The sequence below is a fragment of the Erythrobacter sp. LQ02-29 genome (genome assembly GCF_022576075.2).
In the GTDB taxonomy this organism is placed as follows: Bacteria; Pseudomonadota; Alphaproteobacteria; order Sphingomonadales; family Sphingomonadaceae; genus Alteriqipengyuania.
In genome coordinates, this window is record NZ_JANCNT010000001.1 from 1075426 (window position 1) to 1129847 (window position 54422).

Annotated in this window: 63 protein-coding genes and 1 tRNA gene (2 of these 64 only partly in view); 39 read left to right on the forward strand and 25 right to left on the reverse strand. The window is 67.0% G+C overall.

All coding sequences use genetic code 11. The features are described 5' to 3' along the window. Together yidC and yihA are read left to right on the forward strand one after the other, a co-directional pair. On the forward strand, window positions 1–1220 hold the 3' portion of the coding sequence (yidC, locus tag MKP08_RS05275; RefSeq protein WP_215229144.1) for a membrane protein insertase YidC. It extends 544 nt beyond the left edge of the window; only the last 1220 of its 1764 coding nucleotides appear in the window; its start codon lies beyond the left edge, outside the window; the stop codon is at window positions 1218–1220. A 2-nt stretch (window positions 1221–1222) separates the two neighbouring features. Continuing rightward, entirely contained in the window at window positions 1223–1900 is a 678-nt protein-coding gene (yihA, locus tag MKP08_RS05280; protein ID WP_241555200.1) for a ribosome biogenesis GTP-binding protein YihA/YsxC, read from the forward strand. On the opposite strand, the gene MKP08_RS05285 is transcribed toward yihA, so the two are convergent. After that, a complete protein-coding gene (locus tag MKP08_RS05285) occupies window positions 1897–2490 on the reverse strand; it encodes a DedA family protein (RefSeq protein WP_241555201.1) in 594 nt (197 codons plus the stop codon). The two genes, yihA and MKP08_RS05285, sit on opposite strands and share 4 nt — an antisense overlap. A gap of 111 nt (window positions 2491–2601) precedes the next feature. Between MKP08_RS05285 and MKP08_RS05290 the strand changes: the two genes are divergently transcribed. Next, window positions 2602–3267, forward strand: coding sequence for a glutathione S-transferase family protein (locus tag MKP08_RS05290; protein WP_215229142.1), 666 nt, complete (start codon window positions 2602–2604; stop codon window positions 3265–3267). Further along, window positions 3228–4136, forward strand: a complete 909-nt coding sequence (locus tag MKP08_RS05295) for a S1/P1 nuclease (RefSeq protein WP_241555202.1) — start codon at window positions 3228–3230, stop codon at window positions 4134–4136. Before MKP08_RS05290 ends, MKP08_RS05295 begins: the two co-directional genes overlap by 40 nt. Window positions 4137–4145: 9 nt before the next feature. Here the strand turns inward: MKP08_RS05295 and MKP08_RS05300 are convergent, their stop codons facing one another. Further along, a complete protein-coding gene (locus MKP08_RS05300; RefSeq protein ID WP_241555203.1) occupies window positions 4146–4613 on the reverse strand; it encodes a cupin domain-containing protein in 468 nt (155 codons plus the stop codon). A 53-nt stretch (window positions 4614–4666) separates the two neighbouring features. Between MKP08_RS05300 and dapE the strand changes: the two genes are divergently transcribed. The 3 genes from dapE (at window position 4667) to MKP08_RS05315 (ending at window position 7306) form a co-directional block, all read left to right on the forward strand. Then, window positions 4667–5812, forward strand: a complete 1146-nt coding sequence (dapE, locus tag MKP08_RS05305) for a succinyl-diaminopimelate desuccinylase (RefSeq protein ID WP_241555204.1) — start codon at window positions 4667–4669, stop codon at window positions 5810–5812. Window positions 5813–5814: 2 nt separating this feature from the next. Then, window positions 5815–7053, forward strand: coding sequence for a dicarboxylate/amino acid:cation symporter (locus MKP08_RS05310; protein ID WP_241555205.1), 1239 nt, complete (start codon window positions 5815–5817; stop codon window positions 7051–7053). A 79-nt stretch (window positions 7054–7132) separates the two neighbouring features. After that, the gene (locus tag MKP08_RS05315; RefSeq protein ID WP_241555206.1) at window positions 7133–7306 is read left to right on the forward strand and encodes a hypothetical protein; all 174 of its coding nucleotides are present in this window, start codon (window positions 7133–7135) and stop codon (window positions 7304–7306) included. A 112-nt stretch (window positions 7307–7418) separates the two neighbouring features. Here the strand turns inward: MKP08_RS05315 and MKP08_RS05320 are convergent, their stop codons facing one another. Continuing rightward, window positions 7419–7880: a MarR family winged helix-turn-helix transcriptional regulator gene (locus MKP08_RS05320; RefSeq protein WP_241555207.1), complete on the reverse strand. Its 462-nt coding sequence runs from the start codon at window positions 7878–7880 to the stop codon at window positions 7419–7421. Between the two features lie 81 nt (window positions 7881–7961). On the opposite strand from MKP08_RS05320, the gene MKP08_RS05325 reads away from it, so the two are divergent. Then, window positions 7962–8417 carry a hypothetical protein gene (locus MKP08_RS05325; protein WP_241555208.1) on the forward strand — a complete coding sequence of 152 codons (456 nt, stop codon included), beginning with the start codon at window positions 7962–7964 and terminating at the stop codon, window positions 8415–8417. A gap of 15 nt (window positions 8418–8432) precedes the next feature. Here the strand turns inward: MKP08_RS05325 and nth are convergent, their stop codons facing one another. Both nth and dapB read right to left on the reverse strand, forming a co-directional pair. Then, on the reverse strand, window positions 8433–9083 hold the full coding sequence (gene nth, locus MKP08_RS05330; protein ID WP_241555209.1) for an endonuclease III: 651 nt from the start codon (window positions 9081–9083) through the stop codon (window positions 8433–8435). A gap of 7 nt (window positions 9084–9090) precedes the next feature. Continuing rightward, window positions 9091–9819 carry a 4-hydroxy-tetrahydrodipicolinate reductase gene (gene dapB, locus MKP08_RS05335; protein ID WP_241555210.1) on the reverse strand — a complete coding sequence of 243 codons (729 nt, stop codon included), beginning with the start codon at window positions 9817–9819 and terminating at the stop codon, window positions 9091–9093. A gap of 116 nt (window positions 9820–9935) precedes the next feature. Here dapB and MKP08_RS05340 point away from each other — a divergent pair, with 116 nt between their 5' ends. Then, window positions 9936–10637: an NAD-dependent deacylase gene (locus MKP08_RS05340; protein WP_241555211.1), complete on the forward strand. Its 702-nt coding sequence runs from the start codon at window positions 9936–9938 to the stop codon at window positions 10635–10637. 6 nt (window positions 10638–10643) lie between these two features. Here MKP08_RS05340 and gmk read toward each other — a convergent pair whose 3' ends face one another. The 3 genes from gmk to MKP08_RS05355 all read right to left on the reverse strand — a co-directional run bounded on the left by gmk (window position 10644) and on the right by MKP08_RS05355 (window position 12318). After that, the gene (gmk, locus tag MKP08_RS05345) at window positions 10644–11243 is read right to left on the reverse strand and encodes a guanylate kinase (protein WP_215229675.1); all 600 of its coding nucleotides are present in this window, start codon (window positions 11241–11243) and stop codon (window positions 10644–10646) included. A 116-nt stretch (window positions 11244–11359) separates the two neighbouring features. Next, window positions 11360–11776 (reverse strand): hypothetical protein, encoded by a 417-nt coding sequence (locus tag MKP08_RS05350; RefSeq protein WP_241555213.1) that lies wholly within the window; start codon window positions 11774–11776, stop codon window positions 11360–11362. 38 nt (window positions 11777–11814) lie between these two features. Beyond that, window positions 11815–12318: an SspB family protein gene (locus MKP08_RS05355; RefSeq protein ID WP_215229131.1), complete on the reverse strand. Its 504-nt coding sequence runs from the start codon at window positions 12316–12318 to the stop codon at window positions 11815–11817. An 85-nt stretch (window positions 12319–12403) separates the two neighbouring features. Here MKP08_RS05355 and hisB point away from each other — a divergent pair, with 85 nt between their 5' ends. The 12 genes from hisB to pal all read left to right on the forward strand — a co-directional run bounded on the left by hisB (window position 12404) and on the right by pal (window position 20421). Beyond that, entirely contained in the window at window positions 12404–12997 is a 594-nt protein-coding gene (gene hisB, locus MKP08_RS05360; protein WP_241555214.1) for an imidazoleglycerol-phosphate dehydratase HisB, read from the forward strand. After that, window positions 12990–13616 carry an imidazole glycerol phosphate synthase subunit HisH gene (hisH, locus tag MKP08_RS05365; RefSeq protein WP_241555215.1) on the forward strand — a complete coding sequence of 209 codons (627 nt, stop codon included), beginning with the start codon at window positions 12990–12992 and terminating at the stop codon, window positions 13614–13616. Before hisB ends, hisH begins: the two co-directional genes overlap by 8 nt. Continuing rightward, window positions 13613–14338 (forward strand): 1-(5-phosphoribosyl)-5-[(5-phosphoribosylamino)methylideneamino]imidazole-4-carboxamide isomerase, encoded by a 726-nt coding sequence (hisA, locus tag MKP08_RS05370; protein WP_215229128.1) that lies wholly within the window; start codon window positions 13613–13615, stop codon window positions 14336–14338. Before hisH ends, hisA begins: the two co-directional genes overlap by 4 nt. Further along, window positions 14335–15108, forward strand: coding sequence for an imidazole glycerol phosphate synthase subunit HisF (hisF, locus tag MKP08_RS05375; RefSeq protein WP_241555216.1), 774 nt, complete (start codon window positions 14335–14337; stop codon window positions 15106–15108). Before hisA ends, hisF begins: the two co-directional genes overlap by 4 nt. Window positions 15109–15172: 64 nt before the next feature. Further along, complete coding sequence (locus MKP08_RS05380; protein WP_241555217.1) at window positions 15173–15487, forward strand: phosphoribosyl-ATP diphosphatase; 315 nt, start codon at window positions 15173–15175, stop codon at window positions 15485–15487. Continuing rightward, window positions 15487–15861 (forward strand): histidine triad nucleotide-binding protein, encoded by a 375-nt coding sequence (locus MKP08_RS05385; protein ID WP_241555218.1) that lies wholly within the window; start codon window positions 15487–15489, stop codon window positions 15859–15861. Before MKP08_RS05380 ends, MKP08_RS05385 begins: the two co-directional genes overlap by 1 nt. 107 nt (window positions 15862–15968) lie before the next feature. Beyond that, the gene (locus tag MKP08_RS05390) at window positions 15969–16424 is read left to right on the forward strand and encodes a YbgC/FadM family acyl-CoA thioesterase (RefSeq protein ID WP_241555219.1); all 456 of its coding nucleotides are present in this window, start codon (window positions 15969–15971) and stop codon (window positions 16422–16424) included. After that, window positions 16425–17123, forward strand: a complete 699-nt coding sequence (gene tolQ / locus MKP08_RS05395) for a protein TolQ (protein ID WP_241555220.1) — start codon at window positions 16425–16427, stop codon at window positions 17121–17123. 1 nt (window position 17124) lies between these two features. Beyond that, window positions 17125–17580, forward strand: coding sequence for an ExbD/TolR family protein (locus MKP08_RS05400; protein ID WP_241555221.1), 456 nt, complete (start codon window positions 17125–17127; stop codon window positions 17578–17580). A 10-nt stretch (window positions 17581–17590) separates the two neighbouring features. After that, the gene (locus MKP08_RS05405) at window positions 17591–18445 is read left to right on the forward strand and encodes an energy transducer TonB (protein ID WP_241555222.1); all 855 of its coding nucleotides are present in this window, start codon (window positions 17591–17593) and stop codon (window positions 18443–18445) included. Next, window positions 18403–19836: a Tol-Pal system beta propeller repeat protein TolB gene (tolB, locus tag MKP08_RS05410; RefSeq protein ID WP_373418096.1), complete on the forward strand. Its 1434-nt coding sequence runs from the start codon at window positions 18403–18405 to the stop codon at window positions 19834–19836. The genes MKP08_RS05405 and tolB overlap by 43 nt, the downstream gene beginning before the upstream one ends. A 69-nt stretch (window positions 19837–19905) precedes the next feature. Then, window positions 19906–20421, forward strand: a complete 516-nt coding sequence (pal, locus tag MKP08_RS05415) for a peptidoglycan-associated lipoprotein Pal (RefSeq protein ID WP_215229120.1) — start codon at window positions 19906–19908, stop codon at window positions 20419–20421. A 54-nt stretch (window positions 20422–20475) separates the two neighbouring features. On the opposite strand, the gene MKP08_RS05420 is transcribed toward pal, so the two are convergent. Then, the gene (locus MKP08_RS05420) at window positions 20476–20604 is read right to left on the reverse strand and encodes a hypothetical protein (RefSeq protein ID WP_255750492.1); all 129 of its coding nucleotides are present in this window, start codon (window positions 20602–20604) and stop codon (window positions 20476–20478) included. Between the two features lie 176 nt (window positions 20605–20780). Here MKP08_RS05420 and MKP08_RS05425 point away from each other — a divergent pair, with 176 nt between their 5' ends. Both MKP08_RS05425 and MKP08_RS05430 read left to right on the forward strand, forming a co-directional pair. After that, window positions 20781–21314, forward strand: coding sequence for a J domain-containing protein (locus MKP08_RS05425; protein WP_241555224.1), 534 nt, complete (start codon window positions 20781–20783; stop codon window positions 21312–21314). Window positions 21315–21397: 83 nt separating this feature from the next. Beyond that, the gene (locus MKP08_RS05430; RefSeq protein ID WP_241555225.1) at window positions 21398–22333 is read left to right on the forward strand and encodes a PHB depolymerase family esterase; all 936 of its coding nucleotides are present in this window, start codon (window positions 21398–21400) and stop codon (window positions 22331–22333) included. A 301-nt stretch (window positions 22334–22634) separates the two neighbouring features. On the opposite strand, the gene MKP08_RS05435 is transcribed toward MKP08_RS05430, so the two are convergent. The 5 genes from MKP08_RS05435 to pdeM all read right to left on the reverse strand — a co-directional run bounded on the left by MKP08_RS05435 (window position 22635) and on the right by pdeM (window position 27188). Next, the gene (locus MKP08_RS05435; protein WP_215229117.1) at window positions 22635–23951 is read right to left on the reverse strand and encodes a cystathionine gamma-synthase family protein; all 1317 of its coding nucleotides are present in this window, start codon (window positions 23949–23951) and stop codon (window positions 22635–22637) included. Between the two features lie 172 nt (window positions 23952–24123). Next, a complete protein-coding gene (locus MKP08_RS05440) occupies window positions 24124–25095 on the reverse strand; it encodes a cation diffusion facilitator family transporter (protein ID WP_241555226.1) in 972 nt (323 codons plus the stop codon). After that, entirely contained in the window at window positions 25092–25757 is a 666-nt protein-coding gene (locus tag MKP08_RS05445; RefSeq protein WP_241555227.1) for a hypothetical protein, read from the reverse strand. The genes MKP08_RS05440 and MKP08_RS05445 overlap by 4 nt, the downstream gene beginning before the upstream one ends. Window positions 25758–25835: 78 nt before the next feature. Beyond that, window positions 25836–26354 (reverse strand): translation initiation factor IF-3, encoded by a 519-nt coding sequence (gene infC, locus MKP08_RS05450; RefSeq protein ID WP_241555540.1) that lies wholly within the window; start codon window positions 26352–26354, stop codon window positions 25836–25838. 114 nt (window positions 26355–26468) lie between these two features. After that, window positions 26469–27188: a ligase-associated DNA damage response endonuclease PdeM gene (gene pdeM / locus MKP08_RS05455; protein ID WP_241555228.1), complete on the reverse strand. Its 720-nt coding sequence runs from the start codon at window positions 27186–27188 to the stop codon at window positions 26469–26471. Between the two features lie 57 nt (window positions 27189–27245). On the opposite strand from pdeM, the gene hemF reads away from it, so the two are divergent. The 6 genes from hemF to MKP08_RS05485 all read left to right on the forward strand — a co-directional run bounded on the left by hemF (window position 27246) and on the right by MKP08_RS05485 (window position 34013). Further along, window positions 27246–28103, forward strand: coding sequence for an oxygen-dependent coproporphyrinogen oxidase (hemF, locus tag MKP08_RS05460; RefSeq protein WP_241555541.1), 858 nt, complete (start codon window positions 27246–27248; stop codon window positions 28101–28103). Continuing rightward, the gene (locus MKP08_RS05465; protein ID WP_241555229.1) at window positions 28094–29335 is read left to right on the forward strand and encodes an MFS transporter; all 1242 of its coding nucleotides are present in this window, start codon (window positions 28094–28096) and stop codon (window positions 29333–29335) included. The genes hemF and MKP08_RS05465 overlap by 10 nt, the downstream gene beginning before the upstream one ends. Window positions 29336–29413: 78 nt before the next feature. Next, a complete protein-coding gene (locus MKP08_RS05470) occupies window positions 29414–31321 on the forward strand; it encodes a M1 family metallopeptidase (protein WP_241555230.1) in 1908 nt (635 codons plus the stop codon). Window positions 31322–31344: 23 nt separating this feature from the next. Beyond that, complete coding sequence (locus MKP08_RS05475) at window positions 31345–32094, forward strand: hypothetical protein (protein WP_241555231.1); 750 nt, start codon at window positions 31345–31347, stop codon at window positions 32092–32094. 81 nt (window positions 32095–32175) lie between these two features. Further along, window positions 32176–33204, forward strand: coding sequence for a mannose-1-phosphate guanylyltransferase (locus tag MKP08_RS05480; RefSeq protein WP_241555232.1), 1029 nt, complete (start codon window positions 32176–32178; stop codon window positions 33202–33204). Beyond that, on the forward strand, window positions 33201–34013 hold the full coding sequence (locus MKP08_RS05485; protein ID WP_241555233.1) for a class I mannose-6-phosphate isomerase: 813 nt from the start codon (window positions 33201–33203) through the stop codon (window positions 34011–34013). Before MKP08_RS05480 ends, MKP08_RS05485 begins: the two co-directional genes overlap by 4 nt. On the opposite strand, the gene MKP08_RS05490 is transcribed toward MKP08_RS05485, so the two are convergent. The 5 genes from MKP08_RS05490 to MKP08_RS05510 all read right to left on the reverse strand — a co-directional run bounded on the left by MKP08_RS05490 (window position 34001) and on the right by MKP08_RS05510 (window position 39508). Further along, entirely contained in the window at window positions 34001–36574 is a 2574-nt protein-coding gene (locus MKP08_RS05490) for an HWE histidine kinase domain-containing protein (RefSeq protein ID WP_241555234.1), read from the reverse strand. The two genes, MKP08_RS05485 and MKP08_RS05490, sit on opposite strands and share 13 nt — an antisense overlap. Then, a complete protein-coding gene (locus tag MKP08_RS05495) occupies window positions 36571–37134 on the reverse strand; it encodes a biliverdin-producing heme oxygenase (RefSeq protein ID WP_241555235.1) in 564 nt (187 codons plus the stop codon). Before MKP08_RS05495 ends, MKP08_RS05490 begins: the two co-directional genes overlap by 4 nt. Before the next feature lie 99 nt (window positions 37135–37233). Continuing rightward, a complete protein-coding gene (locus MKP08_RS05500; RefSeq protein ID WP_241555236.1) occupies window positions 37234–37539 on the reverse strand; it encodes a polyhydroxyalkanoic acid system family protein in 306 nt (101 codons plus the stop codon). Then, window positions 37539–38288, reverse strand: a complete 750-nt coding sequence (locus MKP08_RS05505; RefSeq protein WP_241555237.1) for a hypothetical protein — start codon at window positions 38286–38288, stop codon at window positions 37539–37541. The genes MKP08_RS05500 and MKP08_RS05505 overlap by 1 nt, the downstream gene beginning before the upstream one ends. Beyond that, entirely contained in the window at window positions 38288–39508 is a 1221-nt protein-coding gene (locus MKP08_RS05510) for a toxic anion resistance protein (RefSeq protein WP_241555238.1), read from the reverse strand. Before MKP08_RS05510 ends, MKP08_RS05505 begins: the two co-directional genes overlap by 1 nt. Window positions 39509–39626: 118 nt before the next feature. Here MKP08_RS05510 and MKP08_RS05515 point away from each other — a divergent pair, with 118 nt between their 5' ends. Next, the gene (locus MKP08_RS05515; RefSeq protein ID WP_256970012.1) at window positions 39627–41150 is read left to right on the forward strand and encodes a DUF389 domain-containing protein; all 1524 of its coding nucleotides are present in this window, start codon (window positions 39627–39629) and stop codon (window positions 41148–41150) included. Window positions 41151–41154: 4 nt separating this feature from the next. Here MKP08_RS05515 and MKP08_RS05520 read toward each other — a convergent pair whose 3' ends face one another. Continuing rightward, entirely contained in the window at window positions 41155–42888 is a 1734-nt protein-coding gene (locus tag MKP08_RS05520) for a fatty acyl-AMP ligase (protein WP_241555240.1), read from the reverse strand. Between the two features lie 116 nt (window positions 42889–43004). Here MKP08_RS05520 and MKP08_RS05525 point away from each other — a divergent pair, with 116 nt between their 5' ends. From MKP08_RS05525 to MKP08_RS05535, 3 genes are all read left to right on the forward strand, one after another. Then, window positions 43005–43583 (forward strand): RecX family transcriptional regulator, encoded by a 579-nt coding sequence (locus tag MKP08_RS05525; protein WP_306300125.1) that lies wholly within the window; start codon window positions 43005–43007, stop codon window positions 43581–43583. Between the two features lie 90 nt (window positions 43584–43673). Next, the gene (locus tag MKP08_RS05530) at window positions 43674–44096 is read left to right on the forward strand and encodes an NADH:ubiquinone oxidoreductase subunit NDUFA12 (RefSeq protein ID WP_215229100.1); all 423 of its coding nucleotides are present in this window, start codon (window positions 43674–43676) and stop codon (window positions 44094–44096) included. Window positions 44097–44098: 2 nt separating this feature from the next. After that, window positions 44099–44659 (forward strand): DUF2155 domain-containing protein, encoded by a 561-nt coding sequence (locus MKP08_RS05535; RefSeq protein ID WP_241555241.1) that lies wholly within the window; start codon window positions 44099–44101, stop codon window positions 44657–44659. On the opposite strand, the gene aat is transcribed toward MKP08_RS05535, so the two are convergent. Continuing rightward, window positions 44557–45273, reverse strand: a complete 717-nt coding sequence (gene aat, locus MKP08_RS05540; RefSeq protein WP_241555242.1) for a leucyl/phenylalanyl-tRNA--protein transferase — start codon at window positions 45271–45273, stop codon at window positions 44557–44559. The two genes, MKP08_RS05535 and aat, sit on opposite strands and share 103 nt — an antisense overlap. Window positions 45274–45375: 102 nt before the next feature. Here aat and MKP08_RS05545 point away from each other — a divergent pair. Further along, a tRNA-Trp gene (locus MKP08_RS05545) sits at window positions 45376–45451 on the forward strand. A gap of 154 nt (window positions 45452–45605) precedes the next feature. Next, complete coding sequence (locus MKP08_RS05550) at window positions 45606–45755, forward strand: hypothetical protein (RefSeq protein ID WP_215229066.1); 150 nt, start codon at window positions 45606–45608, stop codon at window positions 45753–45755. Window positions 45756–45859: 104 nt separating this feature from the next. Here the strand turns inward: MKP08_RS05550 and MKP08_RS05555 are convergent, their stop codons facing one another. Then, entirely contained in the window at window positions 45860–47398 is a 1539-nt protein-coding gene (locus MKP08_RS05555) for a sodium:alanine symporter family protein (RefSeq protein WP_241555243.1), read from the reverse strand. 242 nt (window positions 47399–47640) lie between these two features. Here MKP08_RS05555 and secE point away from each other — a divergent pair, with 242 nt between their 5' ends. Together secE and nusG are read left to right on the forward strand one after the other, a co-directional pair. Then, entirely contained in the window at window positions 47641–47853 is a 213-nt protein-coding gene (gene secE, locus MKP08_RS05560) for a preprotein translocase subunit SecE (protein ID WP_215229065.1), read from the forward strand. A gap of 41 nt (window positions 47854–47894) precedes the next feature. Next, entirely contained in the window at window positions 47895–48431 is a 537-nt protein-coding gene (nusG, locus tag MKP08_RS05565; RefSeq protein ID WP_215229064.1) for a transcription termination/antitermination protein NusG, read from the forward strand. Between the two features lie 81 nt (window positions 48432–48512). On the opposite strand, the gene MKP08_RS05570 is transcribed toward nusG, so the two are convergent. After that, a complete protein-coding gene (locus MKP08_RS05570; RefSeq protein ID WP_241555244.1) occupies window positions 48513–49244 on the reverse strand; it encodes a CPBP family intramembrane glutamic endopeptidase in 732 nt (243 codons plus the stop codon). A 213-nt stretch (window positions 49245–49457) separates the two neighbouring features. Between MKP08_RS05570 and rplK the strand changes: the two genes are divergently transcribed. Together rplK and rplA are read left to right on the forward strand one after the other, a co-directional pair. Further along, window positions 49458–49889: a 50S ribosomal protein L11 gene (gene rplK, locus MKP08_RS05575; RefSeq protein WP_215229063.1), complete on the forward strand. Its 432-nt coding sequence runs from the start codon at window positions 49458–49460 to the stop codon at window positions 49887–49889. A gap of 2 nt (window positions 49890–49891) precedes the next feature. Further along, complete coding sequence (rplA, locus tag MKP08_RS05580) at window positions 49892–50590, forward strand: 50S ribosomal protein L1 (RefSeq protein WP_241555245.1); 699 nt, start codon at window positions 49892–49894, stop codon at window positions 50588–50590. Window positions 50591–50670: 80 nt separating this feature from the next. Here the strand turns inward: rplA and MKP08_RS05585 are convergent, their stop codons facing one another. Together MKP08_RS05585 and MKP08_RS05590 are read right to left on the reverse strand one after the other, a co-directional pair. After that, a complete protein-coding gene (locus MKP08_RS05585; protein ID WP_241555246.1) occupies window positions 50671–53595 on the reverse strand; it encodes a DUF2339 domain-containing protein in 2925 nt (974 codons plus the stop codon). A gap of 378 nt (window positions 53596–53973) precedes the next feature. After that, window positions 53974–54422: the 3' portion of a molybdopterin-binding protein gene (locus MKP08_RS05590; protein ID WP_241555247.1), read on the reverse strand. It continues 310 nt past the right edge of the window; the window shows 449 of its 759 coding nt (coding positions 311–759); its start codon lies beyond the right edge, outside the window — the gene reads right to left on this strand; its stop codon occupies window positions 53974–53976.

Consider the following 54422-nt stretch of genomic DNA (forward strand, 5'->3'; position numbering starts at 1 on the left):
TCGACGACAACTACATGATCACGGCGGAGCAGACCGTGGGCAACAGCGGCGGCGGGCCGATCGTCGCGCGCCCCTTCGCCACCATCACCCGCACCTCCAAGACCGCGAGCAAGGACACCTGGATCTCCCATTCCGGGCCGATCGGTACCTTCGCGGATTCGGTCGAATACGATCCCAATTACGGCGACCTGGTGGATGACGGGCCGTTCACGCCCACCGGCAAGGTCGGCTGGATCGGCTTTACCGACATCTACTGGCTGGGCGCGCTCGTGCCGCAGACGGGCGCCGCACCCGAGGCGGGGTTCCGCTCGCTGGGCAACGACCTGTTCCGCGCCGACCTGATCTACCGCCCTGCCTCCATTGCGCCGGGTCAGGCGCTGACCCGCACCACCCGGCTGTTCGCAGGGGCGAAGGATTCGACCATTCTCGATGCGTACCAGGATGCAGGGATCCCGCAGTTCGGCCTGGCGGTCGACTGGGGCTGGTTCCGCTGGTTCGAGAAGCCGATGCTGTGGCTGCTGCGCCAGCTGTTCTCCATCGTCGGCAATTTCGGCGTCGCGATCATCCTGCTGACGGTCATCGTGCGCGGGATCATGTTCCCGGTCGCGCAGAAGGGCTTCGCCAGCATGGCGAGCATGAAGGCGATCCAGCCGAAGATGAAGGCGCTGCAGGAACGCTACAAAGACGACAAGATGAAGCAGCAGGAGGAAATCCAGAAGCTGTTCAAGTCCGAAGGCGTCAATCCGCTGGCGGGCTGCCTGCCGATGCTGCTGCAGGTTCCGGTGTTCTTCGCGCTCTACAAGGTGCTGATCCTGGCGATCGAGATGCGCCACCAGCCCTTCGTGCTGTGGATCCACGACCTGTCCGCGCCCGACCCGGCGCATGTGCTGAACTTGTTCGGCCTGCTCGATTTCAGCCCGCCGGGCTTCCTGGCGATCGGGCCGCTTGCGCTGCTGCTCGGCTTCACCATGTGGGCGACGTTCAAGCTCAATCCGGCGGCGATGGACCCGACCCAGCGGCAGATCTTCAACATCATGCCGTGGATCATGATGTTCGTAATGGCCCCCTTCGCGGCCGGCCTGCTGCTGTACTGGAACACCTCCAATCTGCTGACCCTGCTCCAGCAGCGCTACCTCTATTCCAAGCACCCGCAATTGCGCGCGCAGGCGGACGAGGAGCGCAAGGCCAAGGAAGCGGACAAGGGTAAGGCAAAGGCGTGACCATGCCGGGTCCGGATGAGCGGGACGAGGAGGGCGCCGCCCGCCTGCGCGCGCTGGAGCGCGAGGCGCAGCGGCTGTTCTCTGGCCGGGTGGAGTTCCTCCTGTCCGCCCCGCAGCTGAAATTCCTGCCCGAGCCGACCGTGCCGGAGATCGCGTTCTGCGGGCGGTCCAATGTGGGCAAGAGCTCCCTGCTCAACGCGCTGACCGGCAGGCGGGCGATCGCGCGCACCTCGGTCACGCCGGGCCGCACGCAGGAGCTCAATTTCTTCGAGGTCGGCGATCCGACGAAGTTCCGCCTCGTGGATATGCCCGGCTACGGCTTTGCCAAGGCACCGGTCGCGGTGGTGGAGAAATGGCGTCAGCTGGTGCGCACCTTCCTGCGCGGGCGGCAGGTGCTCCACCGCACCCTGGTGCTGGTCGACAGCCGCCACGGGCTGAAGGACGTCGACCGCGAGATGATGACCATGCTCGACGAGACCGCCGTCGGTTACCGCGTGGTGCTGACCAAGGCGGACAAGATCAAGGCGAGCGAGCTGCAGGCGGTGGCGGACCGGGTGACCGAGGAAGTGCGCAAGCGCCCGGCCGCCTTCCCCGCGCTGCACCTGACCAGCGCGGAAAAGGACATGGGCATTCCGGAATTGCGCGCCGCCGTGCTGGATGATGCGGGAATCATGCCCTAGCGCGCGCCGGGCTCTTTACCTCCACGCAATCGGCGGCGAAGCCACCACCCGAAACCGGCGGCCAGCGCCGCCAGCAGCACGATCGCCAGCGCGTAATGCTCGACCGTGCGCAGTCGCGCCCCCAGCGCGGCGAGCGTGCCGGCCAGTGCGTAGCCGACCGCGGTCACGGTGCTCGACCACACCAGCGCGGCGACCGCGTTCAGGATGGCAAAGCGCCGCCAGTCTATCTGCGAGGTACCGATCGCGACCGGGCTGACCGTGCGCAGGCCCCACAGGAAGCGGAAGGCGAAGATGAAAGCCGTCGGGTAGCGCTCTATCAGGCGCAGGGCCCGCGCGTAGGCGGACTGGCGGCGGATGCGCGCCACGATCCGGCTCTGCCGGGCGGAACGGCCGAGCCAGAAGAATGCCTGGTCGGCCAGGAACGACCCCGCCGCGGCGGCAGCGATCACGCCAGCGACGGGCAGCAGCCCGCGATGCGCGATCAACCCGCCGGTCGCGACCACCGTCTCCCCCTCGATCGCGGCCCCGACGAAGATCGCGGGCAGTCCGAAGCGGGCGATTAGGGTCTCGATCGACATCGTGCCGGCCATCGCGCGCGCTTGGTCCAATGGCAATCGGCAAGTTCGCGGCTGACCCTGATCGCTCGACACTGTGCGGTCGAACGCTTACCTCGCAGGGCAACGGAGCAAGGTGGACCCGGCATGAAACTGATCATCGGTAACAAGAACTACTCGAGCTGGAGCCTGCGCGGCTGGCTGGCGGCGAAGCAGTCGGGCCTCGCCTTCGAGGAGATCATCGTGCCGATGTTCGGGGAGGAGTGGGAGTCGCGCAAGGACGACGGCGAGTTCCAGCCGTCGAGCGGCAAGGTCCCGATCCTGTGGGACGGGGAAACGGTGGTGTGGGACAGCCTCGCCATCCTCGAATATCTGGGCGACAAAGTCGGGCGCGAACGCTTCTGGCCGAAAGACGATGCGGCGCGCGGCATGGCCCGCGCGATGGTCGCCGAAATGCACAGCTCCTACGTCGCGCTGCGCTCCGAATGCCCGATGAACGTGCGCCGCCGGGTCGAAGGCGCGAAGATCAGCGAAACGGCGCGGCAGGACGTGGTCCGCATTCTGGGCCTGTGGGCGGAAGCGCGCGCGCGCTTCGGCCGGGGCGGCCCGTTCCTGTTCGGCACGTTCGGCGCGGCCGATATCTTCTACGCGCCGGTGGTCAGCCGTTTCCTTACCTACGGTTTCGGCGTACCGGGCTTCGCGCAAAGCTACATGCAGGCGGTTTGGGAACACGAGTGGTTGCAGCAGTGGATCAACGCCTCGGAAGACGAGGAATGGGTGCTCGAACAATACGAAAGCGTGCCCGCCGCCTGATCGGCGGCGCGCTGGCGCTGCTCGCGCTGGCCGTGCCGCTGCCCGCGGGCGCGTGGGGCTGGTACGGGCACCAGACCATCGCCGAGATCGCGATGGCGAACGTGAAGCCCGCGACGCGGGCGAAAATCCGCAAGCTGTTCGCGGCGGAGCGGCTGGTCGGCACCCCCGACTGCAAGCTGTCGAACATGGACGACGCGGCCACTTGGCCCGACTGCATCCGGGGCGACCGCGATCGCTGGGGCCACACCGGTGCCTGGCACTACAAGGATGCGCCGATCTGCGAGCAATACGATCCGCGCGCGGACTGCCCCGGCGGCAACTGCGTGAACGCGCAGATCGAGCGAAACCTGCGCATTCTGTCGGACGAGCGGCTGCCCGACAATGTGCGGCTGCAGGCGCTTGCCTTCGTCGTGCACTTTACCGGCGATATCCATCAGCCGTTGCACTCCGCCGACGATCACGACCGGGGCGGGAACGACAAGCAGGTCGATTACGGCATCATCCCGGGCAAGAACCTGCATTCGATCTGGGACACCGCGCTGGCCGAGCGCGCGATCAGCTCCGCGCATCCCCCGCTGGTGCGCCGTTACTCGCTCGCCGAGCGCGCCCGGCTCGCCGGCGGCACGCCCGACGACTGGGGCCGCGAGAGCTGGCAGATCGCGCGCGACACGGTCTACCCCGAGGCGTTCGACCAGGATGCGTGCGACGAGGGCAAGCTGCCCGAGAAAGGCAAGCTGACGCAGGACGATATCATCCGCGCGATCCCCGTGGTGCAGCGCCGGGTGGAGCAGGCGGGACTACGGCTCGCCGACGAACTCGACGCCGCCTTCGCGCCGGGCCGAATCGAGGAAGAGCCGCGCGCGCGGTAGGCTGGGCGGTTAGCGCGCGCGCTTCGCCGGGTAGGGCGTACCGTCCTTGTGGAAGTACCCCTCGCCCGAGAACGTCATGTCGATGTCGGGGTACTCTCCGCTGTCGGCCACGCGATCGCCCGCGCTGATCGCGACGAAAACGCAAGGCGCGCCGGTGCGGTTCTGGAGGTGGTGGCCATTCTCTACCCCCGCGGGCCAGGCGGCGATGTCGCCGGGGCGCATCACGGTCTCGCCCGTGTCCTCGACCAGCACCGCCTCGCCTTCGAGCATGATGAGCAGTTCGTCTTCCTCCGCATGCCAATGGCGCTGGCTCGACCATGCGCCCGGTTCGAGCACGACGTGGCTTGCACCCATGCGGGTGAAGCCGACGGCGGGCGCGAGGCGGCGATAGTTCCGGCCGCGCACCGCTTCGTCGAAGGGCGGCGGATAGCCGGTGGCGTTGGTCTGCGCGATGGCGGAGAGATCGATGCGGGGCACGCGGCTACTCCTGCGGCTGGCAAGCGGGCAAGCGCTGGTCTAACGCAGGCGTCATGGGAAGAGCCATTGAAATCGCGCGAGACCTGATCGCCGCGGAGAGCGTCACCCCGGCGACGGGGGAGGTGTTCGATGTGCTGGAGGCGGAGCTCGCACCGCTCGGCTTCGCGGTGCATCGCTTCACGCGGGGGCAGGGCGCACCCGGCAGCGACGAGGCACCGGTCGAGAACCTGTTCGCGGTGCGCCGTGGGCCGGCGGGATCGCGCCACTTCGCTTTCGCCGGGCATCTCGACGTGGTCCCGCCGGGCAAGGGCTGGGCCAGCGGCGCGTTCGCGCCGGAGATACGCGGGGAATTGCTCTACGGCCGCGGCGCGGTCGACATGAAAGGCGCGATCGCCTGTATGGTCGATGCGGTGGCGAACGTACCCGCCGATGCGGGGACGATCAGCTTCATCGTCACCGGGGACGAGGAAGGACCGGCTTTGCACGGCACGCGCGCGCTGATCGACTGGATGGAGGCGGCGGGCGAGCGGCCCGACCTGTGCCTCGTCGGCGAGCCGACGTCGGTGAACCGGCTGGGCGACATGATGAAGATCGGGCGGCGCGGTTCGATCAATATCTGGCTGGAGGCGGAGGGGACGCAAGGCCACGTCGCTTACCCGCACCTCGCCGACAACCCGATCCCGCGCCTGGTCGCGATGCTGGCGGAACTGGACGCGCTGGTGCTGGACGAGGGGACCGACTGGTTCCAGCCGAGCAATCTGGAAATCACCGATCTGGAGGTCGGCAACCCGGCACACAACGTGATCCCCGCGCTGGCGAAGGCGCGCATCTCGATCCGGTTCAACGATACGCATACGGGCGCGCAGCTGGCCGCACGCGTGACCGAAATCGCCGAGCGGCATGGTGGACGGGCGCGACCGGTCATCTCGGGCGAGCCGTTCCTGACCCCACCGGGTGATTTCTCGAACCTGATTGCGCGCGCGGTGGAGGCGGAGACGGGCGTGGTGCCAGAGGCCTCGACCAGCGGCGGCACCTCGGACGCGCGGTTCCTGCGCAGCGTCTGCCCGGTGATCGAATTCGGCCTGGTCAACGCGACCATGCACAAGCGCGACGAAGCAGTGGCCATCGCCGATCTCGATACGCTAAGCCGCATCTACGCCCGCGTGGCGACCGCCGCCCTGGCGGACAGGGGAGAATAGCTTTGCTCGCAAAATGGTTCGCCATCCCGCTGTGGCAGCGGGTGATCGCCGCGCTGGTGCTTGGCACCATCACCGGACTCGTCTGGGGCCCGGGGGCGGAAAGCATCAAGATCGTGGGCGACGTGTTCATCGCTTTCATCAAGATGCTGGTCGTGCCCCTGATCTTCTTCAGCCTCGTCTCCGGCGTGGCGGCGATCGGCGACCTCAGGAAACTGGGCGCGGTCGGCGGGCGCGCCCTGCTGCTGTTCGTGGTGACGGGCCAGATCGCGGTGTGGCTGGGGCTGTTCCTCGGCACGGTGATCCAGCCGGGAATCGGCGTCGACACCGCCGGGCTCGACCTCGGCCCGACGCCCGCGCCGAACGAAACGACCTGGCGCGAGATGATCCTGGGCATCGTGCCGCAGAGCCCGGTGCAGGTGATGGCGGACGTCAACGTGCTGCCGCTGATCGTGTTTAGCCTGCTGATCGGCGTCGGTATCCTGATGGCGGACAAGGACGGCACGCCGGTCCAGAAGATCTTCGATTCGGGATCGGTCGTGATGCAGAACGTCACCATGGTGGTGATGGAGCTGACCCCGTTCGGGGTCTATGCGCTGATGGCATGGGTCGCGGGCACGCTGGGCTTCGACGCGCTGATCGCGCTCGGCAAGCTGGTCGGGCTCAATTATCTCGGCTGCCTGCTGATCATCGGCCTCATGTATTCGGCGATGATCAAGTTCATGGCGAAGCTCTCGCCCGTAGATTTCTTCCGCGGCATCGTGGACGCGATGGCGGTGAGCTATTCCACCGCCAGCTCCAACGCGACGCTGCCCGTCACGCTGCGCTGCGCGGAGCGGAACCTTGGCGTCTCCAACTCGGTCGCCAGCTTCGTGATCGCGCTGGGCGCGACGATCAACATGAACGGCACCGCGATGTATCTGGGCCTCGCCACGCTGTTCGGCGCGCAGGTCTTCGGGGTGGATCTGAGCTGGGGGCAGTATTTCCTGATCTCGATCCTCGCGACGCTGGGCGCGGTCGGCGCGGCGGGAATACCGGGCGCGGGGTTGATCATGATGGCGCTGGTGTTCGGCGCGGTCGGCGTACCGCTGGAAACGATCGCCTTCGTCGCGGGCGTGGACCGGATCATGGACATGATGCGCACCACCACCAATGTCAGCGGAGACGCGGCGGTGGCGGTGACGGTGGCCAACATGACCGGCGAACTCGACCGCGCGGAACTGACCTCGGCGGACGATGTCTAGGGTTGCGCTTCTCCCACTGGCGCTCGCCCTCGTAGGATGCGGGCAGGGCGGGGATGGGCAAGCGAACTGCGATGGCCCGGTGTTCGAGGTGCCATCCAGCGGCGCCACCGTGCCGCAACTGATGGCCCATGCGACTGCGATGGGCATGACCCAGCGCGAGGCGGAAACACTGATTTATCTCGAGGGTCTCAATCCGCAGGTGACGATCGAGGGAGGAACCACGATCTGCCTCGACGGCCGGCCCGATTCGTAACTGCAATTCCGGCGGTAATCGGCGCGCTTTCCTATCGAGAGGACTGTCCGGCAACTGCTCCAGCCGTGCTTGGACAGATGCGCGGGGGCAGGCCGCGATCCGTCGGGAAGCGCTAGACTGGTCCCGGCTTCCCGGCAGGCGTTCTTTGCCTGTGTGCGGTGTCGACAAGTTGGCCCATCAATTCGATCAAACGCTGCTGCTCCTCGCATGAAAAGGACGCCAGCATATCCCGGTTGACGCCATCGGCTGCCTGCGTCGCGGGATTTCGCAGGCTTCTTCCGCGCTCCGTCAGCCAGACGCGCTGCACCCGTCCATCGGCCTGATCCCGCTCCCGCCTGATCAATCCATCGCGCTCCATTCGGGCGAGCGTATTGGCGATCGTCGCCTGCTCGATGTCGAGGCGGTTCACCAGGTCCTTCTGGGTCAGCCCGTCGCCGGCCCAGAGTTCGAGCAGCGCGGGGAAGACACCCGGGGTGATGCCGAGCGGCCTGATTCGCTCGGCAAGGGCTCTTTCGAACATGCGCGCGAGGTGATTGACCAGATAACCGGCAGAAAGATTCTTCTCGAATTCCATCGCTCCAGACATTGGCCTTGAATAGCTAGCTATGCAAATATATATAGCCGGCTATATTATAAGCGAATCAAAGGCTCACCCATGCTAAAGGCAATCCATCCGCTCGCCGGGGCCCTCGCCCTGTTTTTGATAGGGGGTTTCTGGCTCTCCACCGTGACGGTCGAACTGATCGGCACGCTGGACCAGATAGCGTCCATCAAAATGGCGATACCGTGGTTCTTCCTCGTTCTCGTTCCGGCCATGATGGCGGCAGGCGGTTCGGGTCAGCGCCTTGCCGCAGGATTTCGCAACCCGCGAATCGTCACCAAGCGTCGGCGCATGATCGCGATCGCCAGCAACGGTATCCTCATCCTTATGCCGTCCGCGATCTTTCTCGCGCTGAAGGCGGGTGAGGGTGCGTTCGATCGATCCTTCTATGTCGTCCAGACGATCGAACTCACCGCGGGCGCCGTGAACATTGCGCTGCTGGGCCTGAACATGCGCGATGGGTGGCGGTTGGTCCGAAACCGGCCCGGTCAGCGCAAGGCGCGAACCTGAAGGCAGGTGCGGGGCTCACCGCCCTTTCGGCTTCTTCAGCACCTTCTTGCGATAGCTGCACAGGTCCACGACCGGGCAGCGCCAGCATTCGGGGGTGCGTGCCTTGCACACGTAGCGTCCATGCAGGATCAGCCAGTGGTGTGCGCCGAGACGGAAGGGGGCCGGGACGCGCTTTTCCAGCTTCGCCTCGACCGCCTCGGGCGTCTTGCCCTTGGCGAGGCCGGTGCGGTTGCCGACGCGCAGGATGTGGGTGTCGACCGCGAAGGTTTCCTGCCCGAACCAGCAATTGAGCACGACATTGGCGGTCTTGCGCCCCACGCCGGGCAGGCGGACGAGGTCCTCGCGCGTGTCGGGCACCTCCCCGCCATATTCGTCGACCAGCAGCCGGCTCAATGCGATGACGTTCTTCGCCTTGGAGTTGAACAGGCCGATCGTCTTGATGTGTTCCTTCAACCCCTCCTCGCCCAGCGCCAGCATCTGCACGGGCGTTTCCACCTGCGCGAACAGCGCCCGCGTCGCCTTGTTCACTCCGACATCGGTCGCCTGCGCCGACAGCGCCACCGCGACCACCAGCTGATAGGCGTTGCCATATTCCAGCTCGGTCTCGGGCGCGGGATTGTCCTCCGCCAGCCGGCGGAAGAATTCGAAGATCTGGTCCTTGGTCACGTAGCGGTCAGAGCCCCAGCACGTCCTGCATGGTGTAGCGCCGGGGCTCGCGCCCGATCAGCCACGCGGCCCCCTTCACCGCGCCGCGCGCGAAGATTGCGCGGTTCTCGGCGCTGTGGGACAGGGTCAGGCGTTCCTGTTCGCCCGCCAGGATGACGCTGTGCTCGCCCGCCACGGTCCCGCCGCGCAGGGCCGCGAAGCCGATCGTGCCCATGCCGCGCGGGCCGGCGTGCCCGTCCCGCCCGCTTTCGGTATTCGCGGCGAGGTCCACGCCGCGCCCCGCCGCCGCCGCTTCGCCCAGCAGCTTCGCCGTGCCGCTGGGCGCATCGACTTTCATCCGGTGGTGCATCTCGACGATTTCGATGTCCCAGTCCGGCCCCAGCCGCGCCGCCGCCTCGTGCACCAGATGCGCGAGCAGCGTCACGCCGAGCGAGGTGTTGCCGGTCTGGAGCACGGGCACCGCGCGCGCGGCGTTGTCGATCGCGGTATGGTGCTGGTCCGCCAGCCCGGTGGTCCCGATCAGGATCGGCACCCCTGCGCCGACCGCAGCGTGCAGGTTCGCCTCCAGCGCCGCCGGCGCGCTGAAATCGACCAGCGCGTCGCTGTTGTCGGCCAGCTCCGCCACGTCGCCGCCGCGGTCGACACCGCCCGCCAGTTCGTGTCCCATCTGCATGACGACGCTCGCCAGCGCCTCGCCCATGCGCCCGTCGCTGCCGATAACGCCTATTCTTGCCATTGATTACCCCGCTCGCCCTGAGCTTGTCGAAGGGCCGTCCTTACTTCTAGGGCAACGCTGAAGGAAATGCGGTCCTTCGACAAGCTCAGGACGAGCGGAAAGGGGAGTTTGCGCGCGTGCACAACATCGTCATCCTGACCGGAGCGGGGATTTCCGCCGAGAGCGGCCTCAGGACCTTTCGCGCCGACGACGGGCTGTGGGAGGAACACCGGGTCGAGGATGTCGCCACGCCCGAGGCGTTCGCGCGCGATCCGGCTCTGGTGCAGCGATTCTACGACGCGCGGCGCGAACAGATCCGGGCGGCCCGGCCCAATCCGGCGCACGAGGCGCTTGCCCGGCTCGACCGGGAGTGGGACGGCGAGCTGCTGATCGTGACGCAGAACATCGACGATCTGCACGAACGCGCCGGGGCCGTGCGCATGCTCCATATGCATGGGGAGGCGCTGTCGGCGTGGTGTACCGCGTGCGATGCGCGGCACGGCTGGACCGGCACGCTGGGCGATGCGCCCGCCTGTCCCTCCTGCGCGGCGGAGGGGGATTTGCGACCCGACATCGTGTGGTTCGGCGAAATGCCCTATCGGATGGAGGAAATCTTCGCCGCGCTGGGCCGGGCCGACCTGTTCGTCTCGATCGGCACCTCGGGCGCGGTCTATCCGGCGGCGGGCTTCGTGCAGGAGGCGGCGGCACATGGCAGCCGCACGCTGGAGCTGAACCTCGAACGCAGCCAGGGCTCGCACCTGTTCGAGGAGACGCGGCTGGGCAGCGCGAGCGAGCTGGTGCCGCGCTGGGTGGACGAGGTGCTGTCCGCCCAGCCCTGATTCGCGTTAGCTCATCAATTCGCGCACGAACGGGATCAGCCCGGTCTGGCGCTGCCGCTTCATTCGCTCGGCGTCCAGAATCTCGCGCACCTTGTCGAAGCAGGCGTCGACATCGTCGTTGATGACGACGTAGTCGTAGGCGTCCCAGTGGCTGATTTCCGCCCGGGCACGCTCCATCCGCGCGTCGATCACCTCATCGGCATCGGTCGCGCGCGATTCGAGCCGGCGGCGCAGCTCCTCGATGCTGGGGGGCAGGATGAATACGCGCACCACGTCCTGCTGATCCTTCTGGAACAGCTGCTGGGTGCCCTGCCAGTCGATGTCGAACAGGAAATCCTGCCCTTCCTTCAATGCGTTGCGGATTCGCCCCTTGGGCGTGCCGTAACGATGGCCGAAGACGTGTGCCCATTCGTAGAAATCGTCTTCCTCGACCATCGCGTCGAACTGCGCGTCGGTGACGAAGTGATAATGGATGCCTTCGACTTCCCCTTCGCGGGGGGCACGGGTGGTCACGCTGACGGACAGCTTGATCTCGTCTTCCGCGTCCAGCAGCATGCGGGAAATGGTGGTTTTCCCCGCGCCGCTGGGCGAGGAAAGGATGAACATCAGGCCGCGGCGCTGCAGCGTGTCGGGATCGGTCAAGTCCATGAGCGCTGATGCGCCGAAGCGCGGGTGCGAATCAACCCCGCGCGGTTAACGAAACCCGGGACAGGGGGAGTCGATCACTCCTCCGCCTGTTGCAGCAATTCGTGGTCGCCCTTGCGCGTGGACTTCGCCTGGTTGCGCCGGGCGCGGCGCCGGTCGAACAGCGTTTTCGCCAGCATTCCCCCGCCGACCACCAGCGCGCCGGGCAGCGATCGGGTCGCGACCTTGGCCAGCGCCACGCTGGCCAGCGTCTGCGCCACCGACCGGTTTTCCACGATCTCGCTGGCGGTTTCGCGGCCATAGCGACCGGACAGGAACCCCTTCTGCACCGCGTTTTTCATCAGGCGGGTCCCCGCGCGCATCGCGATGTCGGCCATGATGAGGTTGGTCGCGGGGTTCGGGCTCGGCCCCGGAACCTCGTCCGGATCGCCCGGAGTGGCGCGCCGCGCGTCGGCGACTGCGTTGCGTCCGATTTTTTCGATGTGTTTTACCATGCCTGCCCCACTTGCCCTGCGGCAGCGGAGCCGCGCGGCTATTTCTTGCGGCCGAAATCGACCGTCACGACGTTGGAACCGTCTTCGTTATCGGTAACGGCCGGATGCGCGCCCTGTTCCGCCCCGTCATTGCCCGCCTCGTCGTGCGGTTCCGGCTCGCTATCGGTCTCCACCGCCTGGAACTGGAGGCCGAAATCGACCGCCGGATCGACGAAGGCGGTGATCGCGGCAAAGGGAATCTCCAGCTGAGCCGGGACCTGGTTGAAGCTGAGGCCCACGCCGAAGCCGACATCGGTCACCTTCAGGTCCCAGAACTTGTTCTGCAGCACGATCGTCATCTCGTCCGGGAACCGTTCGCGCAGGCTCTTGGGAACCGAGACGCCCGGGGCGCCGGTCTTGAAGGTGATGTAGAAGTGATGCGTGCCGGGCAGTTCCCCGCCCGCGGCCACCACTTCGCGCAAGACGCGGCCCACCACGGCGCGCAAGGCGTCCTGCACTATCTCGTCATAGGGGATCAGGCTGTCGGGCGTGTCTTCGCTCATGGCGCCGATAACTGAAGCCGGGCGCGGGCGGGGTCAAGCGCAGATTGCTTGCGCCGCGCGCCTGCCCACGATAGCGCGCTTCCCCATGCGAACCGGCCGGATAGAGCGCAACACTGCGGAAACCAAGATCGCCGTCGAGGTCGATCTCGACGGGAACGGCACCTATCGGGTGTCGACCGGCATCGGCTTTCTCGATCACATGGTCGAACAATTCTCCCGCCATTCGCTGATCGATGTAATGATGGACGTCGACGGCGATCTGCATGTGGACCAGCATCACACGACGGAAGACAGCGCCATCGCGCTGGGCCAGGCGATCGCGCAGGCGCTGGGGGACAAGGGCGGGATCGGGCGCTACGGCCACGCCTATTCGCCGATGGACGAGACGCTGGCGCGGGTCGCGCTCGACATATCGGGGCGGCCCTATCTCGTCTGGAACGCGCGGTTCACCCAGGAAAAGCTGGGCGAGTGGGACACCGAGCTGATCGAGCACTGGTTCCATTCGGTTGCGCAGGCCTGCGGCATCACGCTGCATTGCGAGCTGCTCTACGGCACCAACAACCACCATATCTGCGAGGCGCTGTATAAAGGCTTCGCCCGCGCCATGCGCACCGCGGTCGAGGTTGATCCGCGCAAGGGCGGCGCGATCCCCAGCACCAAGGGGCAATTGGGTGGGTGAGGTAACCGCGCTGATCGACTACGGCGCCGGTAATCTCCATTCGGTCGAGAACGCGCTGCGCACGGTGGGCGCGGACATTCGCGTGACCGACGATCCGGAGGTTGTCGCGAAGGCGGATCGCGTCGTGCTGCCGGGCGTCGGCTCGTTCGCTGCGTGCGCGGACGGCCTGCGCGCGGTGGCGGGGATGGTCGAGGCGCTCGACCGGCGGGTGCGGAGCGACGGGGTACCGTTCCTCGGCATCTGCGTCGGCATGCAGCTGCTCGCGACGCGCGGGCTGGAACATGGCGAGACGCCGGGGCTGAACTGGATCGCGGGCACGGTGAAGCGGTTGGAGGCGCCCGATCCGACGGTGAAGGTGCCGCATATGGGCTGGAACGATGTCGAGCCCATGCCCCACGCGGGCGCGGCACAGCTGATCGGGCCGGGGGAGGCCTATTTCCTCCACTCCTACGCCTTCCACGTGGGCCACGGGCGCGACATCGCGGCGATGACCGACCATGGCGGCGGCGTAGTCGCCGCGGTTGCGCGCGAGAACATCTTGGGGGTGCAGTTCCACCCGGAAAAGAGCCAGAAATACGGGCTGGCTCTGCTGGAGCGCTTTTTGGAGTGGAACCCATGATCGTCTTCCCAGCAATCGACCTGAAGGGCGGCGAAGTGGTGCGCCTGGCCGAAGGAGACATGGACCGCGCCACTGTTTACGGCGACGATCCAGCGGCGCAGGCGATGCTGTTCGCCGATGCGGGGGCGCAGCACCTGCACGTGGTCGATCTCGATGGGGCCTTCGCGGGGGAGAGCCGCAACCGCGCGGCGGTGGAATCCATCGTCGAGCGCTTCCCCGGCTACGTCCAGCTGGGCGGCGGCATCCGCGATGCGGCGGCGGTGCGCGGTTGGTTCGACCTGGGCGTGGCGCGGGTGGTGATCGGCTCCGCCGCGCTCAAGGACCCGCAATTCGTGAAGGACATGGCCGCCGAATGGGACAACGGCATTGTCGTCGCGGTCGATGCGAAGGACGGCATGGTCGCGACCGAGGGCTGGGCAAGCGTGTCCGACGTGCCCGTCGCCGACATGGCGCGCCGGTTCGAGGATGCGGGCGTCGCCGCGCTGCTGTTCACCGATATCGGGCGCGACGGGCTGCTCAAGGGCTGCAATATCGACGCGACGCTGGAACTGGCGCGCGCCGTCGACATCCCGGTAATCGCCAGCGGCGGCGTGCGCGGGCTCGACGATATCCACGTCCTCTCGCTGCATGCCAGCGAAGGGATCGAGGGCGTGATCACCGGCCGCGCGCTGTACGAAGGGCGGCTGGATCTGGCGGCGGCGATCGCGATGGCGAACCGATGACCGTCCGCATCCGCGTCATCCCCTGTCTCGACGTCGCCAACGGGCGCGTGGTGAAGGGCGTCAATTTCGTCGACCTGAAGGACGCCGGCGACCCGGTCGAACAGGCGAAGGCCTATGACGAGGCGGGCGCGGACGAGCTGTGCTTCCTCGACATCTCGGCCAGCCACGAAGGGCGCGGCACGCTGCTCGATATCGTGCGCCGCACCGCCGAGGTCTGCTTCATGCCGGTCACCGTCGGTGGCGGCGTTCGCAGCGTGGAGGATGCGCGCGCGCTGCTGCTGGCAGGCGCAGACAAGGTCGCGGTCAACTCCGCCGCGGTCGACCGGCCCGAACTGGTGGCGGAAATCGCCGACCGCTTCGGCAGCCAGTGCATCGTCGCCAGCGTCGATGCGCGCGCGGCGGTGTCGGGCGACATGCGCGGCTGGGAAGTGTTCACCCATGGCGGTCGCCGCGCCACGGGCATCGACGCGGTGGCCCATGCAGAGCGGCTGGCGCAGCTGGGCGCGGGCGAGCTGCTCGTCACCTCGATGGACGGCGACGGGACGAGGGCGGGCTACGACCTCGATCTCACCCGCGCCATCGCCGACGCGGTGCCGGTGCCGGTTGTCGCCAGCGGCGGTGTCGGCACGCTCGATCATCTGGTCGAGGGGGTGAAGCGGGGCCATGCCAGCGCGGTGCTCGCCGCCAGCATCTTCCATTTCGGGCAGCATTCCATCGCCGAGGCGCATGCCGCCCTGCGCGCCGCCGGGCTGCCCGCCCGCTCCGACTGACGGTCCCGCTGCGGGACTGATCGCGCTTGACGGCGCGCCGTCCCGCGCCCCAAGGCTGGCGGCGATGGACACCCTTTCCCGCCTCGAAGAGACGATCGCCGCGCGCCGCTCGGTCGATCCGGACTCCAGCTATGTCGCGCAGCTCAACGCGCGCGGCCTGCCGGTGATGGCGCGAAAGCTGGGCGAGGAGGCGGTCGAGACGATCACCGCCGCGCTGGCGGGCAGCCGAGAGGAGCTGGTCGGCGAAGCGGCGGACACGCTGTTCCACCTGCTGGTGCTGCTGGGCGCGCGGGACATTCCGCTGGCGGAGGTGCTGGCGGAACTCGACCGGCGCGAAGGCGTCTCGGGCCTGGAGGAAAAGGCCAACCGGAGGACCTGATGCCGATCGACCCGAAAGCCCCCTACGACCCGAACAACATCTTCGCGAAAATCCTGCGCGGCGAGATCCCGTGCACCAAGGTGTACGAGGACGAATGGGCCTTCGCGTTCGAGGATATCAATCCGCAGGCCGAGGTGCACACGCTGGTGCTGCCCAAGGGGGCCTATGTCAGCTGGGACGATTTTTCCGCTAACGCCTCCAATGCGGAGATCGCCGGGCTGGTGCGCGCGGTCGGCCTCGTGGCGCGAGAGAAGGGGCTGGTCGAACCCGGTTACCGCCTGCTCGCCAATGTCGGCGAGAATGGCGGGCAGGAGGTGCCGCATCTGCACGTCCATATCTTCGGCGGGCAGCGGCTGGGCCGGATGATAGCCTGAGCGCATGAACGATCTATCGTAGCGGCGGCCCCGTTCATCGCGGGGCTATCTCGTTGTACCCATTTGCCTTGCCGGGAGAGTCGCCTGTTCGCTAAAGCCCGCGCCGCATGAGCATTCAACCGCATCCCCCTGGCGGTGTGTTCGACGGGCCGCGGCATCTGTACGCGGTCAGGGTCTATTACGAGGATACGGACCTGTCGGGCATCACCTACCACGCCAATTACCTGCGCTGGTTCGAGCGGGCGCGGTCGGACGTGCTGCGCATGCTGGGCATCGACCAGCGCGCCGCGATCGAGGCGGGCGGGGGTGCCTATGCCGTCGCGGACCTCTCCATGCGGTACCTGCGCCCGGCGAAGCTGGACGACGACGTCGTGATCGAGACGCGCTGCACGCAGATCCGCGCCGCCAGCGTGCGCATGGTGCAGCGCGCCCTGCGCGGCGATGAAACCTTGTGCGAGGCGAATTTCCGGGTCGGCTTCGTCGCCCCCGACGGTCGCCCGTGCCGCCAACCGCCCGAATGGGTCGCCGCCTTTCAATCCGTTCTGAGCGAGGACGATAGCTAGATGTTCCTGATGACCGCCGCCATTGCCGAGGCCCCGACCCGGCTCGATCCGATCAAGCTGTTCCTCGATGCCGACATCGTCGTGCAGGCGGTGATGCTGGGCCTGCTCGCCGCCTCCGTCTGGAGCTGGATGATCATCGTCAGCTTCTCCATGCGCACCGCCGCCGCCAATCGCCGGGCGCAGCAGTTCGAGAGCGAGTTCTGGAAGGCCGACGATTACGAAAGCACTCTGAAGACCAGCGCCGCCGCCGATTCGCCCGCCGGGCGGGTGGTGCGCGCCGCGCTGGGCGAATGGCGCCGCTCGCGCAAGGCGGGGGTGAAGGACAACGAGGCGACCCATGCGCGCGTCGTCACCGCGATGGACGGGCAGGTGGCGGAAGAGGCCGATACGATGGCCAGCCGTCTCAACTTCCTGGCAACTCTCGGCTCGGTCGCGCCCTTCGTCGGCCTGTTCGGCACCGTGTGGGGCATCATGAACAGCTTCTTCCAGATCGGCAGCCAGGAAAGCTCCTCGCTCGCGGTGGTCGCGCCGGGCATTTCGGAGGCGCTGTTCGCCACCGCGATCGGCCTGTTCGCGGCGATCCCCGCCGTCATCGCCTACAACCGGTTCAGCCACCGGGTGAACCTGTTCGAGGCGCGGCTGACGCGCTTCGCCGATCGCTTCGCCGCGGAACTCGGCCGCGACATGGAGCACGGCTGACATGGCGATGGGCCTGCACGGTGCGGCACGCGGCCGCGGTCGCCGGGGGCGGGGGACGCGCCGCGCGCCGGTGGCGGAGATCAACGTCACGCCGCTGGTCGACGTGATGCTGGTGCTGCTGATCATCTTCATGGTCACCGCCCCGCTGCTGACCGCGGGCGTGCCGGTCGATCTGCCCGAAAGCCGCGCCAATGCCCTGCCGCAGGAAAGCCAGCAGGTGACGATCTCGATGCGGTCCGACGGATCGGTCTATATCGACGATGCGCCGGTGTCGGGCGGCGTCGGCGATGCGCTGGCAGCAATCGCGCCCGGTCCGGACGGCAAGCCGCCCGAAGTGGTGCTGCGCGCCGATCGCGGGCTCGATTATGGCCGGGTGATGGGCGTGATGGGGGAACTGAGCCGGGCCGGTTTCACCTCCATCTCGCTGGTCACCGACGGTTCAGACCGCCAGCCATAGGCCCGCAAGGATGGCAGCAACCGCTCTTCGCCGCGACGAGAAGGTCGGCCTCGGCATCGCCCTGGCCCTGCATCTGGCGCTGGTCGCCGTGCTGCTGCTGCAGGACGACGAGCGCGAGCCGATCGAGCAGCCGCAGCGGGTCACGGTCAATCTCGCCAGCGATGTCGGCCTGACTTCCGCCGCGCCGCAGCCGGTGCCCGAAAGCCGCGCGGCGGAGGCCCCGGTCCTGTCCGACCTGCCGCCGCCACCCGCGCTCGAGGCCCCGCTGCCCGAGCCGCTGCCGCAGCCGAGCGCCCAGCCGCAACCGCAGCCCCAGCCGAAACCCCAGCCCAGGCCGCGCTCGCAGCCGACCAGCAAGCCGCAGCCCAAACGCACCAGCACGCCGACGAAGCGCACCGAGACCCGGCAGGCGAGCAAGCCCGCACCCAAAACCGCGACCACCACGAAGAAGACCGGTGGGGCGAGCCGCATCGGCAAGGATTTCCTCGACGGGGCAGGCGAAAGCCGCACCTCGCAGGATACGCGCGTACCCGCATCGCAGATCGGCGCGAGCGCGCAGGCCTCGCTGGCGCAGGCGATCGCGCGGCAGCTGAAGCCGCACTGGCGACCCGTCGACGGGGCCGATCGGGAAAAGCTCGTCTCCGTCATCAGCTGGCGCATGAACCCGGACGGCTCGCTGGCGGGCAAGCCGCGGCTTGTGCGCCAGAGCGGCATCACCGACGCGAACAAGGCCCAGGCCGCGCGCCATGCCGAAAACGCCATTCGCGCGGTCGAGCTTGCCGCGCCGTTCAATTTGCCCGACGAATACTACAATGGCTGGAAATACGTTTCCGCCTTCAGCTTCGACTGGAAACTCTCGCAATGAAACTCTTGATCCTCCCCCTCCTGGCGCTGTTCGCCGCTCCGCTCGCGGCGCAGGATCTGGGCGCGCCGCCCCCGACCACCGCGCCGGTGGAAACGACCGACGAGGGCGGGCCGCCGGAGGAAGGCGGCCTGACCGGCTCGGTCAGCTTCGAAGGCAATCTGGACAATCTCGGCATCGCCATCCCCGCCTTCGCGGCGCAGCGCGATGTCGCGACGCCCGCCAATGCCAGCGGCACCGCCGCGCTCGGCGTGGAGCTGGCGCGCGTCATCACCGCCGACCTCAAGAACAACGGGCTGTTCAAGCCGAGCGGCCCCGACGCGCTGCCGCGCCCGACCTATCCGCAGATCACCGATCCGGTGTGGGCGACCTGGAGCAATCGCGGGGCGGAGATGCTGGTGCAGGGCTATGTCCGCCCGCGCGCCGACGGGCGGCTGATCGTCGGCTGCTATCTCTACGACATGGCGCTGAAGGACGAGCTGGCGCGGTCGGGCTGGGTCGTCGCGCCCGCCGACTGGCGGCGCGCAGCGCACAAATGCGCCGACCTCGTCTATTCGCGCCTGACCGGGGAAAGCCCGTTCTTCGACAGCCGGATCGCCTATATCGCGGAAACCGGGCCGAAGGATAACCGGACCAAGCGGCTCGCGATCATGGACAGCGACGGGGCCAACCACCGCTTCATCACCACCGGGCGCGCCACCGCGCTGACCCCGCGCTATTCGCCAGATTACCGCGAGCTGCTCTATCTCAGCTATGTCGACGGGCAGCCGCGCATCTACATTTACGATATCGGCACCGGGCAGCAGCATCTGGTGACACAGAGCAAGAACCCGACCTTCGCCCCGCGCTGGAGCCCGGACGGCAAGTGGGTGCTGTATTCGATGGCGGTCAACGGCAATACCGACATCTACCGCGTCTCGCGCAATGGCGGGCAGAGCGAGCGGCTGACCGATGCGCCGGGGATCGACGTCGGCGGGTCCTATTCGCCCGACGGCAGCCGGATCGTGTTCGAAAGCGACCGTTCGGGCGAGCAGCAGGTCTATCTGATGAACGCCGACGGATCGAACCAGCGCCGCATCACCTTCTTCGGCGGACGCGCGGCGACGCCGGAATGGAGCCCGCGCGGCGACCAGATCGCCTTCACCTACATCCCCGGCGACTTCAACATCGCGGTGATGAGCCCCAACGGCAAGAACCTGCGCAAGCTGACAAACGGCTGGCAGGACGAGGCACCGACCTGGGCACCCAACGGCCGTATCATCCAGTTCTTCCGGACCGAGAGGAACACCGGCCATACCGCGATCTATCAGGTCGATCTGACGGGCGAGAACCTGCGCGAGCTGCCGACCCCGGTCGACGCGTCGGACCCCGCCTGGGGACCGATCCTGCCCTAGGCCGGTTGATGACAGGACATTCGAGTGGGTCGCACCATTCGTTCAACAAGGGAATATGAGGAAATGCCGATGAACGTTCGTATCGCTACCGCCGCGCTGCTGATCGGCGCCGCTTCGCTCGCCGGGTGCAAATCCAAGGCTCCCGAGACACTGCCGCCCGCCGGTGGCGCGGTGTCCACCCCGCCGCCCGCACAGAACACGCAGCCGACCGGCCCCGCCGTGGGCACGCAGGACCACTTCGTGAATGCCGTGCGCGGCCAGAACGTGATTTATTTCGATACCGATAACTATACGATCGACAGCGCCGACGCCGCCGCGCTGCAGACGCAGGCGCAGTACCTCGCCGCCTATCCCAACCTGACGGTCACGATCGAAGGGCATGCGGACGAACGCGGCACGCGCGACTACAACATCGCGCTGGGCGAACGGCGCGCCAATGCGGCGAAGAACTACCTCGTCAGCCTGGGCGTCTCGGCCAATCGCATCGGCACCGTCAGCTATGGCGAGGAGCGCCCGGTCGCGCTCGGCTCCAGCCCCGATGCCTGGGCCAAGAACCGCCGCGCGGTGACGGTGGTCGTTAACTAGGTCGTAGATCGAGGCGGCGCGCGGTTTCCAGCGGGAAGTCGCGCGCCGTTTCCTTTAGCGTAGCGCCGCGCCCACCGCGAACATGTCGCTGGTGTCACCCGGTGCCCCGAGGCCGGTGGCAATGGCGAACAGTGCCAGCACCAGCGTGCAGGCAAGGGCGGCGAAGGTGAGTTGCTTGCTCATCGAAATCTCGGATTGGGGGGTGATGGGCCGCATTAGCCGGCGAGAATGAACGAGGCGTTGCGCGTTCCGGCGACCTCTCGCGAAACCGCCTTTCCACCCGCACCGCGCCTTGCATGTGGCGGGCCGATCCCTAGAATCGAAGACGATGCTACCGCTTTCCACCCGATCCGCTTCCCATGGCTAAACCGCGCCGATCCAACGATTGGGGCTTCCCCCGCTGGCGCGGCTATGGCTCCGCGCGCGAGGCGGCGAATGTCCGCATCTGCGACCGCCATGGCTGCGACGAGCCGGGCGACTGTCCCGCGCCCAAATCTCCCAACAGCCCGGAACGGTGGTATTTCTGCCAGAAGCATGCCGCCGAATACAATTCGAAGTGGGACTATTTCGAAGGGCTCGACAAGGCGGAGAAGGCCGCCCGGACGAAGTCGGAGCAGGATGCCAGCGCCGGCTATGCCGAGGCGCAGCATTACGGCTGGAGCGGCAGCGGCGACGGGTCGCGCAGCGCCGACGAGATGCGCGCGCTCGACCTGCTGGGGCTGGAAGCGGACGCCGACTTCGCCACCGTCAAGAAGGCGTGGCGGGAAAAGGCGAAGACCGTCCACCCCGATGTGAAGCCCGGCGATGCCGAGGCGGCGCAGCAATTCCAGGCCTATCAGGTCGCCTACGAAGTGTTGAAGCAGGCGGAAGAGCGCCGGGAGTGGAAGGGGTAAGAATCCCTGTCGCGTGCCCCCGCGTCCGGTCGCTCTCGCGATAGGGCTGGTCGATCGGCGCTGCGCGCCGTAACGATGCGGGCATGATGATACCGCGATCGAACGCCATGCCCATATCCCTCAGGACGATTGCACTCGCCGCGCTCGCACTGCTGACGGCGGTTGCAAGCCCGGCCGTTGCGGCGACCTGCCCGCTGGTCCCCGGCGGCGAACGCATGGTGGCACCGGGCGAGGGGATGAAGGCGGCGGGCGTGCACGTTCCTGCCGGGCTCGAAGAAAAGAAACCCGCGCCGCTCGTCATCCTGCTGCATGGCAGCACGGCGACCGGCGCGCAGATGCTGCGCGATTCGGGATTGGCCGAGACCGCCGATCGCCACGGTTTCCTGCTCGCCTACCCCGATGCCGGTATCCCCGCCGGGAATGGCTTCGTGTGGAACATTCCGGGCGTGCCGACCGTCGAAGGGACCATTCCGGGCGAGGGCGACCGCGACGACGTCGCCTATCTGACGACGCTGATCGACCGGCTGGTGGCGGATGGCTGCGTCGACCCCGCGCGGGTCTATGTCACGGGGCTGTCGGGTGGCGGACGGATGACGTCGTGGCTGGGCTGCGTCGCTCCCGATCGCTTCGCCGCGATCGCCCCCGTGGTCGGCCTGCGCGCCGGGAACCCGCTGGCGGAGGATCCCACGCGCCCCGATCCCGCGACCTGCCGGCCCGATACGCCGATCGCGGTCGTCGCTTTCGCCGGGGACGAGGACCGGACCAATCCGATCGCGGGCGGCGGTGGCGGATACTGGCAATATTCCATGCATGCGGCAGAGCAGCGCTGGGCGCAGCTGAACGAATGCAAGGCCGCCCCGACCACGCGCTGGGTCTCGTCCGATGTCTACGAGGAGCGCTACGGCGACTGCCGCGACGATGCCGAGGTGATCGGCCGCGTGGTGGTGGGGAAGGGGCACAGCTGGGTGCCCGACAACGAGGCGCTGTGGGAGCTGCTGTCACGCCACCGGCGGGACTGAGCGCGCCCGTTTTCCTACCGCCGTGTGTGATCCTATGACGGGCGAATGCCCGATCGGTGCCGGAGCCTGCGACAGCCACCACGATTCACTGCCGGAGCGAGTTGCGGTCCGCTTTGGCCTAAGTTGACCCGGCGAAGCCGGATTTCGCCACCAAGCCACTGTTCGCAAACGCGTTTCGCGGAGCGCGAAGTTTTCGAAAGGCAGGGGTTCGGTGTTCCATCCTGCGTGAACCCGGCGACTGGCAAACGCTCGGAAACCGGGCGCTGCGCCAGCGGCGCGGCCCGATTTCCGGCGTTGTCGTTCAGACCTTGTCGAGCGCCTGTTCGAAGTCGGCGATCAGGTCGTCCGCATCCTCGATCCCGATGCTTATGCGCACCAGGCTGTCGGTTATGCCGAGCTCCTGCCGCCGCCCGTGGGCGACCGACAGGTGCGTCATGCTGGCGGGGTGGCTGGCGAGCGTCTCGGTGCCGCCCAGGCTCACCGCCAGCTTGGCGACGGTCAGCGCGTCGAGGAAGCGGAAGCATTCCTCCTCCCCGCCCTTCAGGAACAGCGAGAAGGTGGAGCCGGCACCCAGGCAATGACGGTCGTAGATGTCCTTCTGCCGCTCGTCGGTCAGGTGGCCGAGATAGCCCAGCCCGTCGACCTTGGGGTGGTCTTTCAGGAAGGCGCATACCTTGGCCGCGTTCTCGCCCGCGCGGCTCATGCGCAGCTCGACCGTCTCCAGGCTGCGCAGCAGCATCCACGCGGTGTTGGGATCGGCGATGCCGCCCATCGTGTTGCGCAGGGACCGGACCGGGTCCATCCACTTCTTGTCGCCCGCAATGCTGCCCGCGACCAGATCGGAGTGCCCGCCGACATATTTGGTCAGCGAATAGGCCACGATGTCGGCCCCGTGATCCAGCGGTCGCTGCCACAGCGGGCCGAGGAAGGTGTTGTCGATCGCGATGGGGCAGGACCAGTCCAATGCCTCGTCGCGCGCCGCCTTGACCGCCTCGATATCGACCAGCGCGTTGGTCGGGTTGCCCGGGCTTTCGAGGTAGATCATCGCGACCTTGCCGCCCTGATCGCTCGCCATGCCCTTCGCCTTCGCCAGCACCTCGTCCAGCTCCTCGCGGCTCGCCCCGGCGGGGAAGGGGACGTAGGTGACGCCGAACTTCGACAGTACCTTCGCGACGAAGCCTTCGCTGGCGGCATAAAGCGGGCCGGAATGGACGATCACGTCGTTCTGCCCGCAATAGGCCATCATCAGCACGCAGATCGCGGTCATCCCGCTGGAGAAGCACAGCGCGTCTTCGGCCCCGTCCCAGATCGCCAGGCGATCTTCCAGGATCTCCTGGTTCGGCCCGTTAAAGCGCGAATAGACCAGCCCCTCGGCCCCGCCCTCGCGGATGCCGGTGATGCCTTCGAAATGCCGCTTGCCCGCCGCCGCGCTTTCGAAGGCGAAGGTGCTGGTGAGGAAGATCGGCGCCTTCAGCGACCCTTCGGAAAGGGAGGGGTCGTAGCCGTGGCCCATCATCAGGGTGCTCGGCTTCAGCTGGCGTCCGGCCAGCTTCTCGATCTCGGGCTTCGGCTTGCGGCGGGGGGTGGGCTGGTCGATGGAGTCGACGGCGTCGGTCATGGGTCTAAACCTTCCTTTGCGTGTCTGCTCCTAGGAAGGCAGGAGCCGGGCGATGCGTTCCGGGGCCGCCCGTTCCTAACCTCCGCAGGAACGCCTCTCCACCGGGCACAATCTGGTTACATGTGCAATTATGCGCTGCCGCGACCGGACGCAACCGTGGCCAGCCGCCCGATCACGCCGGCTGCTGCTGTGGCTGGGGCTGGTGCAGCGTGTCGCCCTCGTCCAGCGGGTGCACATAGGCGCGGGTGATGAAATCGTTGCGCTCGATCATCTTCTTCTCGATCCGCCCGACCAGCTTTTCCAGCTCTCCGGTCGGCATCGCATCGTCGAAATCGACCGTCACCACGCAGAACACCTGTTCGGGGCCGAGATGGACGGTGAAGACATCGGAAACCGCGATCACCCCCGTTTCCGCCTCCACCTCCCGGCGGATCGCACGGGCCAGCTTCGGGTCCGCGCTTTCCCCGATCAGCAGGTCCTTCGCTTCGCGCAGCAGCACCACGGCGACTGTGGCGAGCAGGCCCGCAATGCCGAGCGATGCGACCCCGTCCCACACCGGATTGTCGGTCAGCAGCTCCAGTCCGATGCCCGCCGCCGCCAGGACCACGCCGGTGACGGCGGCGGAGTCTTCGAGCAGCACGACCAGCGACGTCGTATCCTTCGTCTGGCGGATGCCCTCGAGGACCGACAGGTCGCCGCGATGCTTGTTGAACGCCTTCCACGCGGTCAGCCACGACCACCCTTCGAGCAGGAAGGCGATGCCAAGCACGGCGAAGGCGATCAGCGGCGACTCGGTCGGATGCGGGTTGATCAGCGTATGAATGCCTTCATAGGCCGACACGCCCGCGCCGAGGGCGAAGATCATAACCGCGACGACGAAGGCCCAGAAATACAGCTCCCGCGCGTAACCCATCGGGTGCAGTTCGTCGGGCGGTTTCTTCGCCCGCTTCTCCCCCACCCACATGAAAACCTGGTTGAGCGTGTCGACCGTGGAGTGGATGCCCTCGGTCATCATGGCCGCGGACCCGGTGATGATCGCGGCGGTGAACTTGGCCACCGCGATGCCCAAATTGGCGATGAAGGCGCGCAGGATGACGGTGTTGGATTCGCCTTCGCCGCCTTCCCCGGACTTCGCGCCGCTCATCCGACGGGCTTCAGATCGACCTGCGCGACATGCCAGTTGAGTTGATAGGGGGTGGCGCCCGGCACGTCGTTGACGCGCCGCAGGGCGATGGTGCCGTTGATCTTGCGGCCCGTGCTACCGCTGACCGTGGCCGGGACGCTGTAATAGGAGGAGCCGGCCGCCCCTTCCATCCGGCCCGTGGGAGCCTCGACCGAAATCCTGCCCATCCCGTCGAACAGCGCGCGGAACTCGGCCTCGCTATGCTGTTGGCGATAGCCCGGTTCGGTGAGGGCGTAGGCGACGCGGAAATCCTTCATCTCGATCGCGCGGAGGAAGCCGAGCAGCACGTTGCGCGCGCCTTTCTCCCCCTTCTGCGCATCGGCGGTCAGCGGCGCGGGCATCAGCTCGTGCGGATCGTCCACCGCCGGGTCGCCATTCGCGGTGGTCGCGGTCGGCATGGGTGCAGGTGGGGTATTTGCAGGTGTCGCGGGGGCCGAATCGGTTGGTGTCGGCGTGGGGAGGGCCGAGGACGGCGAAACCTGATCCTCGGCGACCACGCCGGTCGCGGTCGCTTCGCTCGATGGCTCGGGATTCTCGGCGGGCGGGGCGGGCTCGCAGGCGGACAGGGCGAGACCGATGGCGAGGGAGCCGATCGCGGCTCGCACGGGGAGGTTGAAGCGCATGCCGATGCAAAGCGGGGAACCCCGTCAGGGTTCCCCGGCCATGCATCCATATGTCTGGAACATGCGGCGCGCCGCGCCTTATTTCGGGGCCAGCACCATCAGCATCTGGCGCCCTTCGAGACGGGGGAAGGATTCGACCTTGGCGATCTCCTCCGTATCGTCGCGCACGCGGTTGAGCAGATTGATGCCCAGTTCCTGGTGCGCCATCTCGCGCCCGCGGAAGCGCAGCGTGCACTTCACCTTGTCGCCGTTCTCGATGAACTTGACCACGTTGCGCATCTTCACGTCGTAATCGTGCGTGTCGATGTTGGGCCGCATCTTGACCTCTTTGATGTCCTGGGTCTTCTGCGTCTTGCGCGCCAGATTGGCCTTCTTCTGCGCTTCGTAGCGGTGCTTGCCGACATCGAGGAACTTGCACACCGGCGGGTCCGCATTGGGGGACACCTCGACCAGGTTCAGCCCCTTCTCCTGGGCCTGCTCCATCGCTTCGCGGGTGTACATGACGCCGAGGTTCTCGCCCTCGTCATCGATGACGCGGACCTTGGGCGACTGGATGAAATTGTCGTAGCGAGGGCCGCTCTTGACCGGCGGCTGCAGGGAACGACGGGGTGGACGGGCTATGGGGCACTCTCCTGAAATGGCGAATTGAACAGCTTTCTATTTAAGGTGTCCAACGCCGAATCGCAAAGGGGTTCCCGCGAATAGCTGCGATTACGCCGCGCGACTGTCCCCCGCCTGCCACAAGGGGATGGTCACGGCGCGGTCGCGCGCGGGCACCACCGCCTCGATCCGGTGGGCCGGACGCAGGGCGCGCAGCACCGCCGGATCGGCGGCCGACATGCCGCCGGTGAAGGTGCCGAAGGCGGGCAGGACCATGCGGTCGGCCCCGTCCGCCCCGCGCCCGATCACCGCGCAGGGCCGATTGATCCGCCGCCCGTGGACGCGCATCTGCAACTTGGGATGGAAATGGCCCGACAGCTCCGGGCCCGCCGCGCCGGCATGCGCCTCGTGCCGCAAGGCCACGCCGCCCAGCTCCATTTCCGCCGCGAGCGCGCCGCCGCAGCGGGCCTCCGCCACGAAGCCGTCCTTGCCGACATCGTGGTTGCCGGTGATCCAGATCCATTCGACCCGCCCGGTCAACTCTTCCAGCATGGCGCATGCCCCGTCCTCCAGCCGCGTGGCACCATCGGGGTCGTGGAAGTTGTCGCCCAGCGTGATGACCCGCCGCGCCCCGGTGGCCGCGATCTCCGCCGTCACGCGGCTCAAAGTCTCGCGGCTGTCGTAGGGCGGCAGGAATTGCCCGGTGCGGGCGAAGAAGCTCGCCTTTTCGAGGTGCAGGTCGGCTACGAACAGCGTGTCCATGCGCGGCCAGAACAGCGCACCGGCGCGCGTCAGCGCCATTTCCTCACCTGCGAACGAAAGGGGAACCATGCCGCCCACTTGCCGCAATCGGAATCCGGTGGCAAGCCCCCGGCCATGAGCGAGAGCATGACCGACTGGAGCCCGTACACACAGCGCGCCCGCGACTGGTTCGAAACCCTGCGCGACGATATCTGCGCGCAGTTCGAGGCGATTGAGCGCGAGGCGGGGTCGGACGCGACCTTCGAATACACCCCTTGGCAGCGCGAGGAGGAAGGGAACGAGGACCCCGGCGGCGGCACGCGCGGCGTGATGAAGGGCAAGGTGTTCGAGAAGGTCGGCGTCAACGTCTCCACCGTGCACGGCACCTTCGCGCCCGAATTCGCGAAGACCATGAACGGGGTCGATCCCGACGATCCCTCCTTCACCGCCACCGGCATCAGCCTGGTCGCGCACATGGCCAATCCGCATGTGCCCGCGGTGCACATGAACACCCGGTTCCTGACTACGGGCAAGGCGTGGTTCGGCGGCGGGGCGGACCTCAATCCGCCGCTTCCCTACGAGGAGGATACCGCGGAGTTCCACGCCGCCTTCCGCGCCGCCTGTACGAAGCACAATCCTACCTATTACGACCGCTTCTCCAAATGGGCGGACGAGTATTTTTTCATTCCGCACCGCGGTGTCCATCGCGGGGTCGGCGGCATCTTCTACGACCACCTCGAATGCGCGGACGAAGCGGCGTGGGAACGCAATTTTGCGCTGACGCAGGACGTGGGCCGCGCTTTCCTGGAAGTGTTTCCCAAACTTGTCCGCCGCCGGATGGACCAGGCGTGGACGGACGACGAGAAGCGCACCCAGCTGGAATGGCGCGGGCGCTACGCCGAATTCAACCTGGTCTACGATCGCGGCACGCTGTTCGGCCTGAAGACCGGCGGCAATATCGACGCGATCCTGATGAGCCTGCCGCCGGAAGCGGTGTGGAGCTGACCGGCGCGCTGCGCGCCAATGGACGGTTTCTCGCCGACAATGCCCGCTGGCTGAGCGCGGGCATGCTGCTGACGCTGTTTTCCAGCTTCGGCCAGACCTTCTTCATCGGGCTGTCAGGCGCGGACATCCAGCGCGAGTTTTCGCTGACGCCGGGCGCGTTCGGCGGCCTCTACATGGTGGCGACGCTGCTGAGTGCGGCGAGCCTGCCGTGGATGGGGCGGCTGCTCGACCTCATGCCGGGGTGGAAGGTCGCGCGTTTCTGCCTGCCGCTGCTCGCGATTGCCTGCCTGGTGCTGGTCGCGGCGCCGCATGTCGCGGTGCTGGTGCTGGCGATCTATCTGCTGCGCCTGTTCGGGCAGGGCATGATGACGGAGATCGCCTTTACCGAGCTAGGCCGCTGGTTCGTCGCCAATCGCGGGCGCGCCATGGCGCTGGCCGCGATGGGGTTGCAGGCGGGAATGGCCTTCATGCCCGTGCTGTTCGTCGCCGTGTCGGGCATGGGCACCTGGCGGACCGCGTGGATCGCGGCGGCGGGGGCGATCGTGATCCTCGGCTGGCCGGCCATCACGCTGCTGATGCGGCGCGAGCGCGTGGCGAGCGGGGCGGAGGCCGACCAGGGGAAGAAGGGGCTGGCCCGCGACTGGACCCGGGCGGAGGTTATCCGCGATCCGGTGCTCTATCTGCTGCTGGCGGGCACGCTCGCGCCGCCCTTCATCGGAACCATCGTCTATTTCCACCTCGGCTATCTCATCGAGCTGCGCGGATACGATCCGCTCGCCTTCGCACTCGCCTTCCCGATCGCGTCGATCACCACGGTGCTGTTCGCGCTCGTCTGCGGGTTCCTGATCGACCGGTTCGGTGCGCTGCGCCTGCTGCCGCTCTATCTCCTGCCGCTGGCCGCCGCCTCGCTGGCGGTCGGGCTGGTGGAGCCGGTCTGGGGCATCTACCTGTTCATGTTCCTGCTCGGCATCAGCAACGGTTTCACCCAGACGCTGATCGGCGCGCTGTGGCCGGAGGTCTATGGCCTTGCCAATCTGGGCGGCATTCGTGCGATCACGGTGGCCGCGATGGTGGTGTCGACCGCGATCGGGCCGGGGCTGACCGGGCTGCTGATCGATTGGGGCGTCCCGCTGCCGCACCAGATGATCTGGATGGCGGCATGGTGCCTGGCGGCGTCTTTCGGGCTCGCCGTCGCCTCGCGCGCGGTGCGGCGGAGAGAGGGCCACGCTTGACGCGGCATTCATGGCTGCGGCAGGCAGCGATGGTATAGCCTGAAATCAAATCGCTTTCGCCAATCCGGAGTTTCGCCCATGCGCCGTATCGCCATCCCCCTTTCCATCCTGATGGCGACCACCGCCTGTTCCACCATGCAGTCCGGGGAACCGGGCATGCGGGGCGCGACTTCGGCAAATGGAATGATCTCGCCGATCCTCACCAGTGCCGACGCGGTCGACAGCTCCACCTATGCGCAGCCGCAGAAGGCGCGCGTGACGCATGTCGCGCTCGACCTCGATCTCGATTTTGCGGACAAGCGCGTCGGCGGCACCGCGACGCTGGACGTGAAGGCGGCACCGGGCGTCGACACGATCATCCTCGACGATCGCGGTCTGAAGATCGCGTCGATCACCGACGAGGCGGGGCAACCGTTGTCCTACACCGTGGGCGATCCGCAGGGCGACAAGGGCGCGCCGCTGGCGATCGTCTTCGGCGACGCGAGGAAGATTCGCATCGCCTACACCGCGCCTGCGGAGGCGGAGGCGCTGCAATGGCTGGCCCCGGAGCAGACTGCGGGCGGCGAATATCCCTTCCTCTTCAGCCAGGGGCAGGCGATCCTCAACCGCAGCTGGATCCCGACGCAGGACAGCCCCGGCATCCGCCAGACCTGGGAAGCGCGCATCACCGCGCCCAAGCCGCTCGACGTGGTGATGAGCGGGGTGCGGCAGGGCGAGCCGGAGGACGTCGGCAACGGCCGCCGTGCCTTCCGCTTCGTGATGGACAAGCCGGTGCCGCCCTACCTGATCTCGCTGGCGGCGGGCGACATCGATTTCGCGGCGACCGGCCCGCGCACCGGCGTCTGGGCGGAACCTTCGGTCCTGCCCGCCGCGGCGCAGGAAGTGGGCGACACCGAACAATTGGTGGAAGCGGCGGAGAAGCTCTACGGCCCCTATCGCTGGGGTCGCTACGACATGATCGTGCTCCCGCCATCCTTCCCCTATGGCGGGATGGAAAACCCGGTGATGACCTTCCTCACCCCCACCTTCATCGCAGGGGACCGGTCGAACAACGGCCTCGTCGCGCACGAACTGGCGCATAGCTGGTCGGGCAATCTCGTCACCAATGCCGTCTGGGAAGACAGCTGGCTGAACGAAGGCGTCACCTCTTATTTCGAGAACCGCATCGTGGAAGCGGTGTACGGCAAGAAGCGTGCGGAGCAGGAGGCCGCGCTCGCCTTCGCGGGGATCGAGGACACGCTGGCCGAAGTGGGCATGGACGCGCCGGGCACCGCGCTGCACCACGAGCCGGGCGCGGACGAGCTGGGCAGCGCGATCACCTACGACAAGGGGCATTATTTCCTGCGCACGGTGGAAAGCATCGTCGGGCGCGAGCGGTTCGACGCTTGGCTTCGCCAGTGGTTCGACAACCACGCGTTCCAGCCCGCGACCAGCCAGATGTTCTACGACGACATGATGGCGAACCTCGTCCGCTCGCCGGAAGAGGCGCAGAAGCTGAAGCTGCACGAATGGATTTTCGAACCCGGCCTGCCGAGCAACGTCGCGCGGCCAGACCCGGCCGCTTTCGCGGAAGTCGATGCGGCGGTGAGGGCCTATGCCGATGGCGGAACCTTGCCCGCCACCTATGGCGAGTGGACCAGTGCCGAGCGGATGCGGTTCCTCGACAACATTCCCAAGCAGCGCAGCGCGGAGCAGCTCGCCCGGCTGGACAGCGCGCTGGGCCTGTCGAAATCCGGCAACAACGAGATCCTGTTCCTGTGGCTGGAGCTGGCGCTGGCCAATCGTTACCAGCCCGCGGTGCCGCAGGCGGAGAGGTTCCTTTCCACCGTGGGCCGGGCGAAGTTCGTGCGCCCGCTGTTCGCCACGCTGATGGGCGAGGGCGAGTGGGGCAAGCCGATCGCGAAACGCATCTATGCGAAGACCCGCGGCAGCTACCACTCGGTCACCCGCGGGGCGGTCGACGCGATCGTGCGCGGCAAATCCTGAGCGGATAGCGAGAGACGCGGCCCATGGCCTCCGACAGCGGCTTTGCCAGCAAGCGCAAGCGCCCGAGCGTGCCGATCCTGATCGTGATCGCGCTGCTCCATGTCGCCGCGTTCTACGGGCTGATGAAGGCGCTCGCGCCGGATGTGGCGGCCAATGTCGAAAACAGCGTGCTGACGTCCTTCAGTGTGACCGTTACCGCGCCGACACCGACGCCGACGCCCAGCGAGACCCCGCCATCGCCCGAGCCCGAGCCGGACGAGGGCGCGCAGGGCGATCCGGGGCGCGACGCGGTGCCGCAGCCCCGCACCGCGCCTTCGCCGAAGATTCGCCTGAAGGAAGACCCGCCCCAGCCCCGGGTCAGCTCGACCGGGACGCAGGACAGCGCGGGCGCGGCCGAAAGCGGCAGCGGCACCGGCGCGGCGGGCAATGGCGACGGCCTCGGCTCGGGCCGCGGCGGGGACGGGCGCGGCGGGATCGTCGCCACGAAACCGGTGAAGATTGCAGGCGATATCCGTTCCGCGCGCGACTACCCCGCGCCGCAGGGAGGGCGGGAGTCCCGCTTCGGCCAGTCGGTCACCATCGTGATGACCGTGGGCGTGGACGGGCGCGCCTCAGACTGCCGCGTGGTCAATCCCAGCAACGATCCGGCAGCGGACCGGATCACCTGCGAACTGGCCGTCAGCCGCTTCCGTTTCAAACCCGCGCGCGACCAGAACGGCGATCCGGTCGCCGCGCCCTATGGCTGGCGGCAGACATTTTTCGCCAAGCCTTAAAGCGGTGCTTTTCGGCGGCGTTTTACGACTAGCGCCACAGCCCCCAAGGCATGCTAGGGCAGGGGCGAGCAAGAGGACGTCGTGACAGAGCAGCCGAGAATTCACCCCGTAATCCTGTGCGGCGGAGGCGGCACCCGGCTGTGGCCGCGCAGCCGCGCCGACCGGCCCAAGCCCTTCCTGCCGCTGACGGGCGAGCGGACGTTGTTCCAGCAGGCGCTGGGGCGCTGCTCGGGCGAAGGGTTCGCCGCGCCGATCGTGGTGGCGGGCTCCGCCCATGTGCCGCTGGTGCGCGAGCAGGCGGGCGATGTGCATATCATCGCCGAACCGGCAGGGCGCAACACCGCCCCGGCCATCGCGCTGGCCGCACTCTCGCTGCCCCGGGACGCGGTCATGCTGGTGTGCCCCAGCGACCATCACATCGCGGACGAGGATGCGTTCCGGCGCGCCGCCTTCGCCGCCGCCCGGCTGGCGGCGGATGGCTGGCTGGTCAGTTTCGGCATCACACCCGACCGCCCGGAAACGGGTTACGGCTATCTGCGCCATGGGGAGCCGCTCGGCCCCGGCGCGATGGCGATCGCGCGGTTCGTGGAGAAACCCGATGCGGCTACCGCCCGGCAATTCCTCGCCGATGGCGGGTACAGCTGGAACGGGGGCATCTTCGCCCTGCGCGCGGGGACATATCTCGACGAACTTGCCCGCCATCGTCCCGCGTTGGCGGACCAGGCGCGCTCGGCCTTCGAGCGGGGCGAGGAGGCGGACGGCGTCTTCCGCCCGGATGCGCAGGCCTTCACCGCGATCGAGGGCGAATCGATCGATTACGCCGTCATGGAAAATGCCGATCGCGTGGCGATGGTGCCGGTCGCGATGGGCTGGTCCGATATTGGCAGTTGGCAGGCGCTGCGGGACGTGCGCGTGGCCGATGGCGGCGCCTGTCAGGCGAAGCACCAGCGGATCGATTGCTCCGGCGTGATGGTCGAGAGCGACGGTCCGCGCGTCTCCGTCGTCGGCCTGGACGATGTGATCGTGGTCGTGGACGGGGACGAGGTCCTGGTTACTCGGGCTTCCGCCTCGCAGTCGGTGGGCAAGCTGGCCGGGGCCGCCGGCAAATGACGCGGCTGCTCGAAACGCGCGAGGTGGAGAAGATATGGGGGCGCACCGCACTGCCCGAGCCCTTCGCTGCCGAGCGGGACGAGCCGATCGGAGAAATCTGGTTCGAACCGCCCCCGGAATTGCCCGAGCTGCTCGTCAAATACCTGTTCACGGGAGAAAATCTTTCGGTGCAGGTCCATCCCTCCGACGACGATGCCCCGAAAGGCGCAAGCGGGAAGGAGGAATGCTGGCTGATCCTCGACGCCGCGCCCGGGGCGAAGCTGGCGATCGGCCTCGAACGCGAAACCGCGCCGGAGGACTTGGCGCAGGCCGCGCGGGATGGCTCGATCGAGCGGCTGCTGCGCTGGCACGAGGTGGCCGCGGGTGATTTCTTCTACCTGCCCGCCGGAACCATTCATGCCATCGGCAGCGGCATTACGCTGGCCGAAATCCAGCAGAATTGCGACATCACCTATCGCCTTTACGATTACGGGCGCCCGCGGGAGCTTCAACTCGACGACGCCATCAGGGTGGCCCGGTCCGGCCCCTACGATACCGATCGGTATGCAAAGCGGCTGAACGGAAAGGCGATGCGCCTGGTCGCGGGCCCCCATTTCCGCCTCGAATACTTCCAGGGGTCTCCGGGTGCGAACGCGTGGAATCCCGAGCAGGACGGCGGCGGGCCGGGTGCCTTGCTGCTGCCTCTCGACGGTTCCTATCGGGCGGGTACCAGCATGGTGAGCGCCGGCGAATGCGCACTGGTCGCGGCCGGTGACCCGGTCACCGCCGCGACGACGGACGCCCGGGGGCTGCTGGCCTACCCGCTCTGATCGTCGCTCGCGAACAGCGAAGCGACCTCTTCCTTGCCGTAGGGCTTCTGCAGGATACCCATCGCCCCCAGATCGGCGAACTTGTCGTTCATGTCGCCGTAGCCGGTGGCGAGGGCGAAGGGGATTTTCCGATCGCTCAGCTCCTGCGCCACGGGATCGCTCGATTCTTGGCCCAGATTGTAATCCAGCACGGCGAAATCCGGCGCGTCCTCCTGCAACGCCTTGATCGCCCGCGCGACGCTGGACGCGGTGGTCACCTTCTTGACGCCGAGGCCGCGCAGAATGTCTTCCGTATCGAGGGCGATGATCATGTTGTCCTCGACCAGCAGGACGTGGGTCGGGATTGCGTTCACCGAAGCGTCCACTTCGGCACGGGTGGTTTTTACTTCATCCATTGCGTCTTCGCTTTGCATGTCCTGGCTTCCGGAAACATAGCGGGCCGGGATCAGGAAACGGGCCCGCAGGCCGGTCAGGTCGAAATTCACCTCCGCCTCGCCGTCCAGCTCGTATGGCAGCGACCGTTCGATGATGGTGCTGCCGAAGCCGCGACGCTTGGGTGCCTGCACCGGCGGTCCGCCGCGCTCGCGCCAGGTGATCGTCAGATCGCCGCTCGCGGCCCTCTCCAGCCCGACCATCAACCGACCGGTACTGTCGCTGAGAGAACCGTATTTGGCCGAATTGGTCATCATCTCGTGGAGCACCAGTGCCAGTACGGTATAGGCTTCCGGCGAGACCAGACAGTCGGCGCCCTCGATGATGATCCGGTCGGTCTTGCCACCGCTATAGGCGTCGGCCTCGTTTTCGATCAGCGCCTTGACCGATGCCGGCGACCAGTTCTGCTTGGTCACGTTGTCGTGCGCCGCCGCCAGCGCGCCGATCCGGCCGCCGATGATCTCCGCATAGGATGCCGCGTCGCCCGCCTCGTGCCGGGTCTGGTTCACCAGCCCGCGGATCAGGTTTAGGATATTGCGCACCCGATGATTCAGCTCGGCGATCAGCAATTCCTGCTGCTCCGCGTGCCGCTTGCGCTCCTGCACCGCCTCGTCGGTCAGGCGCAGGATCACCTCGAGCAGGGTGACGCGCAGCATTTCGGCAACTTCGCATTCGTCCTCGGTCCACGGAGCCGACTTGCCGGTAACCGTTTCCTGCCACGTCTCGAAGCTCTTGCGTGGCGTCAGACGCGCGCCGTTGGGCCCCAGTTCCACCGGCTTTTCGGGATTGCCCGCCCAGTTGACCGTCTGAGCCAGCGGTGCGCGCCAGAGGATGAAATAGTCGCGCGGGCGGCGCGATACCGGAATGACCAGGGCACCCACGGCACGTTGCTCGAAAGCGCGAGCGGCCTCGATCCGGTCGCCCATCTGATCGGTGGCGAAGATCGCGCCGGTCTCGCCGGAATTGAGCGCCGGCAGCAATTTGCGGAACTCGGCCTCGGTCGGGGTCTTGCCGCGCGAAACGTAGCGCTCGTCCACGAACACGCTCGCGCCGTCGTGGGGAATGGCATCGCCGATGATATTCGCGACGTTCGACAGATTGTCGATCAGCGATGCTCCGCCGGCGAGGCGCGTCATCAGCCGGTCGTGCAGCTTGCGGCCGACATCGCGGCGATCGCTGCGTTCCTGGTTCAGCGCGCGGTCGAGCACCAGCGAGAAGAGTTGCGAGAACAGTTCCGCCGTCGTGCGCTGGGAGAAGACCAGGTTCTTGGGCGCATAGTGGTGGCAGGCGAACAGCCCCCACAGCTTGCCGCGCACGATGATCGAGATCGAGAGGGAGGCGCGCACGCCCATGTTCTTGAGATACTCGATATGGATCGGCGAAACCGCGCGCAATGTGGACAGGCTCAGGTCCAGCGGCTTGCCGTTGATGGACAGCTCCGGCTCGATCGGGACAGGCTTGTCCGCGATATCCGCGATGATCCGGAACCGGTTGCGCACATAGAGCTCGCGTGCCTGCGCCGGGATGTCCGTCCGCGGGTAGCGCAGGCCGAGGAACCCGTCGATCTCCCGCTCGCGCGCTTCCGCGATCACCTCTCCGCTGCCATCCGGATGGAAGCGATAGACCATGACCCGGTCGAATCCGAGCAGGGCGTGCAGCTGTTCCGCCGCGTATTCGCACATCGGCCCGACTTCGGTAATCGTATTGAGCCGCCGCATCATCGGGCGAATGGAGGCTATGCTATCGGCGTGGAGCAGCCCGTCGTGCCGCTCTATCTCTATGACAAGGTCCTGGCCCGATCGGTGGATAGCGCAATCGAACAGGCGCTCGTCGCCCAGCAGGTCGATCCCGAACAGCCGCTCCACCTCGTCTTCGTGGCGCAGATCCTCGACCACGGAGCGGATCATCTCGATCGCTTCCGGGGAAAAGACCTCACGCAGCTTGGCCCCGGTTTCGAGGGGGGCTTCGAGGCCCAGGAACTCCTGCAGATTCGCGGACCGGCGCGAGACCATTCCATCGCCATTCACGGCAACCAGTGCCCCGAACGGCTGGATATAACCGAGCTGATGGATCGGTTCGCGGTCGCAGGTTGTCAGATCGACATTGGTCAAGAGGCCGGTTTCACTCATTGCGCGCCATTTGGCAGATAAGCAGCCGCGATGGCAGAAAAATGTGCGAAGGTCCGGTGCGCCGATCGTATCGCCCCATCGGCGGTATCCGCGTAATCGTCGATCCGCGGTCGGAAGTCGTGCCAGAACGCCGCCATGTCGGCATTGCCGAGAAAGGCCGTGGGGAGATCCCCGGTGCCCGATTTCTTCAGATCGGCCAGCATGGCCCGGTTGCCCAGCGAGGAACCGGCGAGAACCCAGGCGACCCCCAGCGCGTCCGAATCCGTGGCCTGATCGAAGCGAGGCTGCTCGAGCGGGAGCGGTTCGCCCATCGCCGCGAGGTCCGTCGCGATGGCGGGACACTGCGGCGGGGGAACGAGATCGGACGGGGCGTGGCGCGTGAGCCACGCTTCCACACCGATGCGCGCCGCGTACTGAATGCGCAGGAACAGGGCATAATCGCGCCGGTCCGTCAGCTTCAGCTGCGCCATCGCATCGTCGAGCTGCCGATGCGCGTCACCGGTGGCGTCGCGCAGGCGCGTCCGAAGGGAGGAGGAGGGGGCGGGAGTGTCGGGCATCATAATAGCGGCCCGCAATCGCTTACGGGCCAATTGTCACTAATGCGTGTAGGCCGCGTCCGTTCCAGTCGGGTGACGCGCCCGGTCGAATCGCGCCTTCGGTCAGGTCGGGCGGGCTAGCAGCTTCGCGCCCTTTTTCTCGATCGCGGCAGAAATCATGGGTTTCAGGAACGACAGGGCAGCCGGCAGATCGAGATTGAAGATCAGGCAAGTGTCCTCGATCTCCACATAGCCGTGGATTACCTGGCCCATGGATTTCACCGCGAGGTTCATCCGGTCCTCGCTCGGCCAGGCGGTTTCGACTTCGGCGACGCCCCCGGGCAGCTGATCCGAGATCTCGCGATCGCTGTTCTTCAGGCGGCGGCGGACCTCGTCCTTGCCGAGCTTGTGCTCGATCGGAACACGCATCAATTTTCCTCCGTTTGCGGCTGGTCGCTGCCGCCGTAGCGATATTCAAGATAGCGGGTCTTCACCGCCAGATCGTCCAGCGCGCCGTCGGCGAGCTGGCGGGTTACCTGATCGATCTCGCGGCTGATCCGGCCCAGCCCGTCGATCAGTTGCCGATCGGGCGTCGATCCCGCGCGCTCCTCGGCGCGCAGATTGCCGGGGATGTTGCGATAGCTGTCGACCATTTCGGGCAACGTCTCGCCCACGAGTTCGCGGATGTCGCGCGCTGCCTGATGGTCTGCCGGAACGCGTTCGAGCTGCAGGCCCAGCGCGTCCAGCTGCACACCCAGGTCGTCGACCAGCTTCACCGCCGGAGCGGGCAGAGCGGGCCGTTGCGCCTCCAGCCACAGCTCGGTCTTGCCGACGAGCTGGCGGACATCCTCGGTGCGGGTCAGGTCCTCGCGCCGGGGCACCTTCATCTGGGGATAGCGCCCGAAGATGAACCCTGCCGCGAGCAGCGCGAAGAACACCATCACGACGCCGGTGAACCCGATCCCGTCCACGATGATGCCCGCCGCCACCGAGAAGGCGAAGATCGCGGCGGCGGCGATCGCGATGTTGCGGATCTTCTTCAGCAGATGCTCGCGCTTCAGCTCGGCCGAGCCGCGCCCGATCGACTGGCGCCGGTGCCGTCCGCCCGTGCGATTGTCGTCGCGCACGGCTCGCGCGTCCTGCAGCAATCGATCGCTCTGGCGGGTCAGGTCGCTCATCAGCTGTCCAGCGCCAGCAGGTCGGGCTGGCTGCCCGCAACCTGTTTGGACGACTTGGCCTGCCCTTCGGACCTCGCGATGTACCCTTTGGACTTCTCGACCTCGTCGGAGAGGACATTGACCGTCTGTTTCATGCTGTCGAGCGCGCGCAATTTGAACGCGTCGACCTCGTCCATCGTGTCGTAGATGTTCTGGAATGCGCGCTGCAGCGTCTCAAGCGGGATCGTACTCGAGGCCGCCTGCTCGTGGATCTTGCCGGTTTGCTCGCGCAGCATCGTGCCGGTCGAATCGATAATGCCTGCCGTCGTGTCGTTCAGCGCGGTAATCTGCTGCAGCACCAACCGCTGGTTGGTCATCGCCTCGCTGACGGTGACGGCGGTGCGCAGCGCGGAAACGGTGGTGGTGCTGGCGCGGTCGACGCCCTTAACCAGCTCGACATTGTTCTTCTTGACAAGGTCGAGCGCGAGGTAGCCCTGCACCGATACCGCCATCTGGGTCAGCAGGTCCTGCGTGCGCTGGCGGACGTAGAACAGCGCGGTTTCGCGGATCGCCTTGGCCTTCGCCGGGTCGGTCGCGTCGAGCTCGTTCGCCTTCTCCTCCAACCGGGTGTCCAGCGTTTTCGAGATGTGGATCATCTGTTCGAGGCTGCCCATCGCCTCCCACAGCTTCGCCCGCTCGACATCGATCGCGGCATTGTCTTCCCACAATTCCTTGCGACCCGAATGCAGTTTGTCGAGGATCTGCTGGATGTGGGTCTGCGCGCTCTGATAGCTGCGGAAATAGTCGTTCAGCTTGTTGCCGAAGGGGATGATGCCCAGGATCTTGCGCGGACCGGTCAGCTTGCCCCGGCGGCCCGGATCGAGCTCCTCCACCGTGCGGCGCAGTTCGGCGAGATTGGCTCCGACGCCCTCGTCCTTATCCATCGCGCGGATGGGGCGGTCGAGGAAGCGGTTGGATTGCTGCGCCGCGGCGGCGATTTCCTTGCGCCCCATATTGGTCAGCTGATCGACCTTCTGGCCGAATTCGGGCGAGTTCGCGTCTTCGCTGACCAGCGCGGAGATGAAGTCGTCGACCTTCTTGTCGAGCTTGTTCTTCGTTTCCTCGGCCACCGGAACCAACCCGGCCGCCTTTTCCGGCGCGACCTCGGGCACGGGATCGGGGGGCGTCAGTTCCAGCCCGGTATCGGTTTTCGTCTTCGTCGCGGTCACGTCGTCGGCCATGGCTCTTCCTGTCAGTCCTGGGATATCTTATGGCATCGCGCAGTGTGTTATTCAACTAATGCAGTGTTCGCACACGCATAATCTTTCATCCGCCCGGCGGGCGTCATAGGGACCTTATATGGAAGCGGCACCTGCAAGTCATCCTGCCGATGAGACCCGAACCTACCAGGCGCGCGTGGCCGTTATAGCGCGCTATTGGCGCGGTTGGTGGCGCAACGTCGTGCTGGAGAGCGTGGATCAGGAAGAGGTGATCGCGAGGCGTCGCGAGGAAGCCTACATCTCCGCGCGCTATCTGTTCATGCTGGCGATGTCGGCCGGCATTGCGGTGCTGGGCCTGCTGCTGTCGTCCCCCGCAGTGGTGATCGGCGCGATGCTGATCGCCCCCCTGATGGGGCCCATCATCGGCGCGGGCTTCGCGCTGGCGATCGGCGACTATGGCTGGTTGCAGAAATCGGTCTATGCGCTCGCTGCGGGTACGCTGCTGGCGATCGCCCTGACCGCGCTGGTGGTGTTCCTTTCCCCCCTGCAGACCGTCACGCCGGAGATAGCGGCGCGCACGCGGCCCAACCTGTTCGACCTCGGCGTGGCGGTATTCTCCGCCCTCGCAGGTGCCTACTCGATGATCCGCGGGCGCGAGGGGACGATCGTGGGCGTCGCCATCGCCACCGCATTGATGCCGCCGCTGGCGGTGGTCGGCTTCGGCATCGCGACGCTCAATTGGACGGTGTTTTCGGGGGCTCTGCTCCTGTTCGTCACCAATCTGATGACGATCGCGCTGGTCGCCACGATCATGGCCCGCATCTACGGCTTCAGCGCCCGGCTCTCGGGCCGACAGACCCGGCTGCAGACGATCATCATCGTGGTGGTTTTCGTGGCGCTGGCGATCCCGCTGTTCCTCTCGCTGCGGCAGATCGTGTGGGAAACGAACGCCGCGCGACAAATCCGCACTTCGGTCATGGAAGGGTTCGGTTCGGATGCACGGCTGTCGCAGATCGATTTCGATCTGGAGAGCAAGCCGATCACCGTCGACGCGACGGTCCTGACTCCCGAGTTGCACCCCGCCGCCAAGCAGAAGGGGGAAACGACGCTGGAGGGGCTGCTGGGCGAGCAGGTCGATTTCCGGCTGACGCAGTACCGCGTGGGCACCACCGAACAGGCGGAACAGGCGCAGCTCGCCGCGGCGCGGGCGCGCGAAGAGGAGGCGAAGGACGAACGGCTCGATGCGCTGGCCCGCGACCTCGCTCTGGTCGCGGGGGTAACGCCGGACGATGTGACGCTGGATCGGGAGAACCGCCGGGCGATCGTGCGCGCGGTGCCGCTGGCGGGGGCGAACGTGCAGACGTTCCAGCAGCTGGAGCGACGCATCGCCGCGCAATATCCCGACTGGACCATAGCCGTGCAGCCGCCGCAATTGCCGCTGCCTGAAATCGCCTTCGCGGACGGTGCACCGACTCCCGCCGGGCGGCAGGCGCTTTCCACGCTGGTCTGGGCGGCCCAGCGCACCGGCGCGCCGGTTTATTTGCAGGGCGGGGACCCCGAGACGCGGAAGGTCGCGGCCGGTATCCTTGCGGATTCCGGCGTATCGGCGGGGCTTGCGGTCGGAGGCCCGGTGATGCGCGCCCGCTGGGGAACCGCGCCCTGATCGATCAGGCCGCCATTTCGATCGGCCTGATCTCTCCCGACAGATAGAGCTTCTTCGCCTTCGCGCGGCTCAGCTTGCCGGAACTGGTGCGCGGCAGGGTGCGCGGCGGCACCAGCTCGACCACGCAGGCGGAGCCGGTGACGGCGTGCACCTTCTCGCGGATGCTCTCGCGCAGGTTCTGCCGTTCCTCCGGGTCGGATACGCGGCAATGGACCAGCACTGCGGCCGCTTCCTCTCCCTGTTCGGTCTCGATCGAGAACGCCGCGATATCGCCGTGGTTGAAGCCGGGCAGCTGTTCCACCGCCCATTCGATATCCTGCGGCCAGTGATTCTTGCCGTTGATGATGATCATGTCCTTCGCCCGGCCGACGATGAACAGATAGCCATCGGCCATGTAGCCCATGTCGCCGGTGTCGAGCCATCCGCCGACGAGGCATTCGCTGGTCGCCTCCTCGTTGCGGAAATAGGAGTGCATCACGCTGGGCCCGTGGCACCAGACCTTGCCGATTTGATGGTCGCCGCGCACGGAGCCATCCTCTGTACGGATTTCGACTTCCATGTCGGGCAGCGGCTTGCCGCAATTCACGATCGCGCGATAGCGGGCGGGGCGCATCAGGTTGCGCCGCGTTCCGGAAAGGCGCTCTTCCTCCACTAGCTCGACGCGGATGCCTTCGCCCGGCGGCATCACCGTGACCGCGAGGGTCGCCTCCGCCAGCCCGTAGCTGGGGGTGAAGGCGCTGGCGCGGAAACCGGCATCGGAAAACGCGTTGACGAAATTCTGCATCACGTCGGGCCGGATCATGTCGGCCCCGTTGCCCGCCGTCCGCCAGCGCGACAGGTCGAAGCGTTTGCCGACATGGCTCTGGCTCGAAATGCGGCGCGCGCAGATGTCGTAGCCGAAGGTGGGGGAATAGGAGAGCGTGTTGCCCGCGTTCCTGCTGATCAGTTCGAGCCAGGCGAGGGGGCGACGCGCGAAATGCTCGGTTTTCAGATAATCGACCGAAACCTGGTTCGCGATAGGGGACAGAAAGCATCCGACCAGCCCCATGTCGTGATACCACGGCAACCAGCTTACCACACGGTCGTTCTTGCCCAGATCGACGCCGGTGGCATGGCCGTAGAGATTGTGGAGCAGCGCCTTGTGCGTCACCGCGACGCCGGTTGGGAAGCGGGTCGAACCGCTCGAATACTGAAGGTAGCAGATGTCGTCCGCCTGCGCTTCGGGCAGGGGGCATTCGGGTGCATCGGTCTGGCCGAAGCTTTCCCAGTCGACCGCTTCGCAATGCTGCCTTTGTGCCGCCGCGCTGACCATTTCGGCGATTTCCGGTGGATAGAGCAGAAGTTTCGGATCGGCGCTCTCCAGCTGTGCGGAAAGCTGGTCGATATAGCTCTCCTTCCCGCCGAAAGTGGTCGGCAGGGGCAGCGGCACGGGCCACGCCCCGGTGAAGATGCACGCGCAAAACAGCGCGGCGAATTCCGGTCCCGTCTCGGCGATCAGCGCCACCCGGTCCTTCGCGCCCACCCCGGCCGCCTTCAGGCGATAGGCCATGGCGAGCGCATCGTCGCGCATCTCGCCATAGGTATAGGGGCGCTCCAGCGCGCCCCGCATGTCGTGGAAATTCAGCCCCTTCTCGCTGCGGGCGGCATAATGGATCGCTTCGGCGAATGTCGCGAAGTCCGAACGGCGCCGCGGCAAGGGGCAATCGTTCGGCGTCGGCGTAAGCGTGGTTTCTGTCATGTGCGGAGATTTGTCCCAGTTGTGCGGGCGTATTGGCACCCTTCCTTCAGGCTCCCGTGCGGTCTTACCCGGCGAAAAACAGGTCCGTCATAAACCTTTCCCATAAGAAAGGAACTATGGCAGCATTATGGCCGATGAACGAGGCAAACCGCGATCGACGGCGTCCCGCCCGGCCCAAGCGGCCACTGGATCGGCCCGGCTTGCGCGATCTCGCCCTGTCCTACGTCGCGCGCTACGCGACCAGCACCGCGCGGCTGGAGCGATATCTGCGGCGCAAGCTGCGCGAGCGAGGGTGGGAGGAAGAGGGCGAACCCGACATAGGTGCGCTGGTGGCGGAGTTCGCGGAACTTAGCTATGTCGACGACGCGGCTTTCGCCAGGGCGCGCGCAGGCGATCTGTTGCGCCGGGGATACGGCGCGCGGCGGGTCGACCAGGCGCTAGGAGAGGCGGGGATCGGTGAGCGGATCCGGCAGGATCTGGAACCGGACGAGCGGGAGCGTCGGCACGCCGCCTTGCTCCTGGCGCGCAAACGCCGCTTCGGGCCCTTCGCCGCCGAACCCCTGGATCGCCCCAGACGTGAGAAGCAGCTTGCCGCCATGGTACGGGCCGGGCACGGCTTTGCCGAAGCGCGCGCCGTAATCGACGCGAACGACGAGAGAGAGGCGGAAAGCTGGGCCGGCGAACTCGATGAATAAGGCGATATGGCGCTATGCCACGATACGCATGGCGGTACATCGACAAGGCGCTTGGCCGCCCGGCGGCGATCCGCTAACGACGGCACCGATATGAGCTTTCTCGGCAAGATCTTCACCTGGTGGAACGGCGCCACCATCGGCACCTCCCTGTTTACCTCGATGCGCGGCGAGCATGTCGGCACCGATGCGCAGGGCAACAAGTATTATCGCTCTCGCAACAAGCGCGACGATCTGCCCACCGCCGGTTCCTATACTGGGCGGGAGCGGCGCTGGGTCATCTACGATGGCGCGAACGACGCCAGCCGAGTGCCGCCTGAATGGCACGGCTGGTTGCACGGCGCGTTCGACGATGTGCCCGAAAGCCATCTTCCCCCTGCGCGAATCTGGGAAACCGAATACACGCCGAACGCGACCGGGACGGCGAATGCCTACCTGCCCAAGGGCGCATTGCAGCGTGGTGGCAAGCGTCAGCCCGCCGTCGGCGATTACGAGGCGTGGACGCCCGGCGAGTGATCATGCGCTGCGCAGCGCCTATCTCCGTCCTGCTGGCGCTCACTCTGCTGGCGGGCTGCAACGAGAAGGGTCCGCCCGACGCCGAGCGGGAGGCACCGGCACCCCCTTCGCCCACAGCTTCGGCGCGTCCGCAGCAGCCTGCCCAAGGTGCCGAGCAGGGCACTCCGCTGAAGGACCGTGTGGCGACGCTCGGCCTGCTCAACAAGCGCAACAACCTGTCGCAGGATATCGAACTCAAACCCGGCGAATCTAAACGGGTCGGCGATGTGATCGTCCGGCTCGCCAGTTGCGAGCGTACGCCGCCATGGGAAGAGCCGGAGGAAACCGGTGCTTTCGTCCAGGTGCTGGTCGCGCAAGGGCGTAACAACGCCGACACCAATGCCAATGGCAATTGGGAAAAGATATTTTCCGGCTGGCTCTTCAAGAATTCGCCCAGCGTCAACGTGGTCGAACACCCGATCTACGATGTATGGGTCAAGAATTGCGCGATGCGCTTCCCGGGAGAGGAGGCCGCGCCTTCGGATGACCCATCGCCCGACGCCTCCGACAACAGCGCGGCATAGGCATCGGGAAGGCTCATCGGCTGCGGCGCGTGGGCCGCGGACAGCCGGTCGAGATATTCGTGCTGCGGAATGGCGACGGCACCCAGCGAAGCGAGATGCTCGGTCATGAACTGACAATCGAACAGCTCGCACCCGGCTCGTTCGAGCAAGGCGAGGAGCCAGGCGAGCGCCACCTTGGAGGCATTGCGCCGCCTGCTGAACATGCTCTCGCCGCAAAACACCCGGTCGAACGCCACGCCGTACACCCCGCCCACCAGCTCTCCGTCCTCCCAGCATTCGATGGAATGGGCGTGGCCGGCATCGTGCAGGGCGCGATAGCTGGCGGCGACGCGCTCGCTGATCCAGCTTTCCGGATGGCCGGGGCGGGGCGCGGCGCAGGCATCCACCACTGCAGGGAAGGCGGTGTCGCAGGTGACGGTAAAGACCTCGCGCCGCAAGGTGCGGGCGAGCGAGCGTGAACAATGGAACCCGCGGATCGGAATGATGGCGCGCTCGCGCGGTTCGACCCAGAAAATCTCCGGATCGTCGCGGCTGTCGGCCATGGGGAAGATACCGGCCCGGTAGGCCCTGAGCAGCAGGTCGATCGGAATCAGCGGAGGCCGCGGCGCATGCATCGCGGTCGCTATGAACGCTCGGAGAGCTTGCGCCAAGCCGGAGCGTGGCGAATTCCCGCTTGCGCAAGAGGCGCGCTATGGCCTAGGGCGCGGTCCGCCTGCAGGGGTGTAGCTCAGTTGGTAGAGCATCGGTCTCCAAAACCGAGGGCCACGGGTTCGAATCCTGTCACCCCTGCCAAATTCTCTATCATCGCGCGTATGCGCCTGGACGACTGCGATTTGTTGCCGATTTGCAACAGTTGGCCCTTGTGCGTGGAACCTATCGGGAACTGCTGCGCCCACCCGTGCATTATATTCGCCGGATGGAGGGCAAACCGATCATGGAGGTATCTATGTCCAGTCTGACCTTCCGCAGCAGCCGCGCCGATCAGTGGACCAGCCCGCGCGCATATACCGATGCCAGTCATCGCCGTATGAAGCACGGGCCGATCCGGCCGATGGAGGAACCCGGCTTCCTCGCCCGGCTGTTCGGCGCGCGATAGGAACGTTCGACCAAAAGCGATGGGGCCGGCACCGGGTAACCGGGCGCCGGCCCTTTTAGCATAATACTCCGCCCCGGCCCGCGCGCGCCTGGCGGCCCCGAAGATCAATACTCCTCGGGCTCTTCCGGCGTCTGCGCGTGATAGTCGCGCCCCGCAGTCCGATCGCCCCGCGCCAGCTTGAACACCACGCCTGACAGCAGCATCAGCGCCAGCAGGTTGGGCAGCACCATCGTGGCGTTGGAGATATCGCCGAAGCGCCAGACCAGCTGCGAGGGCAGCGTCGCGCCGATGAAGATGCCGATGCACCACAATACGCGCCAGGCGATGTGCAGCGTCCTCTCCCCACCGCGAGTCGAACCCGGAATGCGGTCGTAGAGGAAGGTGATCGCCCGCTCACCGTAATAGCTCCAGGTCAGCAGCGTGGTGAACACGAACAGGATCAGCGCCAGGCTGGCGACCAGCGTGCCCAGCGGAATGCCCCCGATCTCGAACGGAAAGGCCGCCGCGAACGCGCCCGACGTCGTCACGAAGCCGCTCTGCGCCGTGGTGCCGAGATCGGACTGCCACACATGCTTCACCGCCTGGCCCTGATAAGTGAAGTCGCCTTCCACCGTCAGGATCACCAGCGCGGTCATGGTACAGATCACGATCGTGTCGATGAAGGTGCCCAGCATCGCCATCCGGCCCTGCTGTTCGGGATCGTCGGTCTGCGCCACCGCGTGGGCGATGGGCGTGGAGCCCTGTCCCGCCTCGTTGGAGAACAGGCCGCGCGCGGTGCCGGCGCGGATCGCGATGATGATCGCCGCGCCCGCAAACCCGCCGGTCGCGCTTTGCGTGTTGAATGCGCCGCCGAAGATCCGCCCGAAGGTTTCCGGCAGGTCGGGCGCGTTCAGGATCAGCGCCGTCGCCGCCATAACGACGTAGCAGGCGGCCATGACCGGCACGATCTTGTCGGCGACGCTGCCGATCGACTTGATCCCGCCGATGATGACGATGAACACCGCGCCGGCGACGACGAGGCCGCCGACCCAGCGTTCCCATCCGAACAGTTCGTTGAGGCCGCTCGCGACCTCGTTCGACTGGATCGAATTGCCGGTGACCAGCGCGGAAAAGAGGGTGCCGAGGCAGAACACCACCGCCAGCCAGCGCCATTTCGGGCCGAGACCGAGCATGATGTAGCTCATCGGTCCGCCGCGATAGGTGCCGTCGCTGGTATGCTCGCGATAGCGGATGGCGAGTGAACCCTCGCCGAAAGCCAGTGCCATGCCGAACAGCGCGGTGACCCACATCCAGAACACTGCGCCCGGTCCGCCCAGCGCAATCGCGGTTGCGACGCCTGCCAGATTGCCGGTGCCGACCTGGCCCGACAGTGCGGTGGAAAGCGCCGCGAAGGGGCTGATCTCGCCCTGGCCCGCGCTCTTGCGGCCCTTGAACAGCCCGGCGAAGGCGCTCCCTAGCTTGGCGATCGGGTAGAACCGCAGGCCGATCATGAACCACAGACCGACGCCGAGCAGGATCACCGCCAGCGGGGGGATGGGAATGACCGGTTCGCCATTCCAGGTACCGCCCCAGATGAAATCGGAAATATTGGTGACCGGCGCGACCAGCCGGTCACCCAGAGAAGCCTGGGCCTCTGTGTTCATGTTCGTGTTACCCCTCGGAAAAAATGTTTCCGTCCCGTGACGGGGGTGACGCTAGAGCGCCGGACCGCGCGCGGCAAGGGTGGCTCGCTTCGCTTGCTTTTGCGCGGACGGCGCATTAGATGCGGTCGGGTCTTCCGACATCGGAGCCTCGCGAACGCCCAACCCGGACCTGTCCGGGAGGGCGCGGCCCCCTACCCGGAAGCGACGAGACCATAGGTTCAACGAGGCAGCGAGTACGGCACATGGCCGAGAGCGGCAGCAAGAAGAAGACATCCCCGGGCGAATTCCTGCGCCAGGTGCGCGCGGAAATGAGCAAGGTCGTATGGCCGACCCGGCAGGAAACCGTGACCACGGCGATTTTCGTCGGGATCATGATGGTGATCCTGGCGCTGTTCTTCCTGGGCGTCGACACGCTGTTCAGCGCTCTCATGCAATGGCTGCTGACGCTCGCCTGAGCGCCCGCACACGCACACAACACGATTAATCAGGGACGATCATGGCACGCTGGTACATCATCCACGCCTATTCCGGCTTCGAGAACAAGGTGCGCGATGCGATCATCGCGGAGGCCGAGCGGCTGGGCCTGAGCGAAGGCGTCGAGGAGGTCGAGGTGCCGACCGAGACCGTGACCGAGGTGAAGCGCGGGAAGAAGGTTCAGGTCGAGCGCAAGTTCATGCCCGGCTACGTGCTGGCCAAGCTGAACATGACCGACGATGTCTATCACCTGGTCAAGAACACCCCGAAGGTGACCGGTTTCTTGGGCAACAATAACAAGCCCCAGGCGATTTCCGAGAAAGAGGCCGCGCGCTATTTCGGCGGCGTCGAGGAAGCCAAGTCCGCCCCCAAGAAGCAGGTTTCGGTCGATTACGAGATCGGCGACCAGGTCAAGGTGCTCGACGGCCCCTTCGCCAGCTTCAACGGCGTGGTGGAAGAGCTCGATTTCGACAAGCAGAAGGTCAAGGTCTCGGTCTCGATCTTCGGTCGCGCCACGCCGGTGGAGCTCGATTTCGAGCAGGTCGAGCTGTCCAAGTAACCCCGCGCGCCCCGCATTTCGCGGGGCCGCCGGACCTTTGGTCGCCGGATTTTCGACCGCCCGATTATCGACCGAACCTGCTTACCCGGCGGCGACCCAGCCCATCTTCTGGGCATAGCCAAGCAGCATCATGACGGTGTCGACTCCGGCATGGGCCAGCACCAGCGGCAGCAGCGTCCAGCCGACGCGGGTGCGCAGCCAGCCGAGATAGAGCCCGATGATGCCGGTCAGGATCGTGCCGCCCCAACCCTGATAGATATGGGGCAGGCCGAAGATGATCGCCTGGATGATTATCACCGGCCAGATCTGGCCCCGCAGGCCGGGCAGGCGCAGCAGCCGGTCCATCAGGAAGCCGCGCCACAACAGCTCCTCCCCCAGGCCCGCCGCCAGCCACGCGACCAGCACGATCCACGCGGCGAGCATCAGCGGGCTGCTGGTGATCCCGTCCATCAGGATGCTGACATCGGGTGTGGGCATGCCCAGCGCGCGCAGCAGCATGCCGCCGACGGTGAACCAGGCGACGATGCCGAGCGCGGATCCGAAGCCGACCAGCATGGTGCGCCCGCCGTTGCGGAACGCCGACAGGTTCCATGCCTCGCCCAGAGCGCGGTCCGCCCGCAGCCACAGCCACGCGACCAGCAGGCCGCCGACCATCGATCCCACCACCGACAGCAGCAGACCCAGCGGTCCCATGCCGAACACGGCCACGGCGGGAAGCGACATCGCCATGTAGGCGAATACGACGGTCACGAACTGAAGGATGAAGCGCCACCAGCCCAGCGGTCTTGGTTGGCTGTACAAATTTGCGTCCACGTCTGTCCCCCGGGGCTTTCGCCGGGGTGATAGCCGGGCGCGCGGGCGCGTGCCAGTGCTTGCTTTTCGCGCGCGAGACGCTATGTGCGCGAACCTTCCCCGATCGATGACGGGAAACCCCGTGCGGAAGGGCCGGCGCGTGTCGGCCCGTTCGACCGCTTACCATGACCCCGCGCCGCAAGATGCGGGGAACAGTGAGAAAGGAGGCCCTTCGTGGCCAAGAAGATAGAAGGCTATATCAAGCTGCAGGTGCCCGCCGGCACCGCCAACCCCAGCCCGCCGATCGGCCCCGCGCTGGGTCAGCGCGGCGTCAACATCATGGAATTCTGCAAGGCGTTCAACGCCGCGACGCAGGATCTGGAAAAGAGCGCGCCGATCCCGACGGTCATCACCGTCTATGCCGATCGCTCGTTCAGCTTCGTCACCAAGACCCCGCCCGCGTCCTATTACCTGAAGAAGGCCGCGAAGCTGAAGTCGGGTTCGAAGGAGCCGGGCAAGACCTCTGCCGGGACCATCAAGATCAGCCAGCTGAAGGAAATCGCCGAAGCGAAGATGGCCGATCTGAACGCGAACGATATTGATGAGGCGGTCAAGATCATCGCCGGGTCCGCCCGGTCGATGGGCCTCGATGTGGTGGGAGGCTGATCATGGCGACGCAGACGAAGAAGCAGAAGATGCTGGCCGACAAGGTCGATGTCGAGAAGCTGTACGGTTTCGACGAGGCGCTGACCCTGCTGCGCGAGACCGCCAGCAAGAAGTTCGACGAGACGGTCGAGATCGCGATGAACCTGGGCGTCGACCCGCGTCACGCCGACCAGACCGTGCGCGGCATGGTCTCGCTCCCCTCGGGCACCGGCAAGACCGTGAAGGTCGCGGTGTTCGCGCGTGGCGACAATGCCGACAAGGCGACTGCCGCCGGTGCCGACAAGGTCGGGGCCGAGGATCTAATGGAAGACATGCAGAACGGCAATCTCGATTACGACCGCGTGATCGCGACGCCGGACATGATGGGTGTCGTCGGTCGCCTCGGTAAGGTGCTGGGCCCCAAGGGCCTGATGCCGAACCCGAAGCTGGGCACCGTGACCCCGAACGTGGAACAGGCCGTGAAGGACGCCAAGGGCGGCCAGGTCGAATTCCGCGCCGAGAAGAAGGGCATCATCCACTCCGGCATCGGCAAGCTCAGCTTCTCCGACGCCGATCTGAAGAAGAACTTCGAAGCGCTGACCGGCGCGGTGGTGCGGGCCAAGCCGTCGGGCGCGAAGGGCAAGTATGTGCGCAAGGTCTCGCTGACCAGCACGATGGGCCCGGGTCTGAAGCTCGACACCACCGAGATCGAGGGCGCGTGATTCGCTGACCGCGCGATCCTCGTTCCGGGGATCGCTGGAAATGATTGAAAGGGGCCGGGGGAGCGATCCTCCGGCCTTTTTCATGTGCTCCGCAACAGCCGCGAATAGACCCAGCCGATCCCGATCAGGCTGAAACCGAGGGCGAGGAAGCTGGCGATCCTGAGCAGTCCCTCGAGCCCGGCGGTGTCGACCAGGAACACCTTGCCCACCGCGATCAGCATCAGCACCAGCGAGCCGATGCGCCAGCTGCGCGTGTCGGAGCGCCAGCCCCAGGCCAGGAAGCCGAGCGCCAGCACGATGCCGAGCAGCGAGCGCAGCAGGTCCTCCGTTTGCGACAGGGGCGCGGCGGTCAGCACGGGGCCGGCGAACAGGTGGCGCACCTCGCTGAGGGCATAGGCGGCGATCAGGATCATCAGCGTTGCGTCGCGCAAGGGACGGGCGAGGGGGAGCCCGCGCCGGCTCGCCAATGCGCCCAGCAGTAGCGCGGCGGCGAACGCGGTGGCGTAGGCGGCTAGCAGGCCATCGAGCAGCGGCCATGGACCGACCGATTGCGCGCGCCATAGCGGGTTGTCGATGCCGATGCCGAACACCGCGAAATGCGTCAGCGCCAGCGCGGCGAACGCCGCGCCGGTCCGGGTGATGTCCCGGTGGCGGGCGTAGCGGATCAGCCCGGCACCGAGGATCAGCAGCGACAGCTCCCATCCCGTCCGCAGCCATAGCGCCGAGACGCGCCAGCCCGCCATATCGACCGGGCCGAGCGCGCGGTGATAGACGATATGCAGCGACACGATGGCGAGCGTCAGCGCCCCGCCGCCGATCACGCGGATCTCGAACGCGTGGGCCCGCCCGCGCCACGCGGCCAGCGCGCCGAGCACGGTCAGCGGCACGATCCGGAACAGCGCGTCGCGGACCGGGGGGAGAGCATGCGCCAGCGGCGGCTCCGCCCACAGCGCGGGCGTTACGGCTTCGAGCCAGATGGCGAAGGGCCCGAGCGCCCATCCGGCCGCGATCAGCAGCAGCGTGCCCCACGCGCCCCCGCGCGCAGGGCTCCGCCAGAGAACCGCTGCGCCTGCGACCGCCACTATGCACACCAGCGCATCGACCGGCACGATCTGCGCGACCGCTCCGTAGCCGATCAGTGCCGCCAGCGCTTCGGCCGCCCGCCGCCAGCTCTCGCGCGTCTCGATCCAGGCGAGCCCGGCGAAGGGCAGGGCGAGAGCGAGCCAGCGCAGGGTGGAAAGCACGCTGGCGGGCACGGAACGCGCACCGATCAGGGGGAGGAGCTCGGCCCCGAAGGAATCCATTACGAACAGCGTGGCGAACGCGATGGTGGCGGTCATCCACGCTGCCGCCCGCGTCCCGCTGGCGGGCCGCTCGCGCGCGATCCACACCAGCCCCCCGGCTATCGTTGCCGCCACGAATGGGAACGCCGAGGGTGGCAAGCCAGCAAAACCGGCGAGCAGCAGGACGGCACCCGCCGCGGCCGCGGGCAGCCAGAGGCGGCGCCCGTCAGCGTCGGCTCGCCAGAGCAGCGCCAGACCCGCGCCCGGCAGCGCGGCGAGCGTGACGAGGCCCAGCGCGAGCAGGACACGCGGCTCCGCCCCGGGATCGAAGCGGAGCGAGGCGACCAGCCCGATGGCTACGCCGCTCAGCGCGAGCTGCCACAGGTCGATCGCGCGCGCGCGCCGCGTGACGAGCGAAAGGAGCGGCACACCGCAGCTTATCGCCGCCAGCACCGTCGCCACGATGGCGAAGCGCCAACCCGGCGGCGCGGTGAGAAGGTCGTTGCCATGCCACAGGGCGAGCAGCGCCACCCCGGTCGCGGTGGCGAAGGCGCTGCCTTCCCGCAGGCGTTCCTCGCGCCATGCGAGCGCGGCGAGGGCTCCCGCGAGCAAGAGATAGAGCCCCCATGTCAACGGGGCGAAACCCGCCAGGGCTACCAACACAGCCAGTTGCACGCTCGCGAGCGCGGCGGCGACGACGCGCGGCCAGCGCCATCGGGCGATCGGCCCCGCGAGGAACGGCACCAGCAGCCCGAGCAGGGCGAGATAGAGGCCCACCGCGATCGCGTCCGTCCGGTCCAGCGTCGCGCTGGCGAGGATCGCGGCCCCCCAGCCGAACCCCCCGGCCAGCGCCGCGAAGCCGAGCCATGCGGCACCGATTCGGCGCCCGGTGATCGCCAGCCCGGCGGTCAGCAATGCGAGATAGAGCGAGAGCACCGGCAGGTTCGCATCTTCGCTCGCGACCATCGCCGGGGTCGCGAAACCGCCCAGCATGCCCAACACCGCGGCAGGCAGGCCGAAGCGCAGGGCGAGCCCCAGAGCGATGGCGGTCACGACGGCCAGCCCGGCAAAGGCCAGCGCAGGCCCGATCAGCCCATAGGCTGAGCCTGCAAGATAGAAGGCGGCATAGAGCGTCGCGAGGCCAGCACCGGCAAGCGCCTGCCGCACCCGCGGGTCGGCGACACGCGTTTCGAACCGGAACGCCGCCTCGGCCCCCGCAAGCAGGAACAGCCCGAAGGCGAAGCTCGCCGCGACGCGCACCGAGGGCGTGAGCATGCCGTTCTCGATCGCCAGCCGCACCAGCAAGATGCCGCCGACCGCCAGCGCGATCCCGCCCGCCCATATCGGCAGACGCCGACCGAACAGCTCCTCGAAATCCACCCGCGGCAGGGTGAGGGACAGGCGTTTGCGCGGCCCGGCTTCCGGGCCTTGTTCGGCTTCGGCTGCAACCACCGACGCGGGCGGTTCCGGGGGCTGGGTCGGTTCGGGCACCGGTTCGGGCGCGAGGGCGAAAGGCGATGCGGAGGGTTCGGCCCGCTGCGGCGGCGCATCGGCGCGCGGCATGGCGGTGACAGGCACGGCCCTTTCGAGCGGTTCCCGAGGACCGGGACCACGGTCGCCCTCGGCCTCCTCGAGCCGCGCGAGAGCGCGTTCGAGCGCCGTCATTCGCCGCCAGAGAACCACCAGCGCACCGCACAGGGCAAAAATGAACAGCCAGACCATGCGGTGCGCCTCCGGCCACCGGTTTGCCGCCGCATGCACGGCACCGCAAGCGCCGGTGTGCCGTCAGGCGTGGACAGCGGATAAGGCGCGCAGCAGGCGGCGCATCAAGGCCAGCGCGCCGGTCCTGCCCGCCATCTCCAGCCATTCGGTATGGCAATGCAATTGAACGTTCTGGCCCCCCGCGACGATCGGCCGGACCACATCCTCGATCGCCGCCGCTCCCTAGGCGTCGCGGGCATGGGTTCGACGAAGAATACCGCCCGCTGGCCATGCCGCCGCAACCGTCATCGCTCCTCGCGCCGGGCTGTGCGCTTCCTGGCGGAAGTCCATAGCGCGAGAGGGGCTAAGGCCGGGTTGGAAACCGGGCCGCGCCTGCGATTAGATTCCGCCGGGGGTGAAATCGTAGCCAGCCGTCGCCAGCGCATCGCACAGGGTGTGGACGCAGCTCGCCAGCTCGTCCGCATCGGTGCTGCGGATCACGAAGTTGGCGCCGACCTGCCCTTCGCGAAAGAAGGGATAGCTGCCGATCTGGCAGTTCTCGTGCGCCTTTTCCGTTTCGCGCAGGATGTCCGCCACTTCGCTTTCCGCGGTCCAGCAGCCGATCGTCTCGCTCTTGAGCGGTGCGCCCCCTTCCAGCGTGCCGGTCAGCGCATCGAGCATCCCTGCGGTGATATGCGGTACGCCCGCCATGAGGTGGATGTTTGCGACCCTTATGCCGGGCGCGCCCGACATGCGGTTGGGGATCAGCTGCGCCCCTTCCGGCGCGCGGGCCATGCGCAGCCGTGCCTCGGTCAACCCGCCCGGCTTGTCGGCATAATAACGCTCCA

Coding starts and splice junctions, on each gene's coding strand:
- hisF (WP_241555216.1), top strand. CDS start 14,335: ATGACCGTCCGCATCCGCGTCATCCCCTGTCTCGACGTCGCCAACGGG.
- MKP08_RS05355 (WP_215229131.1), bottom strand. CDS start 12,318: ATGAGCGAAGACACGCCCGACAGCCTGATCCCCTATGACGAGATAGTG.
- MKP08_RS05350 (WP_241555213.1), bottom strand. CDS start 11,776: ATGGTAAAACACATCGAAAAAATCGGACGCAACGCAGTCGCCGACGCG.
- MKP08_RS05380 (WP_241555217.1), top strand. CDS start 15,173: ATGGACACCCTTTCCCGCCTCGAAGAGACGATCGCCGCGCGCCGCTCG.
- hemF (WP_241555541.1), top strand. CDS start 27,246: ATGACCGACTGGAGCCCGTACACACAGCGCGCCCGCGACTGGTTCGAA.
- MKP08_RS05510 (WP_241555238.1), bottom strand. CDS start 39,508: ATGGCCGACGACGTGACCGCGACGAAGACGAAAACCGATACCGGGCTG.
- MKP08_RS05535 (WP_241555241.1), top strand. CDS start 44,099: ATGCGCTGCGCAGCGCCTATCTCCGTCCTGCTGGCGCTCACTCTGCTG.
- MKP08_RS05320 (WP_241555207.1), bottom strand. CDS start 7,880: ATGGAATTCGAGAAGAATCTTTCTGCCGGTTATCTGGTCAATCACCTC.
- MKP08_RS05400 (WP_241555221.1), top strand. CDS start 17,125: ATGGCGATGGGCCTGCACGGTGCGGCACGCGGCCGCGGTCGCCGGGGG.
- tolQ (WP_241555220.1), top strand. CDS start 16,425: ATGTTCCTGATGACCGCCGCCATTGCCGAGGCCCCGACCCGGCTCGAT.
- dapE (WP_241555204.1), top strand. CDS start 4,667: ATGGGAAGAGCCATTGAAATCGCGCGAGACCTGATCGCCGCGGAGAGC.
- MKP08_RS05530 (WP_215229100.1), top strand. CDS start 43,674: ATGAGCTTTCTCGGCAAGATCTTCACCTGGTGGAACGGCGCCACCATC.
- MKP08_RS05440 (WP_241555226.1), bottom strand. CDS start 25,095: ATGAGCGGCGCGAAGTCCGGGGAAGGCGGCGAAGGCGAATCCAACACC.
- MKP08_RS05500 (WP_241555236.1), bottom strand. CDS start 37,539: ATGCGTGTTCCGATCGAGCACAAGCTCGGCAAGGACGAGGTCCGCCGC.
- MKP08_RS05505 (WP_241555237.1), bottom strand. CDS start 38,288: ATGAGCGACCTGACCCGCCAGAGCGATCGATTGCTGCAGGACGCGCGA.
- rplA (WP_241555245.1), top strand. CDS start 49,892: ATGGCGACGCAGACGAAGAAGCAGAAGATGCTGGCCGACAAGGTCGAT.
- aat (WP_241555242.1), bottom strand. CDS start 45,273: ATGCATGCGCCGCGGCCTCCGCTGATTCCGATCGACCTGCTGCTCAGG.
- MKP08_RS05490 (WP_241555234.1), bottom strand. CDS start 36,574: ATGAGTGAAACCGGCCTCTTGACCAATGTCGATCTGACAACCTGCGAC.
- nusG (WP_215229064.1), top strand. CDS start 47,895: ATGGCACGCTGGTACATCATCCACGCCTATTCCGGCTTCGAGAACAAG.
- MKP08_RS05295 (WP_241555202.1), top strand. CDS start 3,228: ATGGGTGCTCGAACAATACGAAAGCGTGCCCGCCGCCTGATCGGCGGC.
- MKP08_RS05520 (WP_241555240.1), bottom strand. CDS start 42,888: ATGACAGAAACCACGCTTACGCCGACGCCGAACGATTGCCCCTTGCCG.
- hisA (WP_215229128.1), top strand. CDS start 13,613: ATGATCGTCTTCCCAGCAATCGACCTGAAGGGCGGCGAAGTGGTGCGC.
- MKP08_RS05420 (WP_255750492.1), bottom strand. CDS start 20,604: ATGAGCAAGCAACTCACCTTCGCCGCCCTTGCCTGCACGCTGGTGCTG.
- pal (WP_215229120.1), top strand. CDS start 19,906: ATGAACGTTCGTATCGCTACCGCCGCGCTGCTGATCGGCGCCGCTTCG.
- MKP08_RS05390 (WP_241555219.1), top strand. CDS start 15,969: ATGAGCATTCAACCGCATCCCCCTGGCGGTGTGTTCGACGGGCCGCGG.
- MKP08_RS05285 (WP_241555201.1), bottom strand. CDS start 2,490: ATGGCCGGCACGATGTCGATCGAGACCCTAATCGCCCGCTTCGGACTG.
- MKP08_RS05495 (WP_241555235.1), bottom strand. CDS start 37,134: ATGATGCCCGACACTCCCGCCCCCTCCTCCTCCCTTCGGACGCGCCTG.
- MKP08_RS05430 (WP_241555225.1), top strand. CDS start 21,398: ATGATGATACCGCGATCGAACGCCATGCCCATATCCCTCAGGACGATT.
- MKP08_RS05425 (WP_241555224.1), top strand. CDS start 20,781: ATGGCTAAACCGCGCCGATCCAACGATTGGGGCTTCCCCCGCTGGCGC.
- pdeM (WP_241555228.1), bottom strand. CDS start 27,188: ATGGTTCCCCTTTCGTTCGCAGGTGAGGAAATGGCGCTGACGCGCGCC.
- MKP08_RS05525 (WP_306300125.1), top strand. CDS start 43,005: ATGGCAGCATTATGGCCGATGAACGAGGCAAACCGCGATCGACGGCGT.
- MKP08_RS05585 (WP_241555246.1), bottom strand. CDS start 53,595: ATGGTCTGGCTGTTCATTTTTGCCCTGTGCGGTGCGCTGGTGGTTCTC.
- yihA (WP_241555200.1), top strand. CDS start 1,223: ATGCCGGGTCCGGATGAGCGGGACGAGGAGGGCGCCGCCCGCCTGCGC.
- dapB (WP_241555210.1), bottom strand. CDS start 9,819: ATGGCAAGAATAGGCGTTATCGGCAGCGACGGGCGCATGGGCGAGGCG.
- MKP08_RS05385 (WP_241555218.1), top strand. CDS start 15,487: ATGCCGATCGACCCGAAAGCCCCCTACGACCCGAACAACATCTTCGCG.
- secE (WP_215229065.1), top strand. CDS start 47,641: ATGGCCGAGAGCGGCAGCAAGAAGAAGACATCCCCGGGCGAATTCCTG.
- MKP08_RS05485 (WP_241555233.1), top strand. CDS start 33,201: ATGACGCGGCTGCTCGAAACGCGCGAGGTGGAGAAGATATGGGGGCGC.
- MKP08_RS05435 (WP_215229117.1), bottom strand. CDS start 23,951: ATGACCGACGCCGTCGACTCCATCGACCAGCCCACCCCCCGCCGCAAG.
- MKP08_RS05470 (WP_241555230.1), top strand. CDS start 29,414: ATGCGCCGTATCGCCATCCCCCTTTCCATCCTGATGGCGACCACCGCC.
- MKP08_RS05290 (WP_215229142.1), top strand. CDS start 2,602: ATGAAACTGATCATCGGTAACAAGAACTACTCGAGCTGGAGCCTGCGC.
- MKP08_RS05475 (WP_241555231.1), top strand. CDS start 31,345: ATGGCCTCCGACAGCGGCTTTGCCAGCAAGCGCAAGCGCCCGAGCGTG.
- gmk (WP_215229675.1), bottom strand. CDS start 11,243: ATGTTCATCCTTTCCTCGCCCAGCGGCGCGGGGAAAACCACCATTTCC.
- MKP08_RS05515 (WP_256970012.1), top strand. CDS start 39,627: ATGGAAGCGGCACCTGCAAGTCATCCTGCCGATGAGACCCGAACCTAC.
- MKP08_RS05445 (WP_241555227.1), bottom strand. CDS start 25,757: ATGCGCTTCAACCTCCCCGTGCGAGCCGCGATCGGCTCCCTCGCCATC.
- hisB (WP_241555214.1), top strand. CDS start 12,404: ATGCGAACCGGCCGGATAGAGCGCAACACTGCGGAAACCAAGATCGCC.
- MKP08_RS05555 (WP_241555243.1), bottom strand. CDS start 47,398: ATGAACACAGAGGCCCAGGCTTCTCTGGGTGACCGGCTGGTCGCGCCG.
- MKP08_RS05550 (WP_215229066.1), top strand. CDS start 45,606: ATGTCCAGTCTGACCTTCCGCAGCAGCCGCGCCGATCAGTGGACCAGC.
- MKP08_RS05325 (WP_241555208.1), top strand. CDS start 7,962: ATGCTAAAGGCAATCCATCCGCTCGCCGGGGCCCTCGCCCTGTTTTTG.
- MKP08_RS05405 (WP_241555222.1), top strand. CDS start 17,591: ATGGCAGCAACCGCTCTTCGCCGCGACGAGAAGGTCGGCCTCGGCATC.